This is a genomic window from Bacteroidales bacterium, assembly GCA_016709865.1.
Taxonomy (GTDB): Bacteria; Bacteroidota; Bacteroidia; order Bacteroidales; family VadinHA17; genus LD21.
Genome location: JADJLX010000006.1, coordinates 403,701 through 461,371, shown reverse-complemented (window position 1 = coordinate 461,371; position 57,671 = coordinate 403,701). Strand labels below are relative to the sequence as shown.

At 40.1% G+C, this 57,671-nt stretch carries 38 protein-coding genes and 1 tRNA gene (2 of these 39 cut by a window edge); 15 read left to right on the top strand and 24 right to left on the bottom strand.

What is annotated here, in order from left to right:
• The 4 genes from IPJ16_18240 to rplM all read right to left on the bottom strand — a co-directional run.
• On the bottom strand, nt 1-148 hold the start of the coding sequence (locus tag IPJ16_18240; protein ID MBK7629107.1) for an elongation factor Ts. The gene continues 683 nt to the left of window position 1, outside the view; 148 of the gene's 831 nt are visible here — the first part of the coding sequence; the start codon lies at nt 146-148; its stop codon lies beyond the left edge, outside the window.
• 35 nt (nt 149-183) lie between these two features.
• Nucleotides 184-1,065, bottom strand: coding sequence for a 30S ribosomal protein S2 (rpsB, locus tag IPJ16_18235; protein MBK7629106.1), 882 nt, complete (start codon nt 1,063-1,065; stop codon nt 184-186).
• 117 nt (nt 1,066-1,182) lie between these two features.
• Complete coding sequence (rpsI, locus tag IPJ16_18230; protein MBK7629105.1) at nt 1,183-1,569, bottom strand: 30S ribosomal protein S9; 387 nt, start codon at nt 1,567-1,569, stop codon at nt 1,183-1,185.
• 19 nt (nt 1,570-1,588) lie between these two features.
• Nucleotides 1,589-2,032, bottom strand: coding sequence for a 50S ribosomal protein L13 (gene rplM, locus IPJ16_18225; GenBank protein MBK7629104.1), 444 nt, complete (start codon nt 2,030-2,032; stop codon nt 1,589-1,591).
• A 179-nt stretch (nt 2,033-2,211) separates the two neighbouring features.
• On the opposite strand from rplM, the gene IPJ16_18220 reads away from it, so the two are divergent.
• Both IPJ16_18220 and IPJ16_18215 read left to right on the top strand, forming a co-directional pair.
• A complete protein-coding gene (locus tag IPJ16_18220; GenBank protein MBK7629103.1) occupies nt 2,212-2,682 on the top strand; it encodes a nucleoside deaminase in 471 nt (156 codons plus the stop codon).
• A 17-nt stretch (nt 2,683-2,699) separates the two neighbouring features.
• Nucleotides 2,700-3,203, top strand: a complete 504-nt coding sequence (locus IPJ16_18215; protein ID MBK7629102.1) for a DNA-3-methyladenine glycosylase — start codon at nt 2,700-2,702, stop codon at nt 3,201-3,203.
• Nucleotides 3,204-3,206: 3 nt separating this feature from the next.
• Here the strand turns inward: IPJ16_18215 and IPJ16_18210 are convergent, their stop codons facing one another.
• Nucleotides 3,207-4,373, bottom strand: a complete 1,167-nt coding sequence (locus IPJ16_18210; protein MBK7629101.1) for a hypothetical protein — start codon at nt 4,371-4,373, stop codon at nt 3,207-3,209.
• Between the two features lie 129 nt (nt 4,374-4,502).
• Between IPJ16_18210 and IPJ16_18205 the strand changes: the two genes are divergently transcribed.
• Both IPJ16_18205 and IPJ16_18200 read left to right on the top strand, forming a co-directional pair.
• Nucleotides 4,503-7,562, top strand: a complete 3,060-nt coding sequence (locus IPJ16_18205) for a DUF2723 domain-containing protein (protein ID MBK7629100.1) — start codon at nt 4,503-4,505, stop codon at nt 7,560-7,562.
• 6 nt (nt 7,563-7,568) lie between these two features.
• On the top strand, nt 7,569-8,171 hold the full coding sequence (locus IPJ16_18200; GenBank protein MBK7629099.1) for a polysaccharide deacetylase family protein: 603 nt from the start codon (nt 7,569-7,571) through the stop codon (nt 8,169-8,171).
• 170 nt (nt 8,172-8,341) lie between these two features.
• Here the strand turns inward: IPJ16_18200 and IPJ16_18195 are convergent, their stop codons facing one another.
• The gene (locus IPJ16_18195) at nt 8,342-9,469 is read right to left on the bottom strand and encodes a hypothetical protein (GenBank protein ID MBK7629098.1); all 1,128 of its coding nucleotides are present in this window, start codon (nt 9,467-9,469) and stop codon (nt 8,342-8,344) included.
• 172 nt (nt 9,470-9,641) lie between these two features.
• Here IPJ16_18195 and IPJ16_18190 point away from each other — a divergent pair, with 172 nt between their 5' ends.
• The 3 genes from IPJ16_18190 (at nt 9,642) to IPJ16_18180 (ending at nt 12,849) form a co-directional block, all read left to right on the top strand.
• Nucleotides 9,642-10,508: a LytTR family transcriptional regulator gene (locus IPJ16_18190; protein MBK7629097.1), complete on the top strand. Its 867-nt coding sequence runs from the start codon at nt 9,642-9,644 to the stop codon at nt 10,506-10,508.
• A gap of 71 nt (nt 10,509-10,579) precedes the next feature.
• Nucleotides 10,580-11,848 carry a phosphoribosylamine--glycine ligase gene (gene purD, locus IPJ16_18185; GenBank protein MBK7629096.1) on the top strand — a complete coding sequence of 423 codons (1,269 nt, stop codon included), beginning with the start codon at nt 10,580-10,582 and terminating at the stop codon, nt 11,846-11,848.
• Nucleotides 11,849-11,853: 5 nt separating this feature from the next.
• A complete protein-coding gene (locus IPJ16_18180; GenBank protein ID MBK7629095.1) occupies nt 11,854-12,849 on the top strand; it encodes a hypothetical protein in 996 nt (331 codons plus the stop codon).
• 4 nt (nt 12,850-12,853) lie between these two features.
• Here the strand turns inward: IPJ16_18180 and IPJ16_18175 are convergent, their stop codons facing one another.
• The 4 genes from IPJ16_18175 to IPJ16_18160 all read right to left on the bottom strand — a co-directional run bounded on the left by IPJ16_18175 (nt 12,854) and on the right by IPJ16_18160 (nt 18,500).
• Entirely contained in the window at nt 12,854-13,285 is a 432-nt protein-coding gene (locus tag IPJ16_18175) for a hypothetical protein (protein MBK7629094.1), read from the bottom strand.
• A gap of 1 nt (nt 13,286) precedes the next feature.
• On the bottom strand, nt 13,287-14,198 hold the full coding sequence (locus IPJ16_18170) for a hypothetical protein (GenBank protein ID MBK7629093.1): 912 nt from the start codon (nt 14,196-14,198) through the stop codon (nt 13,287-13,289).
• 61 nt (nt 14,199-14,259) lie between these two features.
• The gene (locus IPJ16_18165) at nt 14,260-17,337 is read right to left on the bottom strand and encodes an ATP-binding cassette domain-containing protein (protein ID MBK7629092.1); all 3,078 of its coding nucleotides are present in this window, start codon (nt 17,335-17,337) and stop codon (nt 14,260-14,262) included.
• 77 nt (nt 17,338-17,414) lie between these two features.
• Nucleotides 17,415-18,500 (bottom strand): flippase-like domain-containing protein, encoded by a 1,086-nt coding sequence (locus tag IPJ16_18160; GenBank protein MBK7629091.1) that lies wholly within the window; start codon nt 18,498-18,500, stop codon nt 17,415-17,417.
• A 260-nt stretch (nt 18,501-18,760) separates the two neighbouring features.
• Here IPJ16_18160 and IPJ16_18155 point away from each other — a divergent pair, with 260 nt between their 5' ends.
• From IPJ16_18155 to IPJ16_18145, 3 genes are read left to right on the top strand one after another with little or no spacing between them, the layout of a single operon-like run.
• Nucleotides 18,761-19,606, top strand: a complete 846-nt coding sequence (locus IPJ16_18155) for a hypothetical protein (protein ID MBK7629090.1) — start codon at nt 18,761-18,763, stop codon at nt 19,604-19,606.
• A 23-nt stretch (nt 19,607-19,629) separates the two neighbouring features.
• Nucleotides 19,630-20,679: a histidine kinase gene (locus tag IPJ16_18150; GenBank protein ID MBK7629089.1), complete on the top strand. Its 1,050-nt coding sequence runs from the start codon at nt 19,630-19,632 to the stop codon at nt 20,677-20,679.
• Nucleotides 20,676-21,431: a response regulator transcription factor gene (locus tag IPJ16_18145; protein MBK7629088.1), complete on the top strand. Its 756-nt coding sequence runs from the start codon at nt 20,676-20,678 to the stop codon at nt 21,429-21,431. The genes IPJ16_18150 and IPJ16_18145 overlap by 4 nt, the downstream gene beginning before the upstream one ends.
• Before the next feature lie 50 nt (nt 21,432-21,481).
• Here the strand turns inward: IPJ16_18145 and IPJ16_18140 are convergent, their stop codons facing one another.
• The 9 genes from IPJ16_18140 to IPJ16_18100 form a co-directional block, all read right to left on the bottom strand.
• Nucleotides 21,482-22,900 (bottom strand): caspase family protein, encoded by a 1,419-nt coding sequence (locus tag IPJ16_18140; protein ID MBK7629087.1) that lies wholly within the window; start codon nt 22,898-22,900, stop codon nt 21,482-21,484.
• Nucleotides 22,901-22,939: 39 nt separating this feature from the next.
• Nucleotides 22,940-24,772, bottom strand: a complete 1,833-nt coding sequence (locus tag IPJ16_18135) for a hypothetical protein (protein MBK7629086.1) — start codon at nt 24,770-24,772, stop codon at nt 22,940-22,942.
• Between the two features lie 75 nt (nt 24,773-24,847).
• The gene (locus IPJ16_18130; GenBank protein ID MBK7629085.1) at nt 24,848-30,676 is read right to left on the bottom strand and encodes a fibrobacter succinogenes major paralogous domain-containing protein; all 5,829 of its coding nucleotides are present in this window, start codon (nt 30,674-30,676) and stop codon (nt 24,848-24,850) included.
• A 62-nt stretch (nt 30,677-30,738) separates the two neighbouring features.
• Nucleotides 30,739-35,247 (bottom strand): DUF1566 domain-containing protein, encoded by a 4,509-nt coding sequence (locus tag IPJ16_18125; GenBank protein ID MBK7629084.1) that lies wholly within the window; start codon nt 35,245-35,247, stop codon nt 30,739-30,741.
• A 53-nt stretch (nt 35,248-35,300) separates the two neighbouring features.
• A complete protein-coding gene (locus IPJ16_18120; GenBank protein ID MBK7629083.1) occupies nt 35,301-39,221 on the bottom strand; it encodes a DUF1566 domain-containing protein in 3,921 nt (1,306 codons plus the stop codon).
• A 42-nt stretch (nt 39,222-39,263) separates the two neighbouring features.
• Nucleotides 39,264-42,875, bottom strand: coding sequence for a DUF1566 domain-containing protein (locus IPJ16_18115; GenBank protein ID MBK7629082.1), 3,612 nt, complete (start codon nt 42,873-42,875; stop codon nt 39,264-39,266).
• Between the two features lie 8 nt (nt 42,876-42,883).
• A complete protein-coding gene (locus IPJ16_18110; protein ID MBK7629081.1) occupies nt 42,884-44,233 on the bottom strand; it encodes a PEGA domain-containing protein in 1,350 nt (449 codons plus the stop codon).
• Between the two features lie 179 nt (nt 44,234-44,412).
• On the bottom strand, nt 44,413-45,384 hold the full coding sequence (locus tag IPJ16_18105) for an aldo/keto reductase (GenBank protein ID MBK7629080.1): 972 nt from the start codon (nt 45,382-45,384) through the stop codon (nt 44,413-44,415).
• Between the two features lie 156 nt (nt 45,385-45,540).
• Nucleotides 45,541-45,614, bottom strand: a tRNA-Ala gene (locus tag IPJ16_18100).
• Between the two features lie 96 nt (nt 45,615-45,710).
• On the opposite strand from IPJ16_18100, the gene IPJ16_18095 reads away from it, so the two are divergent.
• The 3 genes from IPJ16_18095 to hflX all read left to right on the top strand — a co-directional run bounded on the left by IPJ16_18095 (nt 45,711) and on the right by hflX (nt 49,111).
• Nucleotides 45,711-46,499 (top strand): energy transducer TonB, encoded by a 789-nt coding sequence (locus IPJ16_18095; GenBank protein MBK7629079.1) that lies wholly within the window; start codon nt 45,711-45,713, stop codon nt 46,497-46,499.
• A gap of 89 nt (nt 46,500-46,588) precedes the next feature.
• Nucleotides 46,589-47,761: a hypothetical protein gene (locus tag IPJ16_18090; GenBank protein MBK7629078.1), complete on the top strand. Its 1,173-nt coding sequence runs from the start codon at nt 46,589-46,591 to the stop codon at nt 47,759-47,761.
• A gap of 144 nt (nt 47,762-47,905) precedes the next feature.
• On the top strand, nt 47,906-49,111 hold the full coding sequence (gene hflX / locus IPJ16_18085; protein MBK7629077.1) for a GTPase HflX: 1,206 nt from the start codon (nt 47,906-47,908) through the stop codon (nt 49,109-49,111).
• Between the two features lie 393 nt (nt 49,112-49,504).
• Here the strand turns inward: hflX and IPJ16_18080 are convergent, their stop codons facing one another.
• On the bottom strand, nt 49,505-50,494 hold the full coding sequence (locus tag IPJ16_18080) for an aspartate-semialdehyde dehydrogenase (protein ID MBK7629076.1): 990 nt from the start codon (nt 50,492-50,494) through the stop codon (nt 49,505-49,507).
• Nucleotides 50,495-50,587: 93 nt separating this feature from the next.
• Here IPJ16_18080 and IPJ16_18075 point away from each other — a divergent pair, with 93 nt between their 5' ends.
• Nucleotides 50,588-53,206, top strand: coding sequence for a lamin tail domain-containing protein (locus tag IPJ16_18075; protein ID MBK7629075.1), 2,619 nt, complete (start codon nt 50,588-50,590; stop codon nt 53,204-53,206).
• On the opposite strand, the gene IPJ16_18070 is transcribed toward IPJ16_18075, so the two are convergent.
• The 3 genes from IPJ16_18070 to sppA are packed head-to-tail and all read right to left on the bottom strand — an operon-like array spanning nt 53,207 to nt 56,839.
• A complete protein-coding gene (locus IPJ16_18070) occupies nt 53,207-54,016 on the bottom strand; it encodes a purine-nucleoside phosphorylase (GenBank protein ID MBK7629074.1) in 810 nt (269 codons plus the stop codon).
• Nucleotides 53,955-55,073: a tetraacyldisaccharide 4'-kinase gene (lpxK, locus tag IPJ16_18065; protein ID MBK7629073.1), complete on the bottom strand. Its 1,119-nt coding sequence runs from the start codon at nt 55,071-55,073 to the stop codon at nt 53,955-53,957. The genes IPJ16_18070 and lpxK overlap by 62 nt, the downstream gene beginning before the upstream one ends.
• A complete protein-coding gene (sppA, locus tag IPJ16_18060; protein MBK7629072.1) occupies nt 55,070-56,839 on the bottom strand; it encodes a signal peptide peptidase SppA in 1,770 nt (589 codons plus the stop codon). The genes lpxK and sppA overlap by 4 nt, the downstream gene beginning before the upstream one ends.
• A 103-nt stretch (nt 56,840-56,942) precedes the next feature.
• Here sppA and folK point away from each other — a divergent pair, with 103 nt between their 5' ends.
• The gene (folK, locus tag IPJ16_18055) at nt 56,943-57,482 is read left to right on the top strand and encodes a 2-amino-4-hydroxy-6-hydroxymethyldihydropteridine diphosphokinase (protein MBK7629071.1); all 540 of its coding nucleotides are present in this window, start codon (nt 56,943-56,945) and stop codon (nt 57,480-57,482) included.
• On the opposite strand, the gene radC is transcribed toward folK, so the two are convergent.
• On the bottom strand, nt 57,452-57,671 hold the end of the coding sequence (gene radC, locus IPJ16_18050; protein ID MBK7629070.1) for a DNA repair protein RadC. The gene runs 464 nt beyond the window's last position; the window shows 220 of its 684 coding nt (coding positions 465-684); its start codon lies beyond the right edge, outside the window — the gene reads right to left on this strand; the stop codon is at nt 57,452-57,454. The genes folK and radC overlap by 31 nt on opposite strands.

Genomic DNA, 57,671 nt, shown 5'->3' with positions numbered 1-57,671 from the left:
TAGCCACAGCCTGACCTTTTTTACGGATTATTTCGATAGCCTTGTCGAAGTTACCTTCTGATTCTTCAAGAGCTTTCTTGCAGTCCATCATTCCGGCTAAAGTCACTCTTCTTAATTTTGCAACATCAGCAGCACTAAATTCAGCCATAATTATATTTTTAAATTTCTAATCTGTTAATTCTACTATTCTTCGGTCTCGTCAGCGATTTTGATAACATCGTCATCATCCTCTTCTGTCTCCTCTTCAACATCTGCTTCTTCCTCTTCTTCGTCCTCTTCAACAAGGGCTTCAATTATTGCAGCAGGAATATCTTTTGTTTCGAGTTCTTTTCTGATTGCTTTCTTATCTTTCTGCTGAGGTTCTTTGTCTTTTTCAAGTTTTCTTTCGCTCAGACCTTCTTCGATAGCCTGGCAAAGAATGCCAACTATTAAAGAGATTGATTTTGAAGCGTCGTCATTTGCAGGTATCGGAAATTCAATATCTGAAGGATCTGAATTTGTGTCAACCATCGCAAAAACAGGGATACCGAGTCTTTTTGCCTCTTTAACGGCAATATGTTCTTTGCTGACGTCAACGATGAAAAGTGCCGACGGCAGTCTTGTAAGGTCAATTATACTTCCAAGTGTTTTTTCAAGTTTTGCTCTCTGTCTTGTAACCTGGAGTCTTTCACGTTTCGAAAGGTTAAGAAATGTACCGTCAGTTGCCATTTTGTCTATAGACGACATTTTCTTTACTGCTTTACGGATGGTCGGGAAATTGGTAAGCATACCACCGGGCCAGCGCTCTGTAACATAAGGCATATTAACTGCTTTAACCTTCTCGGAAACAATTTCTTTTGCCTGTTTCTTTGTTGCGACAAACAGAACTTTTTTACCTGATTTGGCAATATGTTTCATTGCTGAAGCTGCCTCATCAATTTTTACCGCTGTTTTCTCAAGGTCAATGATGTGAATACCGTTACGCTCCATGAAGATATAAGGAGCCATAGCTGGATTCCATTTTCTTTTCAGGTGACCGAAATGCACACCTGCATCGAGTAATTCTTTAAAATTTGTTCTTGGCATTTTTTTTGTTTTTAAGTTTACATTCCTTCAATCAATTGCAAAGTAGCCCCGCCAACTGGCGGGAGTCTTCACAATTTAGATACTAAACCTGCATCTATAAAAGACTTATTTTAATTCCTAACGTTTACTGAACTGGAATCTTCTGCGGGCTTTTGGCTGTCCTGGTTTCTTCCTTTCAACCTCACGTGGATCGCGGGTTACAAAACCTTCTGCCTTAAGTGCGGATTTGCTTTCAGCATCAATCTGGATAAGTGCTCTGGTAATACCGAGACGAAGCGCTTCAGCCTGTCCTTTAACACCACCGCCATCAAGATTTGCATTAATATCATATTTATCAGCAACATTCAGAAGAACAAGTGGCTGAGTTACTACATACTGAAGTGTTTCAGCACCGAAATATTCTTTAAAATCCCTGCCGTTGACAGTTATTTTTCCTTTGCCATCACTTAAATATACCCGTGCTACAGCTGCTTTCCTTCTTCCAAGAGCATTGATTGATTCCATATCTTTTGCTTAAAATATATTATAGTTCAATTTGTTTTGGTTTCTGAGCTTCATGCGGATGCTTTGTTCCGACATAAACGTGCAAATTCCTGTATAAAGCACTTCCAAGTCTGTTCTTCGGAAGCATACCCTGAACAGCTTTCTTGATAAGTCCGATCGGATTCTTTTTCAAAAGAGCTTCAGCAGTAGTAAACCTCTGGCCTCCGGGAAAACCTGTGTGACGGATATAGATTTTGTCAGACCATTTTTTCCCTGTGAGCTCAACCTTATCAGCATTGATAACTATAACATTATCACCGCAATCAACGTGAGGTGTAAAGTTGGTTTTGTGTTTTCCTCTGAGCATAGAGGCCACAACCGATGCAAGTCTTCCGAGAACTTTGCCTTCAGCATCTATAATAACCCACTCCTTGTTTACAGTAGCTTTATTTGCTGATACCGTTTTATAACTTAAGGTATTCACTTGTACTTATTTTTTAATTGATACACTTATATAATGTAATTCACCCTATAATTTGGGGACTGCAAAAATACAATATATTTCATAAAAAAAAAGAATATTGAACAGATTTTATTTTTGTTACGTAAATCTGAACTACTTTTATGGTCTGTAAATGGCAATCTGACTAACAATTCTTTAGAATGGGAAGCGACAAAATATTTCTTATGCGGGCAATTGAAATTGCATCGAAAAGCATTGATTCGGGTGGAGGACCCTTTGGGGCAGTAATAGTAAAAAGCGGGAAATTGTTATCTGAAGGAAATAACAGAGTCGTCCAGACCACCGATCCGACTGCACATGCTGAAGTTCTTGCAATCAGGGAAGCGGCATCTGTTTTGGGAACACATGATCTGGATGGATGTACTCTTTACACATCATGTGAGCCATGCCCGATGTGCCTCGGTGCCATCTACTGGGCAGGTATTAAAAAAGTAATATATGCCTGCGACAGAAATGATGCGGAGGAAGCCGGCTTCAGCGATAAGCTTATTTATGAGGAAATTGTACTTGATCCGGCTGAGAGAAAAGTTTCTTTTATCAGGATGAAAGAGACCGGCGGCAAAGAGGTTTTCAGAAAGTGGAACGGGATGGAAGATAAAATTCCATATTAGATATTATGGCTCAGGGAATAAGATTAAAAAGGGAATTCTTTACCCGTGATGTTCTGGATGTGGCTCCGGATCTGCCAGGCAAAATCATTTGTATAAAACAGGCAGATGGAGAGACAGGAAGGTATGAGATTACAGAAGTAGAAGCCTACCGAGGGACTGAAGATAAAGCCTGCCATGCATCAAAAGGCAGAACTGCTAGAACAGAAATAATGTTTCAGGAAGGGGGCAGACTTTACATCTATCTTATATATGGTATGTACTGGATGCTGAATATTGTTACCGGGGTAACAAACAATCCACAGGCTGTTCTGATCAGAGGAGTTGAAAACTTAAACGGCCCGGGAGTCCTGACCCGATCGCTCAGTATTGACAAATCATTTTACGGAGAGGATCTTGTTACATCAGAAAGGATCTGGATAGAAGATGCAGGTGTAATAAGAAGTATCAAAACGAGTCCGAGAATAGGTATTGACTATGCAGGTGAGTACTGGAAGGAGAAACCCTGGCGGTATTTTGTCTGATTCTCAGTTTTTTACTGTCGCCAGCCTGAAAAGTTTGTCAAAATTCAAATGGAGGGTAATTGAAAAATCCATTCTCTTAAGGCAGGCATCATAATAAGTTTCAACGCCTGCAAGCAGGTCTATATAACTATCAGGTACAAGGTTCATAAAAATGGCATTAGTAATAATTTTACGGTCGGGAATAACAAATGTGGACAAGTTATCCATCACACTGCCGTATATCTGATTGCCATTTGGGGAAAAGTAATTATGCGACTGCCAGTAGTAGAAACCGAAATAGAATGATTTATAATCGTAATGAAGCCTGTACCAGGAAGCAGATCCATGTGTTATGCCGGAAACTGGTACACTTGGAAATTCTCCATTAAAAAACTGAACAAACTCAATCCCTGCCCGTCCATAGCTCTTATTTGCCAGATCGGCATTCACTCTTAAACCTGTTGCTATATTGAAATAGGTCTCAACATGTTCGGGGAAGTTACTTATCTGCCCGCCGAAATGTTTGAACTGCAGCTGGACAGGAATTTCGAATTGAAGAAATCCGGCCAGTTGTGATGATGTATATTTAAATGATTCACCTGTTGTAAAGATCTCCCGTGTTGAGTCGCCTTTAATTACGAAATTCTCCCAGCTTAGCCAGTTGTCGCTGAAAATATGTTCGGTTAATGATGTTACCTGAAATCCGTCTTCGGAATAGTCACTGTAGAGACGTTCACTGTTGTGCAGCGGATCAAAAAGTCTGTGTCTGTCACTTCCGGAAAGCGATCCTACAGTAAGAGAGGTGTGCTCCATTAACTTGACTGTAGCCGATACAACAGGTTTAACCCTGGAGAATTTACTTAACCCCGAATACTTTAATAAATGTGCTCCGGCCCTGAGGGTAACTGCTCTGGATGGGGTGTATACCAGTTCAGGCTGGAAAAAGAATCCGACAAGTGTATAGCCTTCAAGCCATTGTGATTTGTCAGCAAATGCCGGCAGGCTGGAGATCAGTCTGAACTTCGATGCTCCGATATTATTGAAGTATTCGTTATCCTTAAAGAAGGTCAGACTCTTTACCCTTAAAGACAGTTCTCCGTCGCTGGTAACATTCTCCTCACCTGTCTGGCCGGACATGTTACCTGAAGAAAAGCAAAGCAGGAATATAAAAGGTGTAAGAAATCTCTTCATTTTTCAGGATTTAGGCAAAAATAGCTTTTTTCTTTCAAGTTAAAATGATGTTAAATAGAATAGCTGTTGAGTACATATTATATTTTTTTACGTTCTTTGATCTCTGAAAATATCAAAAACCAATAGTTTATGGATTCATTACAGGGCAGTTACCGCCGCTGGAACAACCTCACAGGTTGGCTTCTCTTTGCAGTTTCTTCTTTAGTTTACATTCTGACTCTCGAACCGACAGTCAGTTTCTGGGATTGCGGTGAGTTCATCCTTTCTGCTTTTAAACTTCAGGTAGGCCACCCCCCGGGGGCGCCGCTATTCCTGATGATGGGCAGGGTGGCTACACTTTTTGCCGGTGGTGATACCTCAAAAGTAGCCATGATGATTAATGGCCTGTCAGCTATCTGCAGCGGATTCGCTATTATGTTCCTCTTCTGGACTATCACTCATCTTGTCAGGAGAGTTCATTCAGATGAGAAAGAACCAGATCCAAAGCATATTCCTGCTATCATCGGAAGCGGTATTATTGGTGCACTCGCATATACATTCTCAGATACATTCTGGTTCTCTGCTGTTGAAGGTGAACTTTATTCCCTGTCTTCTCTCGTAATAGCCCTTGTATTCTGGGGAATGCTAAAGTGGGAAGAAGAGGCTGATGAACCGTATGCCGGAAGATGGATTATACTCATTGCTTATGTTATGGGTCTCGGACTGGGAATTCACCGGCTCAACCTTCTGATAATTCCTGTTTTTGTTTTTGTTTATTATTTTAAGAAGTATGAGATAACAACCAAAGGGCTTCTCAAGGCATTTCTCTTTGCTGTTATGCTTCTGTTTATTATGGTGTTTGTCTTAATACCGGGGGTCTTCGAGGTAGCAGGATGGTTTGAGCTCCTGTTTGTAAATTTAATTGGATTGCCTTATAACAGCGGCCTTCTATTTTATGTCATAATAGTTTTTGCAGGTCTTAGCTATGGGATTTATTACTCATTAAAAAGCAACAGGGTAATTCTGAATTACACCCTGACTATTCTTACTGTAATAATGATCGGTTACTCATCATATGCAATGATCATGATCAGATCATCTGCAAAACCGCCGATGAACCAGAATAATCCTTCTGATGTTTTCTCTCTTTCCTATTATATAAATATGAAACAGTATGGCAGTTCGCCGAAGATTTTCGGAAACTACTATAGTGCTCCTGTTATTGATGTAAAACAGGTTGTTGCAGGTTATAATAAGGTGGGAGGCAAATATAAACCTTACTACCGGAGCGATTATACATACAGCAAGCAGTTCGAAACGATCTTTCCGCGTATGTACAGTTCAGATCCGGAACATGAGGCTCCATACAAATACTGGGGAAAAGTTACCGGTCGTAAGTATACAGTTGGTTCCGGAAAAGAAACTATTGTTTGTCCGACATTCGGGGAAAACCTGAGATACTTCTTCCGCTACCAGGTGGGATTTATGTATATGCGGTATTTCATGTGGAATTTTGTTGGCAGACAAAATGATATTCAGGGCAATGGAAATGCTATACACGGGAACTGGATAAGCGGTATAAAGTTTATCGATGAAGCAAGGCTTGGAAACCTTAAAAACCTGCCTGAGGACCTGGAAAGCAATCCGGGAAACAATAAGTATTTCTTCCTTCCTCTTCTGATAGGGCTGGCCGGGATGTTCTGGCAGTACAAAAGAAACAACTCGGGCTTCTGGCTGGTGATGGCATTTTTTATTATGACCGGGCTCGCTATTATTTTCTATCTGAATCAGTATCCGAATCAGCCAAGGGAACGTGATTATGCTTATGTCGGATCATTTTATGCATTTGCCATCTGGATAGGAATGGGATTCATGTTACTTTATGAAACACTTCAAAAGGCCCTGGGAAATAAAACTTCTCTTGCAGTTACGTTTGTTGCATTATTAGCCGCGGGACCGGTTCTCATGGCTGTACAGAACTGGGATGATCATGATCGGTCAGGTCGTTATACTGCACGCGATATAGGTGCAAACTATCTTAAATCGTGTGCTCCGAACAGTGTTCTTTTTACCTACGGAGACAACGATTCATTCCCTGTGTGGTATGTTCAGGATGTTGAACAGGTAAGAACTGATGTGCGTGTGGCTAACCTGAGTTATATTCAGGCCGGATGGTATATTGATATGATGAGGCAGAAAGCATTTGAATCTGATCCATTGCCGCTTTCATTGAGTCCTGATAAATATATGGAGGGAGTACGCGAGCAGCTACCGGTAAATAACAGGGTTGAAAAGCCTGTTAACCTGAAAGATATTGTGCAGTTTGCCGGACAGGATGACAGAAAGTATATGATGGATGTAAGCGGAAGAGGTGATTTTATGAATTTCCTTCCTGCCAGCAAGTTTATAATTGATGTTGATTCTGAGAAGGTTCTGGCAAACGGGACTGTAAAAGAATACTATAAGAATAAACTCATATCACCAATGGTGTGGGAGTATACTGATGATAACGCATTTAAGGGTGATCTGGCAATTATGGACCTGCTCTCGACAAATAAGTGGGAGCGACCGGTTTATTATTCAACCACTGTTCCTTCGACACAATATAAAGGACTTGATAAATACTTCATACAGGAAGGTCTTGCTTACAGAGTGGCTCCAGTAAAAACGGAACAGACTGAACAGGGTGAATTCGGTATGATCGATCCTTATGTGATGTTCGACAACATGATGAATAAGTTTACCTGGGGTAATGCTGAGGATCCTGCGGTATATCTTGATGAGAATAACCGCCGTATGTTCAGCAATTTCAGAAGGACATTCGGCACTCTCGGAAAGGAACTTCTTCTAAGAGGCGACACTGCAAAAGCAATTGAAGCTGTGAAACGCGGACTTGAAATTGTTCCGGTAGAGAAGATGCCGCACGACTTTTTCTCAATTGGACTTGCTGAGGTTCTGATTATGGCTGGAAAGGCAGAAGAAGGAGAGATGATTATTAATGAAATCATAAATTATTCAAAGAGCTATCTCGATTATGCAATAAGTATCGGTCCTGCTGAACGATACGGCCTTGATTATCCAACCGGGATTAATATGCAGGGATTGCTTGATATTTATAATTTGTCGATGAGGCTGAAGCTTGACTCTCTGACAAAAATTGTTGAACCCGAGATTACGAAATACTACGGCGCGTTGTACTCGGCAAAATAGAATAATATGAGGCTTTTCAGGCCCTGCTCTTTTGCACGGTGGTTTTATCCTGATGCCATATTCAGAATAAAAACAACAGAAAAAGTATTGTGGCTTACTTTCGATGATGGTCCTGATCCGGTATCAACCCCAGTGATCCTGGATATCTTGGATAAGCGAAAAGTGAAAGCTCTCTTTTTCTGCAGCGGGAGTGCAGCTGAGAAATATCCAGATCTGATAGAGCAAATAAATGCAAAAGGTCATTTAATTGGCAATCATGGGTATAGCCATCTTAATGGCTGGAGAACATCTGCTGTTAATTATTTAACAGACGTTGAGCGTGCAGCATCTAAAACATCTTCCTCATTATTCAGACCTCCTTTCGGACGTTTAAGCCTCAAACAGTATTATAAACTAAAGACAAAATATAAAATCATTTTCTGGGACATAATGCCTTATGATTTCGACATTTCATTTGGCCCAAAAAGCACACTTGAGATATTAAAAAGGAAGATGCGCAGTGGCTCCATAATTGTGCTTCATGATACTTCAAAATCAACAGTAACATTAATCCTGGATGATTTTATCAGGTTCGCAAATAATGAAGGTTATAGTTTTGAATTGATGTAGCTTTAAACTTATTATTCTTTCCATAATCTGAAAAGCCCTTTGAGTCCTTTGTGTTGACCTTTGTGTTCCTTTGTGGTAAAAATTAAAGCCCTTAACCACAAAGTAACACTAAGGGAAGCACTAAGGTACACGAAGGAAATCTAAAAATAAATCTTAGTAAGAAGAGCTCCTTATCTAAGAAATTCTTTTGCTGAGGCAAAGACTTTTTCAAAACAGTTATCGACTTTCTCACTTAAGGGTGAAGTTAAAATCGGGAATGGGTTTTCGTGGCAATATGCATATGGAAAATCCCATACATCAACAATGCTCTTACTCTTAAATTTATTCAAGGTTTCAACAACTGCTTTTGCAGGTATTACAAGGTCTTTTTGCAGAGTGATCGATTGAATCTGATTTCTCAATCTCTTCAGTACACTTTCCCGGAATGATTTGAACCTGCCAAAATCAATCATCGAACGGAAAGCCATTCCGACCTGACTTTTACTTAGAAAATCTGTTGCAGGTCCCCTCTCTTTAATGTTTTTTTCGAAATCATTAAGATAGTAGCTGTAAAGCCTTTCAAAGGCAAGACTATCCATTATCAGTTTTGAAGAGCCCTTCATCTGGCTGAGGACAGATCCTCCGCAAAAGATGAATAGCCGAGAATCAGTAAACAGTTTCTCGGGATTTCCCATCATAATTATCTCAGCCAGAAATGCGCCTATTGAATAGGCAAAAATGTCAATATTGCTGCTTTTCGGAATTACCTCATGCCGGCCTTCCTTTATGCTTTTAATTAGTACAACAATGTCATCGAGTGTCTGATGCCCCGAGTTAAAAAACCGGAGCGGATCCTCTGAAAGCCTTTCACTAAGTGCAATGTTTGCAAAACTCGACATGCTGATTTCTCCAAGAGTCGAATTCCTTTCTTTCATATGAGGTATCATCTCCCTTGGATCTTTCCATGATTCCGGCGACCTGTTAATATGAAATGAAATCGGGAACAGGATTACATAGCTGCCAGTGTTCTCTGCAAGCCAGAATGCCCAAACGAGGTATTTTACCCAGCTTCTTTCGTTTAATCCGTGAAGCAAAAGGATTACCTTATCGCTGTTTTTATCTGATGGAGTGAAAACCGGATATGAAAATGATCTGTTTTCAGGAATAAGTGTATCGTTTACATTTAAAAAACCTTCAGCAGGAATCTCTGAAAGAAATCTGATATTTCTGATACCAATGCCCGAATCAGGAATTGCTATTGTTTCTTTGTCAGAAGAGAAAACATTTTTGAGTTCACTGAAAGTTTTTGTATACTCCATAATCTTAAAATCCCTGTGTTTTAATGCAAAGAAAAACAGGCAGTTGGGAGCATCCAAATTAATGTTGCAGTTGGTATTCGATTGTGATGTAAATATGAAATATGGGATAAAATTCAATTATTTGGGATAGAATTTTTTTAAAGCTAATTTTGTATCAGGTAATAAATCTATAATGGCAGACCTACAAAAACCGATTCCTTCATATCTGAATGAAAAGCAGAATATAATCCGCCTGGTGATTTTTACCTCTGTTTTTGCGCTGGTATTTATTAATATTTATGCTCCTTTTGGTGCCGACAAATGGTTTAGTGTTACCCGACTAAAGTTTTTTACATATTCAAGTCTTACGATTCTTACAGGAGTTCTGGTTGTTGTAATCAGCCGGATGATAATGTTCAGGGTCGTCAAAAGGAAGCCTCTTCTCCTTTGGCAGTATCTGGTGTGGATTATAGCAGAAGTGGTTTCCATGGCATTATTCTATGCACTATTTGAAAAAGTATTTCTTAAAGATCCCAGGGAGTTTATTGAGCTGACAAAAATTTCGTCAAGACATACAGCCCTTGTCCTGTTACTTCCTTATTCCGTTTCGTGGCTCTATTTTTCATGGAAGGACAAAAAAGAGCAGATCGACAGACTGGCTGACCAGCAGACACCCAATTCGGGAAGCCGGGATATGATCCCGTTTTATGATGAAAAGGGTATTCTCAAATTTTCACTAAAAGCTGAAAATCTCTATTATATTGAATCGGCCGAGAATTACGTGAGTATCTGTTATCTCAATAAGGGCAAGGTTTCGAAATATCTGTTACGCGATACCCTTAAGAAGGCGGAAGAGATCTTTGCAGGGACTGAAATCATCAGGTGCCACAGATCATACATGGTTAATTTTGATAAGGTGAAAGTGATCAGGAAAGACAAGGATGGTCTCAGACTGGAACTTGACAACCCCGCTGTAATGGATATTCCTGTTTCAAAAACTTATGTAAGTTCGGTGATGCAGACATTCTCCAAATACTGCCAGATAAATGACAGGAGCTGATGATTTGTTCCGGGCAGTTTTGTTTGTCGGAATGAAATGCTACTTTTGAAAAAGCAATAAACTTCTTTAAGATGAATATTCTAATCCTCGGTTCAGGAGGCAGGGAGCATGCTCTTACCTGGAAATTGGCCCAAAGCAAAAAAGTTGACAAAATCTTTATAGGTCCGGGAAATGCAGGCACCTCAGATTACGGCATCAATCTAAACATTAATCCGCTGAATTTTCCTGAAGTAAAAAAGGCTGTCCTTGAAAATAATATTGAGTTAGTTATTGTTGGTCCGGAAGCTCCGCTTGTAGAGGGCATACACGATTACTTTCTTGCTGACAAAGATCTGAAAAGCATTCCGGTAGTTGGACCGGACAAATCTGCTGCCCGCCTCGAGGGAAGCAAGGATTTTGCCAAAGCTTTTCTTACAAGGCACAGAATACCTACTGCAGCTTATAAAAGTTTTGATAAATCGACATCAGCGGAAGTCCCGGGATTTCTCAGGACACTAAAACCACCTTATGTCATAAAAGCAGATGGGTTGGCTGCGGGAAAGGGCGTACTTATTATTGATGATATAAATGAAGCAGAGCAGGAGGTAATAGATATTCTCAGCGGGAAATTCGGTGCCGCCGGACAAAAAGTTGTTATAGAGGAGTTTCTGAAAGGCATCGAGCTGTCGGTGTTTGTTATAACCGACGGGATATCATATAAACTATTACCGGAAGCAAAAGATTATAAGAGAATAGGAGAAGGAGATACCGGACTTAATACAGGCGGAATGGGAGCCGTGTCGCCTGTGCCATTTGCCAGGGGCCCATTTATGGATAAGGTACTAAGCAGGATCATAGAACCTACCATGAAAGGATTATCTGAGGATGGGATAGTCTTTAAGGGTTTTATTTTCTTCGGACTTATTAATGTAGGTGGAGATCCATACGTTATTGAATACAATGCACGACTGGGCGACCCTGAATCAGAGGTAATTATACCACGCATTAAATCGGACCTGTTTGAACTTATTGAAGGTGTTGCAAAAGGCGACCTTGCTTCAAGGAAAATTGAGATTGATGAGAGGTTTGTTACTACCGTGATGCTTGTCTCCGGGGGCTATCCGGGCGATTATGAGAAAGGGAAAGCTATAAACGGTTTAGAGCTTGTCAGGAACAGTGTAGTGTTCCATGCAGGCACAAAAATGTCAGAGAATAAAGTAGTAACATCAGGCGGAAGGGTAATTGCCGTGAGTTCATGGGGTAGCACAATGCGGGAGGCACTGGAGTTATCATATGAAAATGCAGAAAAGATTGGATTTGAAGGAGTATATTACAGAAAGGATATTGGATTTGATTTATAGAAAAGATGCTCTTACGATTTTTTAAAGGGACAGGTCCGGGTGTTATCTTAGTTATTGTTGTAACCTTACTGGCTGTCTGGTTCAGACCGTTTATTCAGCTGGAAGGGCATTTTACTCTGTATTTTGATCTGAATCCAATGCCTCTTTATGGATTGATTTCATCACTTATAGGGACGAATCCGGTTCCCGGAATAATACTATCTCTGTCGCTAGTTTCCCTGATGGCTATTCTCATAGTAAATCTGAATTCAACGATCTTTTTTATTAATGAAAGAACATTTCTTCCAGCCTTTATTTATATTTTACTGAGTGGTCTGATACCTCAGTTTCAGCTGCTGAATCCTGCTATCTTCTCTTCATTTTTTTTAATGATCGCCATCAGGCGAATTATGGCAGCATACAGGATACAGGGAACTGCTTACAGTTTTTTTGATGCCGGAATCCTAATTGGTACCGGGACACTCTTCTATGCAAATCTAATCTGGTTCGGATTGTTGATAATAATCGGAATTGCTATTATGAGAACCGGGAATCTGAAAGAAATTGCAATCTCGGTCATTGGTCTGCTTACACCTTTTATAATGACAATCGGAATTTACTATGTTCTGGATAAGGACCTGGGAGAATTATTATCACTTTTTGAGTATAATCTTTTTGGAAAACTTACAAGTTATGATTTCTCCAGATTAATGATAGTTACCATTATTTATTTAGGCTTTGTCCTGATTGTGAGCATATCATATCTGCTGATGGTAATGAACACAAAGAAGATACAGGCACGAAAAACCTTCTTCATACTTATCTGGGTATTTTTAATTTCAGGATTAGTATATGTTATCCTGCCATCGGTGTCTGTAGAAATAATCTGGATCACTGGAATCCCTGTCAGTTATTTCCTGACACATTATTTTATTTTTTCCAGGAAGAAGTTGATTCCTGAAATCCTGTTTTCTGTCTTTTTTATTCTGGTTATAATGATACAGGTTTTGTATCTTTTCTGAGTATCTATTTAACCATAGATACTACGCCAACACCAGATCCCTGCTGGCCATTAGTGAAATCATAATTAAGCTGATACATGCCACTTTTATTGCATGTAAAATCAATGAAGGGATAAATCTTTCCGCTGTTCTTATCGTAGGAGGAGAGTACTACTTTGTTTGTTTCATCTTTTATGCTTAATATGAGCTGCCCTTTGGAATCTTCTGCGTTACACATTGTAAAGCGGTACTTTGTGTTTTTCCACAGCGACATATTTGCCTTATAGCGGAGTTCAGTAGGAGCAGCAGCTTTCCCAAGTTGTACCCGGAAGTCTTTCAGATATTTGGCATTCGCCCCTGCGTTTATTGCGCAGTTACTTACCAGCGGATCAGCAGTCTGTCCGTAGGACACTACCCCGATGAGTAAGAATGTTAAGACTACAATATATTTTTTCATACTAATTATTTATAATTAGCCTGTTTCTTATTTCCTTCATGATTGCAATAATACCATCAAGCTGTTCCTTTGACATTTCAACAACGCTTGTTTCGGTTTGTTCAACAACCAGGCCACCATCTTTTTCAACACTAATGGGATCTCCCTGTGTATAGGTTATCCTGATATCGCGGTAGACATCTTTTATATTCTGAAGATCTTTGCAAAGTGCGGTGAATTCCTGATCGCGGTTACAATACGGGCTGATCAGGAGGAGAAGATCATTCAGTATGATTTTCTGTTCACCTATCCGGTCTCTCAGCATTGTATCGGGGTATTGACTCACCACCTGGGTTGCCAGATACTGTCCCTCAATCCATACGCCAATAATCATCAGGGCTGATAACTGTCCCCGTTCATTTTCCCTGAGATATGTATCTATCTGTGAATATGAATCAATCGAAATGAAAAGAAGTGAATCAAGATTTGATTTATTCTGTGATAACCTCTTTATTGCTTCAAAATCAAAAAACTGACCAACCTTAATGTCATCGGCTAATTTTCTGATGGATGATAGAACATCAAGGGAATTGCCGGTTTTTTCATACATATTCAGGTACCCGAGATCAGCTCCCAGAATGCCCAGCTTGAGAGCTTTATCGAAGCTTGTACTCTGTTTATTGGCATCAATTGAAGTAGCCAGATAATTTTGTGAAAAGGGAACCTCCAGCATCTGCAGCAGATTAGCAATTTCAACAGGTGATGAAATGTTTTTGGAGATATCTGCAATCGCTTCAGGACTGAGCTTCTCCGCTTCAGATAATGGTATAGAATCTAATTCAGGAAAAACAAATTCATTGTTTTTGCTGGATGAATTTCTGCATGAGAAAATAGCAACAATTACTAACAAAATGAAACCTACCTTTATTTTCATCAGGATGATATAAGGGTTAATACAAAAATACAAAAAAACAGATTACCAATTCATTAATTATTTATTTTCGGAACTTAAAATTCTCAAAGAACCTTACAGCTTTCCCAAGCAACTCATAATAAAGGGTAATATAAAGGAAAACTGTGCTTAGCAATACTAGTGTTATATTAAACAAGAAAGTATCTGTTTTAATACCAAAGAAAAACTTTGCAGGAGCATAAAAATGGGTTCGGAAGCTCAGGATCCCATTGTATGAAGGATTGAGATATACCGGATCGACGTTCTGAACTATTTTGTTATTGTAGATCAGATATTTATTTCTTTCATAGGGCTTTGTGACAATCTCTTCAAGTTTTTGATTGTAATATTCATTCTCCCACCTTTTTAATTTGACACTATTTTCTGCCATATTATAAAAGCGGTCTTTTCTGTCACTTGCTGCATTGGAAATTTTGCTGCAGGCTTTATCCATCCTGTCCAGATATCTTAAAAGTGAATCGGCTATTCCCGGATTGAATTCATACGGTGTAAGGTCATTTAAATAGCTGAATTCGGGTAAATCTGTAGCCATAGCAAGTTTAGCCAGTTCTCCTTTCAGAAGGTCAAGTTTACTGAATTGACGTCTTGGGGTTTTTAGCAGAACATCTGGCTGATTACCAATATTCTTAGGGTTGTTCCTGTATTCTGTGAGTGTTGTTTCAAGGGCATCTCGCAGAGCTGGTATTCTATGTGTTTTGTTAAATTCAGCTTCACTTATCGTCTTTTTGAGAAGATAAAATGTTTCCCCGTTCTTGTCATACAATACCTTGCTGTAGCGGTTATCCTTAAACTGTGTTACAATCAGAGCCTCGTACGTCCATCTGGTTGGCATTATTTCGGCAATGAGTGGAACCTTTTCAACATTCCCGATTTTTCGGTTTAGCTTATCGAAAGGGAACATAGCACCGCTTAATACCATCATAGGGATAATAACCAGGGGTATGACAATATAAATAGTTATAGCCGAGTTGAATGAAGCGGATATGTTCAGCCCCAGCATATTGGCACAGAATGCTGTAGTGAAAAGGGCCAGCCAGTAGTTTAGATACATCCCTTTTATTCCAAGTATCGGATTGGCAATGAGAACAAAAAGAAGTACCTGAATTGAAGATATAAATATCAGAATAGCTACTTTTGAGAGCAGGTAACCTGAGCGGCTGAGATTCAGAAATCTTTCCCGTTTAAGAATTTTTCTGTCACGGAATATTTCCTCAGCGCTAATTGTTAATCCCAGGAAGAGGGCGACAATAAGACTCATGAAAATATAGATAGGTATATTTTCATTTTCAGCGAAGATATAGACTGTTGAGTCAGGATCAGGGATATATCTGATTATGAAAGAAAGAACAAAGCCAAGAATCGGAGCTTCCAGAAGTGTTAACAGAACATATTGTTTATTGGCAATTTTGCTCTTGAAATCTCTTGAGAGATAAATCACCAACTGGTTAAAAACATCCGGACGCTGGAGATTTTTATGAGGTGGTTCTTTTACATCAATGATGCCCTTGTAGGGATGTTTTGCAGTATATGCTGCTGCCCACTCTTTGGGTTTGACTTTACGCTTTTCAGTATATTTTCCGAATTCGTCAACAACCTGGGTTTCAATGATATTAAAGATAGTTTCAGGATTTACATTGCCGCATGAAGGGCATTCCCCCACATTTGAGTTAATCTGTGCATCAAGTGTTTTAAAATAGATAACTGAATCGACCGGATTGCCATAGTATGCCATACAACCGCCCTGATCGAGGATAATAACTTTGTCAAACATCTTAAAGATCTCCGAAGAGGGCTGGTGAATTACTGTAAAAATCAGCTTGCCCTTTAATGTAAGATCACGCAACAGATCCATCAGGTTTTCTGAATCCCTGGAGGAGAGTCCCGAGGTCGGTTCATCAAGGAAGAGAACTGACGGCTCCCTGATTAACTCCAGCGCAATATTTAACCTTTTTCTTTGCCCCCCGCTTATTACCTTATTGAATGGTGATCCAACCTTTAGTTCCCTTTTTTCATAAAGACCAAGATTTGAAAGGGTGTGGTCGACCAGGACATTAGTCTCTTCTTTTGATTGATCCCTGAAGCATTGACGGGCAGCATAATACAGGTTTTCAAAAACAGTAAGGTCTTCAATCAGCAGATCATCCTGAGGTACATAACCAAAAACTCCTTCAAGATCCTTACTGTTGCCTGTTACATCGAGTCCGTTAATTTTTACTGTACCGGATGTAGGCTTCTGAATACCGCTCATCAGGTTCAGAAGTGTTGTTTTCCCTGACCCGCTGGCTCCCATTATGCCGATAAGCTTGCCCTCTTCAATTGAAAAGCTGACATTATCTACTGCAGCATGACCTTCCCTGAAATTGTAAGTAAGATTCTCAACGGAGAATGAGATCTTATGAATAATCACATCAGACAGGAAGCTTGAACTTATATCACTGTAATAGATTGCATGTCCTGAATTTGATTTTATCGATCCCCCCTTGGCAAAAGTGTAAACGTTGCCTGATCTGATAGGTAATCCGTTAAGATAGAGCTGATCGTTTGAGATATATTTTATGAAGTAGAGATCTACGCTGGCAATACGAAGAACAATAATTCTGGTATCCTTATATCCGGTAGCCATTCTTTTGCAGAGCTCGCATTCTTCATCGCCGGGACTCAAGACCAGGATTGCAGGATTAATAAGTTCTTCCGGGAGATCATTTTTTACAAATTGCTCTGTTGCGGCAAATTCATCGGATGAGATCTTGAATACTTCGGCAACTGTATTGATTATGTTCATCCTCTGAAGGGTGAACTGTCGGTCGGCGTTTACAAGTTCGTATAGCCTCATCAGAACAACAACTTTCTGTTCCTGATTAAGTGTACGGTTGATTTTTTTGCAGATCCCGAGAATTTTTACCGAGTCTTTAACCGAAGGAGCTAAAGATTCTTTGACAGCAGCTCTTTTTATTACCGGACCCGCGTGTTCATCAAAGAGAGCCATGTACTCTTCAACTGTTTCACGTGTAAGCTGTTTGTTAAGGAAACCGGACACATATTCACGCTCATTCATGAGTATCCCGCCATCCTGTTTAACAATCAGGGCGAACAATTCCATTAGCGCCTTTAGGATCTCTTCACTCATAAATCAGATGTGATATTCTGCATAGATAAAAACCGAAGTTAAAAAAAATTCTAATGTTTTTTAATTAATGGCCTGACAAAATTTCTGCTTATCCATCCGGGAACTAATAATGCTCCAATGATAAGATAAGGATAATATGTAATTATTCTCCAGATAATTGCGATGGCAAGTGCTATACTTCCGGCTATAGCTGCTTCATAGGGTAACTGATCTGAAATATACCGTCCGAGTATCAATTCTGCGAACCCGCTTCCCCCGGGTGATGGGCTAATTATCATCATAATCCATGTAACTAGTTGTCGTGCAAAAATTAAAAAATGATCATTTATTACAAAGAAAGCTACGATGATTGCATTAACCACCCAATATCTGGATGTCCATGAAAGGAAGGTAGCCAAAATAGCCTTCAGCCAGAATGAAAAAGATTTCTTCTTCAATTCAACAGAACTCTCAATTATATCATTTCCAGCCTTTTCTGCCGATTCTTTCCATCGACGTATAACAGGCAGGCTAAATATCTTTATTAGCAGTTTACCAATTCCGGCAGGATTGAAAAAGAGGCCATAACCAACCAGAATAACCCAAACAAGAATTACACCATACCCAATTGCTGTAATTGTGATCAGTTCATTCAGAAAGGAGAGACCAGTTCCCTGAAGAGTTGTTGTGAAAAGAGCCTCTTTCCCTACAATAAGCAAAATAACGGGTAGAAGTATCACAAAATATAATTCATCAAGAAATGAGGTGGCAAGAACAACAGCAGTACTTCTTCCGACGGACATGCCTTCCTTATTAAGAAATACAACTGCAACGGCTGTTCCCCCTACCGTTGAAGGTGTTATTGCAGATGTAAATTCCCATAACATTATCACCCTGAAAGCTTGCTTCCATGTAAGATCATTGTCAGATAATATTCTTATTCTGATAATATAGCCAAGGTCTCTGCAAACCATGCATAACCATGCGACAAAAATCCAGAAAGCCGACTTCCATGTAAACACGAGCTTGCTGAGCACCTCCGCGCTGATGTCTTTGGATATAAGCCAGCCGACAACTGCAAGCCCCAGCAAAATCGGCAAGATTATTTTACCTGGTTTAAGCTTGCTGACAAGATGGTAATGGTTGTCGTGGGTCATAAGCTGAAAAACCTTAAAGATGGCAAAAAATCAGCTCATATGCAATTTAATAGTTAATGTAGGGAAGGGTCGCGACCCTTCCCTGCACTAAACATCGACCCTGCCATTCATAAAACATCGATCCTTCTTTACCCGGTTCAGATATCAAAAACTACGATTCAGGCAGTTTTTTTAACGGCCCTGCATAATTATTTTTTTATTAGACCAACACTGGTTTTACTTTGATCGTGAATTAATGTTTAACTATAAATAATAAGACAATGAAAAAAAATTGGAACCAGCGTTTAAGTGGAATGTTTATGATCTCTTTTTTTCTGATCTCATCAGTGCTGAGTGGTCAGAGCGAAAAAGCATTTATGAAAAAGTACCTTACTAAAATCCCAAACGTAGCAGTAAGTAATCCGCAGTCAAAGTACAGAATGACAGCTGTTTATACTAACAGAGATCTGTATGGTAATTTCATGGATAAGAAAAAAATTTCCGGGGAATATACCAGAGGTCTGGAAAATGGATTTGCAGAATGGAACAATGTTTACATAGCTACATCATCTGATTTTATGAAGCCATTTACTTCAGGAACAAAGCAGGAATATATTGAAAACTTCAAATATGTTCCTTCATCTGAAATGCTTTCAAAGGATGCGTTTAAAGGATTCCCTCCAACACCAGAGAGTGTATATGCCAAAAATCTTATTTGGGACATGCTGATGATTGAAAACTTTGCAAGAGATTATTCTGACTCCTTACGGCTGAACAAAACCTATATAATACCTGAAATTTCAGGTGCATTTGAAATGGAGAATATCGGGAATTATTCTCAGATCAGTATTCAAATCTGTTGGACAGGAGTATCTGTTGTAAACGGAAAGATGTGTGCTGTTCTTGAATACAGGGCACTTGATAATAAGATCGAACTAAGTATGGATCAGCTCAAAACACGTGGTACTGAACAGTATTGGGGAACCACCTGGGTGGCTCTTGATGATAAGCAGGTAGAATATGCTGAAGTTTATGGCGGCACTCTCCAGGAAATTGAAATTACAGGTATGCAGAATAAATTTCTTGTTAAAACAATCAGGGAACTATGGGTAGAGAGAATTCAATAAAGTGATGTAAATTTGTTACTACTATGAAAAAGCTTACTGCAGAATATTTACTGAATCAGAGCAGACCAATATCACACATTCTGTTCTTTATGATTGCCCTGGTAACCGTAACCGTTGTTTCAATGAATGAAGAAACGCTGGATTCGTTTTCCGAAAAGCTTCAGTTCTTTATACTTCTTTTTATTCAGCTTGAAGTATTTTTATTTATAGCCGGGAAATTGTTTGCTGGTCTTGAAACAGGTAAGACCAGGGCTGAGATTACGGGTATTATTGTTACCCGTTTCGTTCTTTTTATTATAGCATGTTTCATAGCAGCCATTATAATATACCTGTTATTCAAATACATTACCGCCTGGATAACCGGTAGCGATCTTAACCATGTCTTAAATAATTTTCTGGTAAATGAATTTAACGGTTGGTTTAAATCAACAATCGGAGGACTCACTTTTGGTGCGATAGTATTTATCATTATACAATGGCAGGCTGCACTCCAGCGGGAACAAAAATTAAGAGAGGAAAATCTTATATTTCAGAATGAAACTTTGAAGAACCAGATTAATCCACATTTCCTTTTCAACAGTTTGAATACACTCTCCTCACTTATCTCTTCTCAGCCTGAAACAGCTGATAAGTTTATAAGCCGCCTCTCTGCAATTTACCGCTATATACTTGAAAATAGTCAAAAGGATAAAGTATCTCTAAGTGATGAACTGGCCTTTATAAGCGATTATTTTTTCCTTCATCAGATCAGAGATGAGGATAAAATTATGCTTGATATAGCGATCGCTGATCAGAATAAGTATTTTATAATGCCTGTTTCACTTCAGATTCTGGTTGAAAACGCTATCAATCATAATATGGCCACACGCGAGAATCCGCTAAAGATTTCAATTTACCTTGAGGCTGATTATATTGTTGTTAAGAACAATCTGCAAAAGAAAACAATCCCGTTAAAATCTACACAGATTGGGCTCAGGAACTTATCTGAGAGAGTAAAGATCATTACAGGAAAAAACATAATCATTGAAGAAACAGGCACTCTCTTTATAGTAAAAATTCCACTTCTGCCATGAACATTCTAATTGTAGAAAATGAAAAACCGGCAGCCGAAAGAATAATCAGGATGCTAGGTAAGACAGACCGGACAATAACAATTTCCGGCATACTTGAGACTGTTGAAGGTACTGCGAACTGGTTCCAGACAAATCCCCGTCCCGATCTTATACTAATGGATATTCAGCTGGATGATGGGCTTTGTTTTGAAATATTTGACATAATTAATATTGAGATCCCTGTGATATTCACAACGGCTTATGATGAATATACGCTTAAAGCATTCAAAGTTAACAGCGTAGATTACCTTCTTAAACCAATTGATGAGAAGCTGCTTAAAGCTGCGCTGGAAAAATTTAAAAAACTATACACACAGACGGACCCGTTTAAGAGAGATTTCAAGCAGCTTTTATATGAATTCAGGAATCAGTATAAGTCGAGGTTCCTTATTAGGATAGGAGAGAAGTACAGATCTGTAACCACAAGGGAGGTGAGCCATTTTCATATCAGTGAGCGCAATGTTTTTCTGACAGATTTTAATGGCAAGGATTATGGAGTTGACAGTTCTCTCGAAGAATTGCAGGGAATGCTTGATCCGCGAAAATTTTTCAGAATAAACCGTGAGTGTATTGTCAATATAGATGCAATAACTCTTATGCACAGCTATTCCTCGAGCAGGTTGCAGCTTACGATAAAAGACAGGGAAAAGAGCGATCTCTTTGTTGTCAGTCGCGAGAAGGTGGCAGATTTTAAAAAATGGATTGACCGGTGATTTCAGTTTTCTTATTGAAAATTTAGAGTTTGTCAACCTCAAAGGTTTCATTAATCTTTAAGACACCTCACTGAAAATCCGTATGATCTATTGAAACTGAGACTTCCAACCTCGTTGTTATTGTATGACATATTCCGCGACCATGCTGATGAAGCATCCGATGGAGTGGAGCTCCACCAGAAACCATAACTACCCAAACTGAAGTAATTACCTGCCAGATAGCGATACCCTCCTGGAAGGGATTTAAATTCGGTTTCAACAGGGATTCCGTTAGATGATCCAAGCCAATTCCCTTTCTCCTGCTCTTTTAACTTTCCGCCGGCTATCGATTCCCCTCCCAGAAATGTGGTAAGGGTTGTCCATTCGGCATCTGTTGGCACATGCCAGCCCTTCGGGCACAGTTTGCCGCTGTTAACAGCATACCAGTTATATAACGTTCCGTAAAGAACCTTATTTATATTTTCATTTTTATAGCTGCAATATGCGGGAGATGATGTGTTTGACCAGACAGTATTGTCAGTAACCAGAGGTATAGGGGTACCATCATTAAAACTATCTGTCCTGAGATTCTCTTTCATCCAGATCTGGTTACCAATAGTTACTGTCGGGAAACTGAAAACCTCAGGCAGCACTTCCGAATTTGTTTTGATTGGTATGGATTCCAATGGTTTTTCCTTTTTCTCAATCGCCGGTATTTTCACCGGATGAAAATAGAAATCTCCTGTTAGGGAGGTAGATTCCCATGGCATTTGTTGGTTCTGCGATTTAAGCGCAACTATATTCCTGACATTCTGGAACATCTGAAGAATTGTAAAATCAGGGATTTTCATACTTTCCAGGATTGCAGAAGTATATAAACCATTCTTCCCGCTTCCGTCTGATGCGGTACTCCCCGGCGCTGTTGCATAGGCAATCAGAGTTCCTTTCGGGGCACTCATAAAGGCTAGTCCTGCACTTGTAGCAGAACGGTTCCAGCTTCGTTCAAAAGGATTATTCCGGCAGGCATCAAGGATAATAATATTTACAATTGTACCTGAAGTTTCCATTAGCGAGAGAACCCTGTCAGCACGTACACAATCATATTCAACCTGTGGTTCATTCTGAATCTTTGCATCAACCGGTATAAGATAGTTAAACCCTTTTGCCTGGATCCCGTGTCCTGCATAGTAGAACAATCCAACGTCATAGTTCTTTAGTTTCATGCCAAAATCATCAATAACCTCCTTAATTTTACCCTGACTAAGGTTTTCATACTCCATCACAGTAAAACCAACATTCTGAAGGGCTTCTTTCATAGCTCTTGCATCATTTTCGGGATTAGCCAGAACACTTGAAGAGTAGTTCCCGTTACCAATTACCAGGGCTAGTCTCTTTTGGGATGTTGCATTACTATTTGAAAGTGGTTGTGATAATGATATTAATGGCAAAAAGGAAATAACCAAGACAATAAAATAAGACCATTTGCTCATTTGCAGAAAAATTAGAATATTTTCAATATCATTTGTTCCTTAGTTAAAGTCACCTAATCCATAAATACTTCCATCTGGATTTTTTTGAGGTTGCCAGGTCCGGACATGAATTATTGGCAAGTCAGGATTATTAAGATCAACCATAAGGAAAAGATACCCTTCATCTCCATAATTTGTTGAGCTATAATTCTGTCTGATCTGGATCCCATAGATTTCGCCACCTTTGCCTGATTTACGGATTTCGTTATCTTCAAATTTGAGGTTTATGAATTCATTGCTCTGAAAAGAAAGTTTTAGATTTTTCAAGTATTCTGTTTTTGTATACCTGTTATACCTTATTATTCTGTTGTCAAGATATTTGTTGCCATCATCTGTTGCTGTCCTAAGAACAGATCCTACAATAATCAGGGCATCATCAGAGAAAATGCTTTCTATATACGACAGCCTTTTGAGAGCATATGCCGTTTTGTAATTTTCAAGGAAAGTAACAAGTACCAATCTCACCTTTTCGTTCCATGTGTCTTTATTTACGATGTCGTTAAGGGCTTGATTGCTAAGCCCAAAGGAGAGGTTGAAAATTTTTCCTGAACTGTTAAAATGAAAGACGATATCCTCTACAAATTGTTTGTAATTATTTGCGAATTTAAAATTCATGGGTATAGAGCGACAGATTACATCATCTCCAAATCGAACAAACCTGTATGATGGTATTCCAAGTATTCTTGCCTGACCGTACTGAACAAGATCCTGAAACATTTTAAAACCCTCCGGTGTGAAATCATTTATAATTGTATTAAAGTCGCGTGTTTTAAAAGAGGCAGTAACTCTCCCCATAACCTGTTCAAATGGAACATGTTCTTCTTCAGGCAAAACCGAGATTGAACGACTAAGCCACGATGAATCACTCGCAACTGTTTTTTTTGCAATTATACCTTGTACATTTAAGTTCCCTGGAGCATCTCCTCTTTTGGCTATTAATGAACTGTTTCTATATGGTACAGGATCAAGAATTCTCATCACATCACGCAATTCGCTATCGATGGTTGCCTCTTCCTCAAAGATGTACTCAATTTTGAGTTTTACGTCGTCTTTGGCAGATGTGAAGTTTGCAAAATCAACATACCCCAATCCATCTTTTGCACTGATGATATTTGACCAGGTATTTCCATCCCAAAAACTATAATCCAGGTTTGATACAGGAATGTTATGGAAATATATATTCAGATTTATACTTAATGAAGTGCCTGGAGTATTTGTGTCAGCAACCATTACTGATAAACCTGTAAAAATGCTATTAATTTGAATAGGCAGCCATGTAGCTAAAAGATTTTGCATCTGATTATCTGAAGTTAAATCAATAGAGCTTCCATCAGGATGGCTTCTGAGAAGTGTAAACGCCCAGTAGTAATATCTCAGTGCGTCTGAAATTTTGTTGTTTTTAAGGGCATCCATTCCTTCTTCAGTCAGGCCTATGATCTTATTCTTTCTTTCGGCAAAAATATTATCCGTGTTAATACGTTTCATGTAGTGAAACACTCTGGCATCAGGCTCATTGCTAACTACTATCTTCTCACTATTTTTGAGCAATGGTCCGGAGTAAGTACGCATTATTGAGTTAAATACTTCCGTAAAGTTATTATCAATGTCTGCCAGATTAAACTCGCTTTTCAGCAGAAGAAACTTACTTTTATACATTGAAGCGATCTGCTCAAGAATCATAGATGAAGCCATCTGTTCAGCTTTCTTAAGAGTAGTTCCGCTTCCTTCGCCCCAGATATAGGTTATGGTATCAGATTTAATCTGTTCAATTGATTGTGAGAACAGGCTGATATTAAATGCTAAACAGATGAGAAGACAGTAGATTTTTTTCACGGTAACAGCATTTGAAATTCAAAAATAGGATAAAAAATTTAGAAATCATAACAGAGAGAAGTTCATAAATAAGTTTCAATCTTTTAGGCAACGAACGGAAAAACCATTTCGCTTATCGTCGTTGCCTGCATATAATCCAATAAGATCATTGTACATATTAATAAAATAAGAATTGATAACAGAAAACTCCTTTGAACTCCACCAATCACCATATGTCCCAGTGCCTCCAAATAATCCATTTCCATACCTAGCACCGCCGGGAAGAGCTGTAAATCCGGTTTCATTTGTTGCTCCATTATTTGGAGTAGCCCAATGAGTAGTTCCAGTTTCCTTAAGTTTACCTCCTGCTATACTCTCCCCTCCTAAGTAAGTTGATAAAGTAGTCCATTGAGCATCTGTCGGTACATGCCAACCGACGGGACAAACATTTCTACCCCCATTGATTGTTACGTCAATTGCATACCAGTTGTACAATGCACCATAAGTTGCTTTATAAGTAACCGAATCATTAGAATACCAGCAAAAAGAAGGTGTCGTTAATGCAGCCCAGGCAGTATTATCAGTAACTTTAGAAATTTTGGTTCCATCGTTGTATTTTGTTGTTTTTAAGTTTTCTTTAATCCATATTTGTGTTCCAATGGAAATTGTATTATAAATATTACCTTCAATATCGGTAACTGTCCCGTTAGTCGTAAAGGTGATTTCATTACCATATGTTGTACCCAGAATATTCGTTGCATAGGCTCTGACATAATAAGTTGTGTTGGCCGTAAGTCCTGTTAATGAACTGGTAAATCCTCCCGACCCGGAACCATCTGTGGTTTTATTACCAGTTATTGCAGGATTTGTTGTGGTACCCCAGCAGATTCCCCGTGCGGTGATTGATGGACCAAAGGGACAAGTAACATCTCCACCCGACACAGCAGAAATTGTTGTTATTCCAGATATTGGAGAGGTTGTGGCAGTTGGTAATCCATCTGTTGTTGTGAATGATAGATCTGCACCGTATGATGTTCCAGCTGAATTAGTTGCATAGGCACGAACATGATAAGTAGTGCTGGGAATTAATCCAGTTATTGTGCTGGTGTATGTCCCTGTTCCGGTTCCATCAACGGTTTTAGAGTCAGCGATGGTTGGATTGCCAGTTGTATTCCAGCATACACCCCGAGAATATAATGTTGATCCGCCATCCCAAGTTACATTACCGCCTGAAGTAGCTCCCATATATATTATTGAAGTTACAGCTGTTGTGGTAACTGTTGGAAGATCTGTGTTAGTAGTAAATGAGACATCAGATCCATAGCCTATACCATTATTGTTTGTTGCATAAGCCCTAACATGATAAGTTGTTCCTGGTGAAAGACCTGTTATATTACTGACAAAAGAGCCATTACCTGACCCATCAATTGTCTTTGAATCTGTAACAGTTGGATTCACTGAAGTGCTCCAGCAAACACCCCTTGTTGTTGCTGTTTCTCCACCTGACGATCCTACATCTCCACCAGAAATTGCTGAGTTGGTTGTAATCCCTGTTATCGCAGTTGTTGTAACCGGAGGTATTCCTGTCCCAGTCGTAACAGTTTCATTGGCTCCATATGCAGTTCCAACAGAATTTGTTGCATAAGCGCGGAAATAAAAAGTTGTCAATGGGGTTAACAGAGGTATTCCAACATAGAAATTACCTGTCCCTGTACCACTCGAAATTTTTGAGCTTAATTCAATAGTTGGATTCAAAGTTGTACTCCAACAGATGCCCCTCTCTGTAACTGATGAACCACCATCGGAGGTGACATTTCCGCCAGTACTTATTGAAGTATTGGTTACTGTGGTTGTATTAGTTGTAACCGCAGGCAATACCTGGCCCTCTCCTTGCAGGCATCGAATGTAAAATCCATTTTCAGGATAATAACTGCTTCTGTTTATATAAGTGCTAGTGCTGGTTAAATTTCTTCCCCATCCCGTATTACTTGTACTTTGTGTGGAACTCCACCAGTACGCACCGTATCCGATAATTTGGAATGCTCCAATTTTTTCACGGTAACTCCATGGAAGACCATTAAATCCTGTTTCGTTTGTTGCTCCAGTGTTAGGGCTCATCCAATGAATTGTTCCGGCTTCTTTAAGTTTTCCTCCTGCAATACTTTCTCCTCCCAGGAAGGTAGCTAGTGTAGTCCACTCAGCATCAGTAGGAACATGCCATCCTGTTGGACAAAGATTACGGTTATCCACAGTCGTGTAAAAATTATATAGAGCACCAAATGAGGCTTTATAGGTTGCCTGATCATTGTTGTACCAGCAGTATGCTCCTGAAGTCAGCAAACCCCATGCTATATTATCGGTAATATTTGTTATTGAACTTCCATCTCTGTACTTGGTGGTTTTCAAGTTTTCAGCCATCCAAGTTTGAGTACCAATTATGACTGTATTATATACATTTCCATCAATGTCAGTTACAGTTCCTCCGGTTGCAGTCAATGTTGTAAAAGTAACTTCATTTCCATAACCTGTACCCGTATTATTAGTGGCATAAGCCCGCACATAATAAGTTGTGCTTGGAGTTAATCCTGTAAGACTACTTGTGAAAGAAGTTGTTGAGCTTGTTGTTGTCCTTGTAGTCAAAGCTATGGTGGGATTAGGTGAAAGACTCCATATAACTCCGGATTCGGTTATTGCTGATCCTCCATTTGAGGAAATTGTTCCTCCTGAGGAAGCTGATGAAGAGGTTACAGCTGAAATAGAGGTTGTTGTTATTACCGGAACTGTTGAAGATGGTGTTGTAAAACTAACCTGAGTAGCGTAGGCTGTGCCAACACTATTTGTTGCATATGCTCTCACATAATAGGTCGTATTTGGATTTAATCCCGTTATAGTTGTTGTATATGCACCTGTTCCTGATCCATTAATTGTTTTAGTTGCGAGTGCGGTTGTTGGATTGATACCGGTACTGTAACAAAGTCCTCTCACTGTAACAGGAGAACCACCGTCTGATGTGATATTACCACCACTTATACCTGTGGTTGATGATCCATACATTGTAGGTTCAGGACTAATAACCGGCAGAACGATACCTTCTCCCTGGATACACCGTACTGAATAGCCATATGATTTGGCTGACGGATTACTGATGATATAACTGGAATTATAATTAAGATTATATCTGTAAGCGCTGTCTGTCTGAAAAACGGAGGGGGAAGAACTCCACCAGTTACCATTTGAACCTAAAGACATCATTGTGCCATCATTGAAACGCTGATCTCCCGGCAGTGCAGTAAAACTGCTGCTGTTTGTCGCGAACAGATTGGGATTTAACCAATGAGTAAATCCGGCTTCCTTTAATGCACCTCCGGCATTTGCTGTTCCTCCAAGATTATTTATCAGAGTAGTCCATTCTTCTACTTTGGGGACATGCCATCCAAAAGGGCAGAGTTTATGTCCATCTACAACTGTATAATAATTGTAAAGGGCTCCATATTCATTTTTATTATTTATATCATTGTTATGCCAGCAATAAGCCCCGGTAAAAGACGCTCCATTGGATGACCATCCCGGATTAGTTGTCATATTGGGGATTGCTGTACCGTCACGGTACCTAGTAGTTTTCAGATTTTGCTTCAGCCAGGTCTGCGTACCTATATATACAGTATCGTATTTATTACCATCTATATCAGTCACAGTTCCAGTACTTACAAGAGACGTGGTAAAACTAATCTCATTGCCATAAGAAGTACTTATGCTGTTTGTTGCATAAGCCCTTACATAGTATTTTGTATTTGCTGTTAATCCTGTAATTGAACTTGAGAATGTTCCGGTGCCTGTTCCGTCAATGGTTTTTGTTGTCAATGCAATTGTTGGATTTTGGGAAGTACTCCAGCAGACACCTTTTGCAGTAATGTTGGCTCCTCCGTCAGTGGTAATACTGCCACCAGATGACGCGGTAGTTTGCGTTATTGAAGTTATTTGTGTTGTCGTTAAAGATGGACCTGTTGGAGCACCAGAACCAGTAGTAAAGCTTAATTCATTTCCATAAGCTGTCCCGACACTATTTGTTGCATAAGCTCTCACATAATATATTGTTCCGGGTGATAATCCTGTGATTGAACTTGTAAAAGAACCAGATCCGCTGCCATCTGATGTTTTTGTTGTTAGTGCTATTGTGGGAGCAGGCAATGAGCTCCAGCAAACTCCTCGTGTAGTGATAGCAGCTCCTCCATTGTTCGTTATGTTACCGCCGGCTGTAGCTGTAGTTTGAGTTACAGCTGAAACAGAAGTTGTTGAAACAGTGGGTAAATATTGCATTTCCCCCTGAAGGCAACGAACAGAGTATCCATTTCTAAAATCGGGGACTCCCCAACTTACGCCCATTTCCGAATAATTCAAGCGCCTGCTAAAAGCCTCAGCAGTTGTGCTCACTGTAGAGGTCCACCAGTCACCTGTGCCTCCAAGGTTGTTGAAAGAACCACCAATGTAATAACGGTATCCACCCGGCAGAGCTGTGAACTCCGATACATTTGAGGCTCCTGTGTTCGGGATGGTCCAACCTGAAACACTCTTCATCTTTCCTCCTGCAACATTTTCCCCTCCTAAATAGGTAGTAAGGGTTGTCCATTCAGCATGGGTTGGAACATGCCAGCCAGTTGGACAAAGATTCCGGCTATCTGTTGTTGTATAAAAATTATACAACGCACCATAGGTAGCTTTATAAGCTGCCTGATCGTTGTTATACCAACAGTATGCTCCTGAAGTAAGATTCCCCCAGGCAGTGTTATCAGTAATATTTGGAATAGCACTTCCATCCCTGTATCTGGTAGTCTTCAGGTTTTCCTTCATCCAGATCTGTGTTCCAATAGTAATTGTGTTATATACATTACCATCTATATCAGTAACTGTTGCGCCACCGGGCGACAGTGTAGTAAAACTTAATTCATTTCCATAGGCAGTACCAGCAGTGTTCGTTGCATACGCCCTGACATAATATAATGTACCAGGATTTAATCCAGTAATTGCACTTGAGAATGATCCATTGCCAAGACCCCCTGATGCTATGCTGTTGGAAATTGTAGGACTTGGAGAAATACCCCAACAAACACCTCTTGCGGTGACATTTGAGACTCCTGCACTGGTAATATTTCCGCCGCTTATTGCAGTAGTTTGTGTAACATCCGTTATTTCTGTTGTGCTGATTACAGGTAGTCCGGTAGTTGCTGAAGTAGTTGCAAAAACAAGTTCATTTCCATAAGCTGTACCAACAATGTTAGTAGCATAAGCTCTAACAAAATAGGTAGTATTTGGGACCAGTCTTTTCAATGAACTTGTGAAAATTCCTTTACCGGAACCATCCTTTGAGATAGTGTCTGCAATTGTTGGATTCTGCTTTGTACTCCAGCAGACTCCTCTGGCTGTTATATTAACCCCTCCGTCGGCTGTGATGTTTCCACCTGAGATGGCAGTGGTATCAGTAATATTTGAAATAGAAGCAGTGGTAATTGTAGGAATATTCAGGGTAGTAAAAGTTTCCTGGTTTCCATAAGCTGTACCAATATTATTTGAAACATAGGCACGCATGTAATAGACTGTACCCTTTGAAAGTCCGGTAATACTGCAAGTAAACTCGCCGGGTTCTTTACCGGTTTCAATTTTAAAGTCAGAAGTATCAGGATTTTGGTCTGTACTCCAGCATATACCCCGTACAATTATGTAGGTGCTTCCGTTATCTGTCAGGTTTCCTCCGGCTTCTGCGGATGTGTCGGTAACAGAAGTGGCAGGGGTAGTAAGAATTGTTGCCAGAGAACCATTTTTTGAAAATATACCATTAAAAACTTCCTCATTCTCTTTGCCGCATGAGAGAATGAGTAACAGTATAATAATCAGAAGTTTGAGTGTAATATGTTTGGAGCTTTCAGGCATTATTTAATAATCGGTTCAAATCTTGCATTTTTAATTTGAATTTCAAGAGAATACAATAATAACTAAAAAGAGCGGACAGCACGAACGTAGTGGGTTTCATATTTGAAGACGTTACTTATCCCTCCTGGTCCAAATGCCACAGTTGAAGCCGCGAATTCATTGTATTCACTGGAGCTCCAGTAAACAGAAGTGCTAAAGCCCCCAATGGCAGACTGGTTCAAGTATAACTTGTTCAATTCGTCTCTGCTTGGCAGATACCAGTCACTGTAGCCACTTAAAACCAGATCGCTGCAAATTTTTGCTGCTGTACCAGCGGTTGCACAACCAGTAACAATGTCAATTGTATTCTGATTCCCTTTTCCCAATCCTGTACTATCAGCTCCAGTTAGGTTAGTTCCATTACATCCCCATTCGGCTCCAGTACTCTGATCGCCTGGAGCAGCAATAAGACCATGTACCTGGCCGACAACATAACCATTATCACCTGGCTGAAAAATGTAAGCTATTTTTCCGCCCTTATAGTTATCACCAACTGCAAGAGGAGCAGGTTCGCCCTGCAGACATCTGACAGAATAACCTCCACGTTTATCGAGGTTGAGGCTGAATAGAAATGAATTATTGTAGTTCAAATAATATCCCCACATTAAAGAAAGTGATTTCTCTGTTGAACTTGCCCAGTAGCCGTAACTCCCAAGACTATAGAAAAGTCCAAGATCGGGGGCCCTGTATCCACCAGGAAGAGCTGTGAAGGCAGTCTCGTTGGTTGCTCCTGTATTTGGTGTTTGCCAATGATCAGTGCCTGCTTCTTTTAATTTGCCTCCAGCTATATTTTCTCCTCCCAGATAGGAGGTTAAAGTTGTCCACTCAGATTCAGTAGGAACATGCCAACCAGTCGGACAAAGATTTCTATTCTCGAATGCATAATAATTATATATTGCACCATAAGAAGCTTTATAAGTTGCCTGATCGTTAAGCAACCAACAATAAGCTCCGGATGTAAGTAAACTCCATGCAGTGTTATCTGTAACATTTTGAACAGAGCTTCCATCCCTGTATTTAGTTGTCTTAAGGTTTTCTTTCATCCAGATTTGTGTGCCGATTATAACTGTATTGTAAACATTGCCATCAATATCAGTTACTGTACCGCTGCTTTGAGAGAGCGTAGTAAAACTTATTTCATTTCCATATGCAGTTCCAACAATATTAGTTGCATAAGCTCTTACATAATAAGTTGTGTTTGCACTTAGTCCGGTAATGCTGCTGGTAAATATTCCTGCACCCGAACCATCAGTTGTTTTTGAATTAGCAATTGTTGGGTTTGTAGTGGTGCTCCAGCAAACACCTCTAGTGTTGGCTGAGACGTTACCAAGTGTTGTTATTGTTCCCCCCGATGATGCAGAAGTGTTGGATATACCTGAAATTGAAGTTGTTGAAACTGAAGGTAAACCATCGCCTGTAGTAAAACTGAACTCTACTCCATAACCCGTACCAGCTGAATTTGTTGCATATGCTTTAATGTAGTATGTAGTTAATGGTGTAAGTGATGGAATTGGAATTGTAAAGAATCCCAAAGCAGTTGTCCCTGCTGAAGATTTTGAACCTGAACTGATTGTTACATTTGGACTTGTACTCCAGCATACACCCATGTCGGTAATTACTCCTCCCCCGGTTGTAAGAAGATTACCGCCTGTACTCACTGAAGTGTTATATACAGTTGGATTTGTTGTCATAATGCCTGGAAGAACAACGGTTTCACCCTGTAGGCAACGAACCGAAAATCCACTTACCTTATTGAAGTAATTACTGCTTACCATGGTATTAATATGAAGGATTAATCTTCCCCATGAGCTGGAGCCAGAAAAGTCTGTTGAAGACCACCAGTATCCAATAGCTCCAAGATTCATGAAATTTCCATCAGTTACCCTATAGCCGCCCGGAATTGCTGTAAAGCCTGATTCATTTGTTGCATCGGTATTATAGCTCATCCAGTGGGTATTTCCTGTTTCCTTTAGTTTGCTGCCAGCAATACTTTCCCCCCCCAGATAAGATGTTAATGTTGTCCACTCAGAATGTGTTGGAACATGCCATCCTATCGGACAAAGGTTTTTATTATCAATTGCATAGTAATTGTATAAGGCACCATAAGTTGCTTTATAGGTTGCCTGATCGTTAACCCACCAGCAATAAGCTCCGGATGTAAGCAAACTCCAGGCACTGTTATCTGTAACATTTGAAATAGCTATCCCATCACTGTATCTGGTCGTTTTCAGATTTTCCCTCATCCAGGTCTGGGTGCCGATAATTACAGTATTGTATGTATTTCCATCAATGTCAGTAACCGTTCCTCCTGTAGCAGGCAAAGTTGTAAAGCTAATCTCATTACCATAAGCTGTTCCAGCACTATTTGTTGCATAAGCACGTACATAATATGTTGTATTAGCGTTTAAGGTAGTAATGTTGCTGGCAAAATTTCCAATGCCTGAACCATCAGTACTCTTGAAATTGTTTATTGTCGGTGCTGGAGATAAGTTCCAGCAAACACCGCGGCTTACTACTGATGATCCTCCATCACTTGAAATATTTCCTCCTCCGGATGCAGAATATGGAGTTATGGACGAAATTGCTGTTGTTGAGAGAGTAGGGTAGGTTGCTGGGGCTGATGTAGAAAATATTTGTTCATTTCCATAAGCTGTTCCAACGCTGTTAGTTGCATAGGCTCTAACATAATAAGTGGTATTTGCATTTAATCCGGTAATGGAACTAATAAATACTCCAGCAGCAGGTACATCTGATGTCTTTGTAGACAACGCAATTGTAGGGTTTGTAAAAGTGCTCCAGCAAATACCTGTTGCTGTTACAGGTGATCCTCCGTTATTGTTAACAATACCCCCGGTTGAGGCAGTAGTTTGAGTTATAGAAACAATGTTTGTCGTTGAAACAGCCGCCAATACCTGTCCCTCACCTTGTATACAACGAACAGAGTAGCCATATCTCTTATCCCAGCTTGACTCACTAACATATGGATTATCACTACTTAAAAACCTTAACCATGAATTTGAGAGAGAACTTTCTGTCGAACTCCACCAAAAACCAGTACTTCCAATGAATGTGTAATTTTCAGGATTGTAACGATATCCCCCAGGTAATGCTGCAAAGCCTGTTTCGTTTGTAGCTCCAGTGTTTGGATTCAGCCAATGTGAAGTGCCGGCTTCTTTTAGTTTTCCACCAGAGACGGATGTTCCTCCCAGAAAGTCAGTTAGAGCTGTCCACTCAGCATTAGTTGGTACATGCCATCCATTTGGACAGAGGTTACGGTTATCAACCGTTGCATAAAAATTATACAATCCGCCATAAGTTTCTTTATAGGTCGCCTGATCATTATTATACCAGCAGTATGCACCGGAAGACAATGCATACCATAATGTTTTGTCTGGTTCATAAGGGATGATGCTCCCATCTCTGTATCTTGTTGTTTTCAGGTTTTCCTTCATCCAAATTTGTGTGCCAATTGTAACTGTATTGTATACATTACCATCAATATCAGTTACTGTTCCTCCAGTTGCAGGCAATGTTGTAAAGCTAATTTCATTTCCGTATGCTGTACCAACGCTGTTTGTTGCATAAGATCTAATATAATACGTAGTGTTTGCTGTTAATCCTGTCAGAGAACCTGCAAATGCTCCTGTAGCCAGACCGTCTGTTGTTTTCGATGTCAATGCAATTGTGGGTGAAGGTGAAGTACCCCAGCAAATTCCACTAGATGTTACCGTTGCTCCTCCATTACTTGTGATGTTTCCCCCGCTTACTGCTGAAGATTGAGTTATTGCCGATATTGTTGTTGTGGTAATTGAAGGGAGTACAGGGGCTGGTGAAGTTGTTGTAAATGCAAGTTCATTGCCATAAGCTGTACCAATGCTGTTTGTTGCCCAGGCTTTGACATAATATGTTGTATTTGGAACCAGTTTTTTCAATGAACTTGTGAAAATTCCTTTACCGGAACCATCCTTTGAGATAGTGTCTGCAATTGTTGGATTCTGCTTTGTACTCCAGCAGACTCCTCTGGCTGTTATATTAACCCCTCCGTCGGCTGTGATATTTCCACCTGAGATGGCAGTGGTATCAGTAATATTTGAAATAGAAGCAGTGGTAATTGTAGGAATATTCAGGGTAGTAAAAGTTTCCTGGTTTCCATAAGCCGTACCAATATTATTTGAAACATAGGCACGCATGTAATAGAGTGTACCTTTTGAAAGTCCGGTAATACTGCAGACAAACTCGCCGGGTTCTTTGCCGGTTTCAATTGTAAAGTCAGAAGTATCAGGATTCTGATCTGTACCCCAGCATATTCCACGGGCAATTATGTATGTGCTTCCGTTATCAGTCAGGTTTCCTCCGGCCTCTGCTGATGTGTCGGTAACAGAAGTGGCAGGGGTAGTAAGAATTGTTGCCAGTGAGCCATTTTTGGAAAATATGCCATTAAATACTTCCTCGTTTTTACTATCGCATGAGAGAAGGAGAAACATTGAAAGTATTAACAATATGAGTTTAATATGAATCTCTTTTTTCTGCATTGAAATATTTCAACTACTTAGTACTAAATTCTCCCATGAGATATTTTGTAGTATTAGAAGGATCGGATAGCTCGTACATTGGCTAAGTTATCTTTGTTAACATTTCCCTGTGTACCGTTAAAGAAGTGCTGGTACCAGGAATGGCCAATGCCGAACTCGCTAGAGCTCCAATAAAAATTTAATGTAAAAGCTCCAATTTTTTCTTTACTTAAGTATAACTTGTTTAGCTCATCTCTGCTTGGCAGATACCAGTCATTATAACCGTTTAAGACCAGATCACTGCAAATTTTTGCTGCTGTACCAGCGGTTGCACAACCATTCAAAATGTCGATTGTATTCTGGTTACCTCTTCCTAGTCCGGTACTATCAGCACCACTAATACTTATCCCAACGCAGCCCCATTCTGCAGACGTACTCTGATCGCTTGGAGCAGCAATAAGGCCATGTGTTTCACCAGATACAAATCCCGGATCGCCAGATTGAAAAATGTAGGCTACAATTCCGCCCTGGTAGCAATCGCCTATTGCAAGAGGCGCAGGTTCGCCCTGAAGGCACCTTACAGAAAACCCTGTTCCTCTTGGGCCCGCAGCTGGTGCAGTCTCAATTAAAACTGACATATAACTCAAATATCTGCCATAACAAATAGAAACTGGATTCTCAGTTGAACTCCAGTAGTAACCTCCATTACCAATTCCAGTAAATCCACCAGTACTACTACGATATCCACCTGGAAGAGCTGAATATCCATACTCATCAGTAGCTCCGGTATTAGGTGTCAACCAGTGTGCAGTGCCAGATTCCTTTAGCTTCCCTCCACCAAAACTGCTTCCCCCAATGTAGTTTTCAAGTACGGTCCATTCAGCATTTGCTGGTACATGCCAACCCGTAGGGCAAAGTTTGTGTCCATCTATTACTGAATGAAAATTATATAGTGCCCCATATATGTTTTTATTATTTAAATCATCGTTGTACCAGCAGTAAGCAGCTGTATTTAAATTACTATAAGCATTCCATGTAGCCGGATCAGACCCGTATGCAATGGCTGTTCCGTCACGGAATTTTGTGGTTTTCAGATTTTCTTTCAACCAGGTTTGCGTTCCTATTGTTATTGTGTTATATACATTTCCATCAATGTCAGTTACAGTGGAACCTACAAGAGGGAGTGTTGTAAAACTTATCTCATTACCATAAGCTGTTCCAACAAAGTTTGTAGCGTATGATCTGACATAATATGTAGTTCCTGAAGTCAATCCGGTCAATGAACTTACAAAGATTCCACTCCCGGTTCCATCTGAGGTTTTACTATTCATTATGGTTGGATTTGGTGTTGTATTCCAGCATAATCCCCTTCCCGTGACAGGTGCCCCGCCATCATTTATCACATTTCCGCCGCAAGTTGCAGATGTTTGAGTTACTGCTGATAAACCTGATGTAACAATGGAAGCTATATCAAGAGTTTTAAAACTTACTTCGTTGCCATAACCAGTTCCAACGCTATTTGTTGCATATGCTCGCACATAATATGTTGTGCCTTGTACAAGTCCTGTTAACAAACTTGTAAAAACTCCCAGAATACCTGTAGTTTTATTATTGATTATTGTTGGATTTGGGTTTATGCTCCAACAGACGCCTGTTGCAACTATTGGATCGCCTCCATCACTGACAAGGTTTCCGCCACTTTTTGCAGATCTGTCAAGAATTTCAGAAACTGCATTAGTTGTTATTGTTGGAAGGGATGGACCTGCAGGATTTGTGGTAAAACTCATTTCAGGTCCATAAGACGTGCCCAGACTATTTGTTGCATAGGCTCTAACATAATACTTTGTTGAGGGACTTAAACCTGTAATCGTGCTTGAGAAAGTACCTGTTCCTGCACCATCAGATGTGACAGTAGGCAGAGCGACAACTGGTTTTTGACTTGTACTCCAACAAACGCCTCGTGCAATAATAGAAGATCCCCCATCAGAAATAATAATCCCTCCACTTAAACCAGATGTGGATGAAAGGACAGTTGTTGTTACAGACTTAACAAGGGCATAAACCGGTCCTTCTCCTTGCAGACATCTTACACTCATTCCGTCAATTTTGCCCTCTGTTTGTCTGATAAAACCGGATTCTGTGGAAGTAAAAAACCTCCTCCATGCAGCAGTGCTTGAGGGAGAGTTCTCATTTACAGACCAAAACGAACCAAAAGTTCCCGATTCGATAAAAGCACCATAATCTGTTCTAACGCCTGCAGGAAGTCCGGTGAATCCAGTGCTGTTGTCTGCGCCTGTATTTGGACTAACCCAGTGAGTAGTACCTGCTTCTTTTAGTTTACCACCAGCTAAGTTCTCACCACCTAAATAGTCAGTAAGTATTGTCCATTCAGCATCAGTTGGGACATGCCATCCAGAAGGACAAAGGTAACGACCATCAACAACTGTACTGAAATTATATAATGCACCAAAGGGGTTTTTATTGACTATATCGTTATTATACCAACAATATGCACTTGAATCTGTAACAATCCATGCTGCTCCATCGGTAAGATTTGCAATTGTTGCACCATTTCTGAATCGGGTTGTCCGAAGATTTTCTTTCATCCATGTCTGAGTACCAATAACTACTGTATTGTAAACATATCCATCAATATCAGTTACTGTTGAACTACCGGATGAAAGTGTTGCAAAACTAATCTGATTTCCATAACCAGTTCCTATACTGTTAGTTGCGTAGGCTCTGACATAATAAAGCGTGTTTGGAGTTAATCCTGTTAGAGAGCTCATTATCAATCCTGCAGCAGGAACATCTACTGTCTTTGTTGACAGAGCTATGGTTGGAAAGGCAGATGTGCTCCAGCATACTCCGCTGGAGGTTATTGTCCCTCCTCCGTTACTTATAATATTTCCTCCACTTTTAGCGCTGGTTTGCGTAATTGAAGTAACAGTCTCAGTATTCAGGGAAGGAATTGTTGTCGCTCCAGAACTGGTAGTAAAAGTAACTTCGCCCCCATAAGCAGTACCGGCACTATTCGTAGCATATGCTCTTACATAATATAGAGTTGCAGGAGTTAATCCGGTTATTGAACTTGTAAAAGAACCTGATCCGTTTCCATCAGATGATATCGTAGTTAGTGCTATCGTTGGATTAGGGAAAGAGCTCCAACAAACTCCCCTTGCGGTAACAGTTGCACCTCCATCGCTTGTAATATTTCCGCCACTCACAGCTGTAGTTTGAGTTATTGCCGATATTGTTGTTGTGGTAAGTGTTGGTAGTAAAAGAGTTGGTGAGGTTGTTGTAAATGTCAGTTCATTTCCATAAGCTGTCCCAACACGATTGGTGGCGTAAGCTCTTACATAATACGTTGTGTTAGGCAGTAATTTATTTAATAATCTGGAATAAATTCCAGTTCCTGAACCTTGAGCCAAAAAGAGAGAATCAGCAAGAGTCGGATTCTGTAATCTGTTCCAGCAAATTCCACGGAATAGCACAGGAGTACCTCCGTCCGCTGTTATTTCTCCCCCAACCATTGCACTTGAATCAGTTATTGATATTACTGGAGAAGTGGTAATTGTCGGAATATTCAGGGTAGTAAAAGATTCCTGGTTCCCATATGCAGTTCCAATATTATTTGAAACATAGGCACGCATGTAATAGATTGTACCTTTTGAAAGTCTTGTAATACTACAAACAAACTCTCCGGTTTCTTTCCCGGCTTCAATTTTAAAGTCAGAAGTATCAGGATTCTGATCTGTGCTCCAACATATTCCACGGGCAATTATGTAAGTGCTTCCGTTATCAGTCAGGTTTCCTCCGGCTTCTGCTGATGTATCAGTAACAGAAGTGGCAGGGATAGTAAGAATTGTCGCCAGAGAACCATTTTTTGAAAATATGCCATTAAATACCTCTTCATTCTCATTGCTGCACGAGATAAGTAGTAATATTATTAGTATCAGAATTCTGTTGGTGATATATTTCAGGTTCAGAAACATTTAGTAAAATATAAGACTGATATCATAACTACTTCAATCCATTCAAAAAGTCCGAACAGCGCGAACGAAGTATAAGCTGCTTTTACTGTTGGGGCTCATGCTGACTGTGTTAAAGGCAAGGGGCCATCCGGCAATATCAGATATCTCAGTTGATGACCAGTAATAGCCAACAGCAAATCCACCTATTGCAATCCTGTTTATGTTTAATTTATTCAGATCATCAATGCTTGGGAGATACCAGTCGCTATATCCGTTAAGTATCAAATCGGAACACAATTTTGCTGCCGTACCTGTTGTGGTACATCCATTCACAATGTCAATTGTATTTTGATTACCGGTTCCAATTGCTGTACCATCAGCTCCTGATATTGCCATCCCTGAACAGCCCCATTCTGCACTGGTACTCTGGTCTGAAGGTGCAGCTATCAGACCATGTATCTGACCCGCAATATAACCATTATCTCCTGGCTGGAAAATATAAGCGATTTTTCCACCCTGATAGTTGTCGCCTATTGCTGGAGTCAGTGGTTCACCTTGAAGACAACGGACAGAAAAACCACTTTGTTTAGGGTTCCATCCTCCTGTCATAAAGTTGGATTCATTATAATATAATATTTTGTCAAATGAATTTGTCAGATCATACTCAGTAGAACTCCAAAATATTGTAAATTCTCCATGACCGCTAAATGGGCCGTTGTGGTATCTGTATCCTCCTGCTAAAGCTGTGAACCCTGATTCATTGGTAGCGCCTGTATTTGGACTATTCCAACCTGTAATGCTTTTTAATTTTCCCCCAGCAACACTCTCTCCTCCCAGGTATTGAGTTAAAGTTGTCCATTCACTGTTTGTTGGAACATGCCAACCTGTAGGACAGAGATATCTAAAATCTATAATTGCAAAGTAGTTATATAATCCCCCATATGCTTCTTTATATGTGGCCGGATCATTATTAAACCAACAGTATGCATCCTTTTCACTTGAAATCCACATAGGATCATCAGTTACAATTGGAATAGAAGACCCATCCCTGTATTTAGTTGTCTTCAGGTTTTCCTTCATCCAGGTTTGTGTGCCTATTACAACAGTATTGTAAACATTTCCATCAATATCAGTAACTGTTGTCCCAATTGGAGCTGTTATAAAACTCCTTTCATTTCCATATGTGGTGCCTGAACCATTTGTAGCGTAAGCTCTTACGTAATAGGTTGTATAAACAGTTAATCCTGTTATGGTGCTTGTAAATGTTCCTGATCCCGATCCATCAATCGTTTTGTTATTTGCTGTAGTTGGATTTGGTGAGGTGTTCCAGCAGACTCCGCGTTCTGTTATCAATGGTCCGTATGGACTTGAAGCATCGCCTCCGGAAACTGCAGAAACACTTGTTATTGATGTAACTGTTGAAGTTGTTACAACTGGTAATGGGCTTAATGTTGTAAACGTTAAATCCTGCCCGTAAGAAGTGCCAATACTATTTGTAGCATAGGCCCGTACGTGATAGGTTGTTGCATATGACAGTCCACCTATGCTACTGCTGAATGTTCCGATCCCTGATCCGTCAGTAGTCTTTGAGTCAGAAATAGTTGGATTTGCAGATGTGCTCCAGCAAACACCACGAGTGGTAACATTAGCGCCTCCATCAGATGTAATATTTCCACCGCATATAGCAGATGTTGAAGTTATACTCATAACAGAAGCTGTTGATATTGATGGTAATACCTGTATTGTACCCAGAATACAACGAACCGAATAGCCACTTTGCTTAAGGAAATAAATCCTAATGGAATTAGTACTATTATTAAGTATTTGCCTGGCCCATGCAAAAGTAGTTCCATTCTCAGTTGAACTCCACAGGTAATTTTGAACTCCCATGCTTGAAAACGAGCCATCCTCATTCCGACCGCCTGCAGGCAATGATGTAAATCCTGTCTCGTTAGTTGCACCAGTATTAGGAGCTAACCAATGAAGATTTCCTACTTCTTTTAACCTGCCCCCTGCAATTGTTACTCCTCCTAAGTATGATTCAAGAGCTGTAAACTCTCCATCGGTAGGAACATGCCATCCAGTAGGGCAGATATTTTTATTCCCGTTGTTTGTTGCATCAATTGTATACCAATTATACAATGCCCCATACGGGGATGTTGAAAATGTCGGTGCATTATCATACCAGCAGTAGCTGCCTGAAGTCAGTGTACTCCATACAATATTATCGGCAACAATAGGTATTGAGCTGCCATCATTATATTTTGTGGTTTTAAGGTTTTCTTTTAGCCATGTTTGAGTGCCAATTACTATAGTATTGTAAACATTTCCGTCAATATCAGTTACTGTTCCTCCGGTTGCCGGAAGTGTTGTAAAGCTTATTTCATTTCCATAAGCTGTTCCGGCACTGTTCGATGCATATGCCTTCACATAATACAAAGTACCAGGTGCTAATCCTGTTATTGAACTTGAGAAAGTTCCGGTACCTGTGCCATCTGATGTCTTTGTTGTAAGTGATATAGTTGGATTTGGCGATGTGCTCCAGCATACTCCACGTGTTGTTACATTGGCACCTCCATCGTTTGAAATATTTCCGCCGCACGTAGCGGTAATTTGGGTTACTGAACTTATCGCATTTGTTGAGATAGAAGGTATCACAGTTACAGCAACAGATGTGGTAAATGAAAACTCGTTTCCATAGGCAGTTCCAATGCTGTTAGTTGCGAAAGCCCTGACATAATAAGTTGTATTAGCCGTTAACCCGGATATTAAATTGGAGAAAGATGATGGATTTCCCGATATTGTATCACCATTTAAATGATAACCGGTTACTACCGGATTTGAAGATGTACCCCAGCATACTCCCCGTGCAGTAACCTTCGCACCTCCATCGCTGGTAATAATTCCTCCACTCACAGCTGTAGTTTGAGTTATTGCCGATATTGCTGTTGTGGTAAGTGTTGGTAGTAAAAGAGTTGGTGAGGTTGTTGTAAATGTCAGTTCATTTCCATAAGCTGTACCAATGCTGTTTGTTGCCCAGGCTTTGACATAATATGTTGTATTTGGGACCAGTCTTTTCAATGAGCTTGTAAAAATTCCTTTTCCGGAACCATCCTTTGAGATAGTGTCTGTAATTGTTGGATTCTGCTTTGTACTCCAGCAGACTCCTCTGGCTGTTACATTTACCCCTCCATCGGCAGTAATGTTTCCCCCCGAGACAGCAGTAGTATCTGAAATATCAGAAATAGGAGAAGTGGTAATTGCAGGAATATTCAGGGTAGTAAAAGTTTCCTGGTTTCCATAAGCCGTACCAATATTATTTGAAACATAGGCACGCATGTAATAGAGTGTACCTTTTGAAAGTCCGGTAATACTGCAGACAAACTCGCCGGGTTCTTTGCCGGTTTCAATTGTAAAGTCAGAAGTATCAGGATTCTGATCTGTGCCCCAGCATATTCCACGGGCAATTATGTAAGTGCTTCCGTTATCTGTCAGGTTTCCTCCGGCTTCTGCTGATGTGTCGGTAACAGAAGTGGCAGGGGTAGTAAGAATTGTTGCCAGGGAACCGGTTTTTGAAAATATACCATTAAAGACTTCCTCATTTTTGTTGTCACATGAGAGAAGAACTATAGGTAAGAGTAAAAGAATTCTATGTGACCATTCAGATATTTTCATTTTAATTTTCAGAAAACCCATCCGATTCCGCTAAAAATCTGTCCGGAAGCATACCCGGATCCATTAAAGTCAATTCCTTTTTTATATTCTCCAAATACTAACAACTTTGATATTCTGATTTTTACTCCTCCCTTAATAATCGGTAATGATGTATTGTCAGATCCTGTACCTTCACTCGACAGAGATGATGTATATAACTGCGAGTATTGATACCCTGCTCCTAAATATGGAAATACAACCACTCCGATGGGGTATGGGATAATATTGACAGAAACCTCACCTCCACGATGAATTATCATACTATTTGGTTTGAAGGCTTCAATATTATTTACTGTGAATCTGGCTGAAAAGTATGTCATATCAAAGATCAGGGGAAAAAGGTTGAAATTCAAAGTTGCAGCATATCCAATCCCCCTTTTAATATTTCCATTCAAAATGTTTTCTTTGAAGAAAGAATTTGAAAAGGTCGTATTGTAATATCCGAGATTTATTGAAAATCTGTGGGACTTGAAATAATTTCTGACGAATGTCCAGTCGCTCTGTAATGTTATTTTTACTTCTTCAGTGTTCCCGTCAGTGATGGTTACCTTTTGAGTTGATGATCTGTGAAACTTTTTTGAGATTGAAATAGTATGTTCCCCGCTTATTAGTTTATCGGTTAAGCATGGTGTAACAAGATTTGTAGAACCCCCATCAATATAAACCTTTGCTTTTTGCTTAGGAAAGGAAGAAAGACTAATAAAACCATGATTTGGTTTCAATGAGATATTTAAGCTTTCTCCATGATCAGGAGTAACGAAAACCTTACCACTGTCGGGATGATAAAATTGAGCTGTTACCCGGTATTGGTAGTTTCCTGGTATCAGTAACTTTTTAAGAGAATCGGTTGATTCCAGATTGTTATTTATGTAGATTTTAGCACCCTTAGGTTCTGCATTGATAGTAAGATATTGGTTGACAATATCTTTTGGTTCGGGATCAATTGAAGGTGTTCCTAAAATCAGTTCATATACAGTTGCCTCAAGTATTGGTACCGGGTATTCATAGTCCCTAAGGAGGCCAAACTTATCATGTTTTATTGTAAGACGTTTTGCATCATGAGGAATATAGAGCCAATATTCCCCCGTTTTTTTCTCTACTGAAACTATCCCTAGCATGTCTCCATCCCAGGTTAATTCAGATTCTGCTGAAACAACTTTTATTATTGCACATTTGTCACCATTCTGATCAGGCTTGGAGAAGGTTACCCTGGCATCCATGTCATTTTGTAGCTGTCTGAACGATTTAACTGTAATGTTTTGAGAAAAAAGGAATGAAGGAGTAATTATTAGGACCAGAAGTAGATGGAAACGCTTCATTAACTACTATTTGAATAAACCGAAGATAATAAAAATTTATTTACAACAATTATTCGGCTAAAAAAATTGAATCGGGTATTAATATTCTAAAAGAAATTTAGTTTGAGGTAGGGAAGGGTCGCGACCCTTCCTTGCATAAAACCGCTACCCTTCCTTACATTAACATGTTATATCAAGTCCTATTGTGACCATTCATTAGGTTCCCTGTCCCAGCGGTGTTTCTCAAGTTTTTTCATAAGCTTCGCATCCAACGGTCCGGCATCGCTAGTTTTTATGTTCATTTTAGCATGAGCAGGTTTTCTCATCCCGGGTATGATTGTACTAACTGTCGGTTCTCCCAGGATATACCTGAGTGCCATTTCCGACATGGTCATTCCCTCAGGAAGAAGTGGTTTGAGAGCATCAGCATGTTCAACACTCGGTATAAGATTTTCAGGAACAAAATATGTATTTCTCCAGTCACCCGCAGGCCATTTGCTCTCTTTTGTAAGAGTCCCGGTCAAAGAGCCTTCATCGAAAGGAACTCTGGCAATAACACCTACATTCATCTCCCTGCATGCAGGAAACAGTTCATCCTTTGGATTCTGATCAAATATGTTATAGATAACCTGTACAGTATCAATAAACCCGCTTTCGACTGCTTTGATCCCGTTCCATGGCTCCCAGCGGTTCATGCTTATCCCAATAGCGTGGAATAACCCCTGTTCTTTCAGGTCAAGCATCTTCCTTATGCCTCTCACATCCTTTAACCAACTGTCTTCCCAGGTATGGAACTGCATGAGATCGAACGAATCAAGACCGGCGTTCTTAAGACTTTTGGTGACATATTCTTCAATATGATCTGGAGGGAAACAATCGTCAAGTGAATATTCCCTTTTGCTTGGCCATTTAAAGTTCTTTGGTGGAATCTTGGTTGCGGTATAAAGCTTTTTTCCTTTGTTTGCTCTAACAAGGTTTCCGAGGAGTCCCTCACTTTTTCCGGCTCCGTAACCCCAGGCAGTGTCGAAAAAGTTACAGCCCATATCGACTGATAACTGTAGGGATTTTGCTGATTCATCATCATCAGATCCACTCCATCCTGCCATTCCCCACATCCCGTAGCCTATTTCGCTTATATTCCAGTTTGTCCGGCCAAGTTTCCTGTATTTCATAGGTTTTATGATTAAAGTTATGTACTAATGTAGTTATTTTTGAACTGCCGGCAAAAAAAATGTGGACTGTGTCCTCTGTAGCACGAAAAAGTTTTAGAGAGCCAGATCTTCTTAAATTAAAAAGCCCTCCTACGCTAAAGCTTCGGAGGGCGAGGGTGGAGAATAGGAGAATCGAACTCCTGACCTTTTGACTGCCAGTCAAACGCTCTAGCCAACTGAGCTAATCCCCCTGCTGTTCTCCGCAAATGTATAAAAAAAAATTAAGTTTTGGCAGAAAGACACTATTTTGTAATTTTGCGCGTCATTACAAAGAAGTTTAGCTTAATATGTTCGATAACCTCAGGGATGTACTGGATTTTGATGATCTGCTTTTTGAAAAGCGGAACAGGGATTATGGTGCATTTATGCTGAGGAAAAAGTATAATTCCGTTGTTTTTGCAAGTATTATTGTTGCAGTACTACTGGTAAGTTCTGCTGTTGTTCTTCCTTTTGTGTTCAAACCTGATTCAGATCATGTGCTTGCAGGGGGAGCCAGTTTCGTGCAGGTTAGTATGGAGAATTTTGAACCACCACCAGAGCAGATAATTGTTCCTGCTGCACCACCACCGCCACAAGCCTCTAAAGTTCAGGAGATTGTAAAATATGTTCCTCCTGTTGTTGTTGATTCTGTTCCTCCTCTTGAGTTGTCATTACCAACGAATGATCAGCTAGAAAACCAGAGCAACAACGACCAGATTCAGGTAGTCGGATCAGGTTCAGGAGATGAGCTTCTTTCGGGAGACGGCGGCGTAACATCAGATGAGCCTTTTTTTCTTGTTGAAGTAATGCCCTCATTCAAAGGAGGTGATATTAATAAATTCAGGGACTGGGTTCAGAAACGCACCAATTATCCGCAAATTGCAATCGATAGAAAACTGCAGGGAAAGGTATTTCTTACATTTATTGTTGAGGCCGACGGTTCAGTCAGTACTGTTACTGTAGTTAAAGGTGTCGATCCGATAATCGACGTTGAAGCCGTTAAGGCAATAGAGGGATCCCCTAAATGGAGTCCCGGACTGCAAAGGGGTCAGCCTGTGAGGGTAAGATATTCAATGTGGCTCAATTTTGTATTCTGATAAATCAGATCAGAGACTTCAGCTCACAGGACAATTTGTTTTTTCCATGTTTTTCTTACCTTTATCAGCACTATAAAACATCGATCATTATGAAAAAATTTATACCCTTTGTATTTGTTCTGACAGTCATTCTTGCAGGATGCGGATCTTCAAAAAAACAGCTTGAAAAAGGTAATTACGACGCAGCAATTGATAAAGCTGTAAGGGAATTGCGCAGAGATCCTGACGATGAAAAACAGATAGCAATTCTTTCACAGTCGTATAAAGTAGTTAATGATCTCGACAATGAAAGAATAAGATTTCTGAAAATGGAAGGACGTCCTAACAACTGGGACGAGATCTACCTGATTTATAAGGCTCTGAATGACAGACAGTCGCTGGTAAGAACAGTAACTCCTCTGAAAAGTAAGAGTCAGACTGTGGATTTTCCTTACGTGGACTATGTCCCTGAAATGGTAAATGCAAAACGCAAAGCGGCTGAGTTCTATTTTGCTCATGGTACAGAGCTGATGAAAACAAATATCAAGGAGAATTACCGTCAGGCCTTTGCTGAGTTTGTACGGGCAAAGAATTATGTTGGCGATTATGAAGGTATCGATAATAAAATTCAGGAGGCTAAGTATTTAGGAATGAGCAGAGTGTTCGTTTCCATTCAGAACACCTCAATAATCAAATTCCCTAAAGAGTTCGAGCAGGACCTTCTTGCTCTCGATCTTCCCAGTCTGAATTCAGAATGGGTTGAGTATCATACACAGAATCTGAATGCCAATACACAGTATGACTATTTCGTTAACGTAAATGTTAAGAACGTTGCTGTTAGTCCGGACGGTACTTTGCAGAAAGATACAGTTATCAAGAGAGATGTTGAGGACGGATTCACATATGTTCTCGATAAGAAGGGAAACGTGATGAGGGATTCTCTTGGGAATGACATCAAACAGAAAAAGTATAAGACCCTTCAGTGTGCATTGATCGAGACGATCCAGACAAAAGCTTGCCGCATTGATGGTGATGTTGAAGTGATTCAGATGAATCCCAATAAAGTGCTGAAAAAAGATCCGATTGGGGCTCAGTCAAATTTTGAGAATGTTTCTTCACGTGCACTTGGTGATGTACAGGCACTAACGCCTAAACAGCTTGAAAGGACCAAAACATCTATTGTGCCGTTTCCAACCGATATAGAAATGGTTATCAGATGCTCAGAGTCGCTTAAGATGGCTATCAGGGGCGCAATTCAGAATAACAGGAGGTTTATAAACTAAAAGACGGAAGACCGAAGACGGAAGTCGGAAGAAAGATGTTGGAAGACAGAAGTCCGGAGTCGGAAGTTTTTACTACTTCGGTCTTCGGACTTCGGTCTTCAGACCTTTCACTTAAAAGTCTAAATTCAGATTTATTTAATATTAATGATAGAAACCAATAAGCCGTTAGAAAGGGCAATTCTGATCGGGATTAATTATCCAGGACAGGATGAACGTGAAGTTGAGGAATTTCTGGGGGAGTTATCTTTTCTGACAGAAACGGCAGGGGCTGAACCGGTAAAGAGGTTTATACAAAAACTGGATACACCTAATCCGCGCACATTCGTAGGTTCCGGTAAGATTGAGGAGATAGCCTTATTTGTTGGTGAGAACGATATTGATATCGCCATTTTCGACGATGAGCTTTCACCCAGTCAGATCAGGAATATTGAAAAAGCTTTGGGATGCCGAATTCTGGACCGTACTAACCTGATACTTGATATCTTCGCTCACAGAGCCCGTACTTCACATGCACGTACACAGGTAGAACTTGCTCAGTATCAGTATCTGCTACCAAGGCTTACAGGTATGTGGACTCATCTTGAGCGGCAGCGCGGGGGTATTGGTCTGAGAGGCCCCGGTGAAACGGAGATTGAAACTGACAGAAGGATTATCAGAGAAAGAATTTCGCTTCTCAAGGAGCAGCTGAAAAAAATCGACACCCAAATGGCCACGCAGCGTAAAAATCGTGGAAAGATGGTCAGGGTGGCACTTGTTGGTTATACAAATGTTGGGAAGTCAACCTTTATGAATATGCTCAGCAAATCAGATGTTTTTGCTGAGAATAAGCTTTTTGCCACCCTCGATACAACGGTACGAAAAGTTGTTATCGGGAACCTGCCTTTCCTGCTTTCCGATACTGTGGGATTCATTCGCAAGCTTCCTCATGATCTGGTTGAGTCTTTCAAGTCAACTCTTGATGAGGTGCGCGAATCGGACCTTCTTATTCATATTGCAGATATATCCCATCCGGGTTTTGAGGAGCAGATAACTGTTGTGAATGAAACACTTAAGGAGCTGGGTGCTACAGATAAACCAACAATTATTATTTTCAATAAAATAGATGCTTTTACCTATACTGCCAAGGATGATGATGATCTCACACCGGTGCTGAGAGAGAATATCTCACTTGATGATCTGAAGAAAACCTGGATGGCTTCCGATAAGCACCATAAGACAGTATTTATTTCTGCGAAGACAAAGGAAAATGTCGAGGAGCTCCGCAATGTCCTTTACGAAGAGGTGAAAAAGATACATATTAAAAGGTATCCTTATAATGAATTCCTGTATGAAGCGCCCCCTGCTCCCTAAAGGCTTATACATCAACTTAAGGTGTACAAAATAGAATTTCAGTATTGAATATTTGCCAGATACATTTCCCCTCCTTTTGAAGGAGGGGTGGCCGGACCACTTTTAAATTATGATACAAATGCTGATGCCGGCCGGGGTGGTTGATTGTTTATTCAAATTCCGGATCTTTTCTTTTGAAGGATTTTCTAGCATAATTTTTTACAATTCATGTCTTTCCTACAAATAGAGGTAAAAAGATATCAATGAATCAACCACCCCGGTCGGGAAATCTAATTTTGTAAAAGTCAGATAATGAGCACTCCCGACCACCCCTCCTTCAAAAGGAGGGGAAACTTTATTATGCAGTTTCTCACTTAGCCTCAATCCTTAGATTGATGGCTATTGGGTTGAGTTTTAGAACAATTTATTAGCCGACATATATTCTGCAATCTGAACTGCATTTGTAGCCGCACCTTTCCTGATATTATCTGATACAACCCACAGGTTCAGACACTTTTCCCTCGAGAGATCTCTTCTGATCCTGCCGACAAAAACTTCATCCCTGTTATGAGCCATCAGAGGCATCGGATATTTGTTTTCAGCCGGACTATCATATACAATAACACCGGGGAACTGACTGATGAGAAATCTTACATCGTCAATATTGAAATCATTTTCAAATTCGATATTTACTGCTTCTGAATGACCCCCCACAACAGGGATTCTTACAACAGTGGCAGTTACCTGTATTGTGTTATCCTCAAGTATTTTACGTGTCTCGTCAAGAAGTTTCTGTTCCTCTGTGGTATAACCGTCGGGCTGAAATGAACCACCGTGGGGGAAACAGTTCTTGTCAATGGGATGAGCGTAAGCCATTTCTCCTTTTATTCCCATTCTCTCATTCTCCATCTGGGCAACAGCTTTTACACCGGTACCGGTAACCGACTGATAAGTAGCAACGACAAGGCGCTTGATTTTATATTTCCGGTGAAGAGGAGCCAAAGCCATTACCATCTGTATAGTTGAACAGTTTGGGTTTGCGATTATCCTGTCACCTTTTTTGATTACATGACTGTTTATTTCAGGAACTATGAGAGGGATGTTCTTATCCATTCTCCAGTAAGAGGAGTTGTCAATCACAACAGTACCGTTTTTGGCAAATACGGGTGCCCACTCCCTCGAAGTTGAAGCTCCTGCTGAAAAGATAGCAAATTCAGGCTTTGCTTCTACAGCTTCCATAACACTTACTACCTTAACGGCCTTCCCCTTAAAGATAACTTCTTTCCCAACCGATTTTTCTGATGCGGCGGGTAGTAATTGCGAAACAGGGAAATTTCTTTCCTCCAGAACTTTCATCATTGTGCGGCCTACCATGCCGGTGGCTCCTACAACAGCTATCTTCATAATTAAATGTTTGGAATAATGTTATGTATTTTATAAATTTACTTGTAAGTTAAAACGGTCAAAATTAGCTTTTTTTTCAATTCGTCGCGCTGCATGAAAAAAGTTATTTTGCTGGTCCTGTTTATGCCATTTTCGGCATACGGCCAGGTTATTGAAAATTTTGAATCAGGTGCTATAAATAACTGGTTTCAAAGTTCTGAAAGCAGGTGGAAGGCTGATACTGAGGGAGCTCTTTCAGGAAAGTACTCCCTGCACCACTCTTATGATAATCCAGATGCCGGTATTGACAGAATCGGTATGCAGGTAAAAAACCTTCATCTTACGGAAGGCAATACCAAATGGACATTCCAGATAAGACACGGATACGATCCCTCATCGTCAAATAACTGGGCCATATTCCTGATGTCCGACAGGGAGCCTGGTAATATGTCAATCGATGAGGGGACAAACGGGTATGCTTTGGGAGTAAACCTGACAGGGTATGATGACACTCTCAGAATTGTTAAAGTAAAAGGAGCAGTTATTTCAACAATTGTAAACTGCCGGTTAAACTGGCAGACGGCAATAGGATCGGCTGAATCAGCTATTATTGAAGTTGAGAGATCCCCTGACGGTTATTGGGGAGTATCTGTTTACAGATCTAACAGAACATTATTAAAGCAGGCTTATGGCACAGACAAGGAAATCTTTTCTCCTGTCTGGTTTTCAGTTTGGTATAAATATTCGTCAACCCGCGACAGACTCTTATGGGTAGATGAGGTTAAAATAGAAGGAGTCTTCTATGAAGATACCGAATCACCCTTTATTATATCCTCTGAAGAATCAGGGAAGAATTCTGTTATTTTAGTTTTAAGTGAGCAGCCTGTTGACGAATCCCTTGTACCTGAAAATTTTTCACTTAATACTATCGAAAACAGGGGCCTGAATGTTATAAAAAGGAGTCCTCTTATTTATGAGATTACATTTGCTAACAGCTTGATTAACAAATCATTAAATGTGTTGATAATCAATAGGTTATGCGATAAGTCAGGGAATTGTTCAGCTGATTTATCAGTGACTTTTACTCCGGTATGGGCTGAAACCGGAGATGTAGTTATATCAGAGATTATGGCTGATCCTTTTCCGGAGATATCCCTGCCACCAAAGGAGTACCTTGAAGTTACGAACAGGACCAAATACTCATTTAATCTAAAAAACTGGAACCTGTCTGCGGGCGATCAGAATTACCTGCTTGCTGAAAAAGTATTGGAGCCTGGTGAAATCCTCATTTTATGTCTTCTTGCGGATGTACCACAGTTTTCAAAATTTGGCAGGGTTCTGGGCCTTAAGCAATTCCCTGCACTTACTGATGGCGGAAGGCTATTATGTCTCTCTGACAGCACAGGTACACTTATACATGGAGTGGATTACTCATCAGAATGGTATGAAGATGAGCTTAAATCAAACGGTGGCTGGTCGCTGGAAATGATCGATATAGATTTCCCGTTTTTTGCTGAAGGTAACTGGGGCGCATCCGCCTCCCGAAAAGGAGGGACTCCGGGTAGTGTTAATTCAATTTCAGGCAACAATCCGGACAGAAAGTTTTATGGAGTTCTGAATGTATTTCCTGAAGACAGCGCCAGCATCCGGATAAACTTTTCAGAACCGGTTTTTGGCTTTGACAACAGCAGCAGAATTATCAGAATTGAAGGCGATGAAATTTTTGATATTAGTCGGACCGATCCTCTGTTCAGAGAGTTTTTGGTTAACCCTGGAACCTATCTTAAATCAGGTAAGATATATCAGATCGGTATCTCAGATGAAATAAAAGATTTTGCAGGAAATCCGCTGGAAAAGAAGACCTGTAGTTTTGGCATTGCGGAACCTTCCCTGCAAGGGGATGTGTTATTTAATGAGTTAATGTTTAATCCTTTACAGGGAGATGCCGATTATATAGAATTATTCAACAACTCAGAAAAAGTAGTTGATGTTTCGAGGTTGCAGATAGTATCAGTAAACGATGAGGCAGGAGATACATCACAGCTTTATCCGGTTTCCATGGAATCAAGATGCCTGTTGCCGGGGGAATATTTTACCATCACAACTGAAAAAGAAATGATTGCAAACAGATATTTCTCATCTGGGAATGAATTTATATATGAAGTTGGAAATATGCCAGCCATGAATGATGATAAAGGGCATCTGATTCTTTACAACAGGGAGCTTGACAAAATTGATGAAGTTTTCTATAATGAGAAGATGCATTTTTCGCTTCTTTCAGATTTTGAAGGAGTTGCACTGGAAAAGACAGCTCCCGGACTTAAATCAGAGGAAGCTGTAAACTGGCATTCTGCAGCAGAGAGCTCCGGTTGGGGAACTCCCGGAGCACCCAATTCAATATTTAGCGTTATACCGGTAACGACAGATAAAATAGCATTTTCATCTTCCAGGATAACACCTGATAGTGATGGTAATGAAGATCTCCTCATTATAAGCTTCAATCTTACAGGAAACGGAAATGTCATTTCAGTAACTGTTTTCGATGAAACAGGAAATTACATCAAGAAGGTTGCGTCAAATCTTCTTACAGCACCTGATGCAGCTATTTTATGGGATGGGACCGCGGATGATGGCAGCCCGGTGAGAACCGGCATCTACATCATTTACATTACACTATACAACGATTCCGGAAAAACCCAAAAATGGAAAAAAGTATGTACTGTTTTAAGATAATTACAATGAAGAGATCATCGCTGTCATGATGGTAGTCATTCTGTCTTCGGTTTTTGCTGCTTCCTGAAGAACTGACTCATGAGTTGTGTACTCAATTTTGCCTTCAACTCCAAGGTCGGTTATTATACTCACCGCAAAACATGGCAATCCCATATGACGAGCAATTATTACCTCAGGCGTTGTTGACATTCCAACTGCATCAGCTCCGATTATCCTGAAATATTTGTATTCAGCTGGAGTTTCGAAAGTAGGTCCGCTGGTGGAAAGGTAAACACCTTTATGTATTCTGATTTTGTTATCAGCAGCAATCAATAAAGCCTTCTTGATGAGGTATCTGTCATATGCTTCCCCCATATCCGGGAATCTTGGACCAATGCGGTCGTCATTCGGACCAAGCAAAGGGTTCGGTAAAAGACTGATATGGTCTGTAATAACCATTATATCCCCAATCTGAAAATCAGGGTTTACCCCTCCTGCTGCATTTGAAAGGAAAAGGCATTTGATACCAAGATATTTCATTACTCTTACCGGTAAAGCCACCTGTTCCGGACCGTAGCCTTCATAGTAGTGAAATCTGCCCTTCATGGCAACTATCTTTTTCTTCCCTAGTTCACCAAAGATGAATTTCCCGTCATGACCTTCAACAGTTGAAACCGGAAAATTAGGAATATCCTTATAATCGATCTCGATTCGATTTTTGATTTTTGTCGTTAGTCCGCCAAGACCTGTACCCAGAATTATGCCTACATCAGGATTTTTTATCCCTTTGGCTCTCAGAAACTCTGTTGTTTCGTTTATTTTTTCTAACATAATCAACTATCAGATTATCAAACTCATCCTTATCGTCATTTAAAAAATGTATGCCGATCGGGATATAAAAAAATGCCGATTTTAACGGTTCTGCAATATTAGTAAATTCCCGCAATCTTACCGCATCTTTTTCAGTTGTAATAAGGTATTTGGTTGTGGATTTCAGGTTTTGATATGACAAAGCAATAGCTTGAATATCTTTCTCCCGGAAGGCATAATGGTCGGGGAATGAGAGGTGAATAATCTCCCCGAAGCTTTTCAGAAGATATTCCTTAAAGGGCTGCGGATTGGCAATTCCGGTTATCAATACGATTCCGCAGTTTACTGGATCCATCAGATCCGGCTTCTCAGCATTTTCTGAGAGATTTTCAAATACCGGAAGAGGATCCTTATATACCATCGATGTAAAATAGAGATTCTGATATGGCGATTTATCAATCTCCTTAACAATGATTCTTCTCTGGATCGGTGAAATATTTTCAGGTGATTTCGAGACAATTATGATATCAGCTCTTCTCATATTTCCTGCACTTTCTCTCAGACTGCCAAAAGGCATCAGGTGGTCCCTGACTATAAGCCTTTCGAAATCTGTAAGCAGAATAGAAAAGCCCGGGGTTATCCTTCTGTGCTGAAACGCATCATCGAGAATTATCACTTCCGTATCGGGAGCTTCCTCTAAAACTCTGTTTACACCATTTACCCGGTTCCTGTCGACTGCAACGAGAACACCTGACAGTTTTCTGAACATCTGCATGGGCTCATCGCCAATCTCCCTGACCGCTGTTTCCGGAGATGCAATACGGAAGCCACGGCTTGTCCTTTTATATCCTCTGCTTAGCGTTGCAACTTTAAAGTTCTTCCTCAGGAGATCTGCAATATATTCTGTATGAGGAGTTTTTCCTGTGCCTCCGACTGTAATGTTCCCTACACAAATAACCGGGAGATGGAACTCCACGGATTTCAAAACTCCTGAATTATATAAGAAGTTCCTGAAGCCTGTTATCATTCCCCAGATGCGGGCAAGCGGGTAGAGTAGTATGTTTTTGTTATTTATCATCTTAACTCCAGAAAATATGGTAATCTGGCCTGAATACCAGATAAATCCCGTATCTCCTGTACCATGTTATAATATTTAACTGATTCGCCAAGTTCCTTTTTAAGCATGTTCATTTTCACCTCACCGCTGAGCTGTGTAAGTAATTTCATATACGGATCTTCAATAACAGGCAGTTCTCTTATTGACCAGGAATTTACCCCGGCAAGTTCAGCAGCTCCTTTTATAGCATCTTCAAGTCCCCCCAATTCATCTACAAGACCTATTTTAATCGCGCTTGTACCGCTCCAAACCCTTCCCTGACCTATACTGTCGACTGACTGCGGAGACATATCCCTGCCTGTTGCAACTTTGCCTACAAATCCGGTATAAACGTTTTCTATCGATCTCTGCATTACCTCCTGTTCGTAACTGTTCATGGGCCTGTATACAGAAGGAAATTCTGAATTCTCGTTTGTATTTACAAATTCAGTTGATAATCCGAGTTTCTGTTCCAGCAGCTTTTCTGCATTCGGGATAAGTCCGAATACCCCTATAGACCCTGAGATTGTAGTGGCATTCGCATATATTTTTGTGGCAGGGGCAGAGATGTAATATCCTCCTGAAGCAGCATAATTTCCCATTGATACAACAACCGGTTTAACCTTTGCAGCCAGTTCAAGTTCACGCCACATTATGTCAGATGCAATGGCATTTCCTCCCGGGGAGTTTACCCTGAGAACGATTGCCTTAACTGAAGTATCTTTTCTCTCTTTCCTTATGACATCAGCATAGAAATTACCACCGATATTAGTCTCATTCCCTTTCCCGGTAACAATAGTTCCCGATGCATAAATAACTGCTATTCTGTTTCTCACATCTATAGTTTTGTTATGATCAGGAACCTTGCTGTATTTAAACATCGAGATAGTGTTGAGCTCCTTTTCCGAACCAACTCCTGCGAGGCTTTTTAAAGTATCATTTAATTCATCACGATACATTAATGCATCCACAAGTTTTGATTGAAGTGCTTTGGAAGCAATGTTTCCGTCAAGATTATCGGCAATTCGGTTTAACTCTGCTGTTGGGATTCCTCTTGATGACGAGATATCTTCAAGTACACTTTTCCAGATTGATCCGGCATAGTCCCTGATCTGGGCCTTATTCTCTTCACTAAGTTTATCAAGTAAAAAAGGTTCAACTGCGCCTTTAAATTTGCCATGACGGACAACCTGTACTTCAACCCCGATTTTTTCCAGAGCTTTTTTGTAGAACATTACTTCGCTGCTCAATCCCTTGAAATCAACCATCGACTCCGGATTTATATAGATCTTATCGGCAGCGGTAGACAGGTAATAGCACTCCTGGGTGAGAACATAATCAGAATATGAGATAACAAATTTCCCTGATTCTCTGAATTTTGCAAGGGCACTTCGAATCTCTGATGTTGTAGCCCAGCCCGATGGAAATAGTCCGTTCTCAATCAGGATCCCTTTGATCCTTGTATCGGTCGATGCCTTTTCGATGTTTTTAAGAATTTCATTCAGGCCAGGAACGGGAGTCAGTGTCATGTCAAAAAAATCAAATCCTGCCAGAGGATTCTCATTTCCTCTGTCGGGTGTTGAAACACCTGCCTTAAGAATCAGGACGCTGTTGTCACTTACAGAAACGGGTTTGTCGCCTGATGCAATTATTGCACTTAGTGCTCCAAGCATAACGAAAAAGAAAAGAATGGATGCCAGGATAATTCCGGTTATAGTTGCCAGGGTGTATTTCAGAAAATCTTTCATCAGTGAATGGTTTTACAGATTGAATTTTAAATATATAAAAATCAGGTTGAATTTGTAAAGGTACGTATCTATTTAATACTTTTGATAATGGGGAGACTCAGATATGCATCAAATATTTCTTGGAATAGGTACTAATATGGGAAACAGGGAAGCCAACCTCTGTGAGGCGGTTACCCTTATTGGGATTAGTATCGGCGAGATCAAAAAAGTATCCTCAGTATATGAAACAGAGCCATGGGGTTTCGAAGCAGAGAATAACTTCCTGAACATGACTGTTGAAGTTGTGACAACCCACACACCATCAGGTGTTCTGGGTGCAATTCTGATGATTGAGGCACAACTCGGAAGGATACGGACAGAAAAACAATATTCATCAAGAGTAATTGACATAGATATTTTGTTTTTTGATGACCTGATCATGGATGAGATAACATTAAAGATCCCTCATCCATATTTGCATGAACGGAAGTTTGTTCTTTTCCCGTTAAATGAAATTGCACCAGATTTTATACATCCTGTTCTGAAGCAAAGTGTTGGCTCACTGCTCAAGTCATGTGAAGACCTTAGTGAGGTCAGACTGCAAGACCGCACGACTGCAAGACCGCACGACAATCAGAGCAACCCATTATCCGCAAAACTATAATAATCCTTATCCGAAATTATCAGGTGATCGAGAAGCTGAATATCCATCAGGTTTCCTGCCTCTTTGATCTTCAGGGTTATTTTTGTGTCTGATTCACTTGGATTAAGGTTTCCCGACGGATGATTATGGCAGACGATAATTCCTGAAGCAAGATATTCAATTGCCTTTTTCATCACCATTCTTACATCG

Excerpts from the sequence above, each read along its gene's own strand:
- rpsB (MBK7629106.1), bottom strand. The coding sequence starts at position 1,065 with ATGCCAAGAACAAATTTTAAAGAATTACTCGATGCAGGTGTGCATTTC.
- rpsI (MBK7629105.1), bottom strand. The coding sequence starts at position 1,569 with ATGGAATCAATCAATGCTCTTGGAAGAAGGAAAGCAGCTGTAGCACGG.
- IPJ16_18220 (MBK7629103.1), top strand. The coding sequence starts at position 2,212 with ATGGGAAGCGACAAAATATTTCTTATGCGGGCAATTGAAATTGCATCG.
- IPJ16_18210 (MBK7629101.1), bottom strand. The coding sequence starts at position 4,373 with ATGAAGAGATTTCTTACACCTTTTATATTCCTGCTTTGCTTTTCTTCA.
- IPJ16_18205 (MBK7629100.1), top strand. The coding sequence starts at position 4,503 with ATGGATTCATTACAGGGCAGTTACCGCCGCTGGAACAACCTCACAGGT.
- IPJ16_18200 (MBK7629099.1), top strand. The coding sequence starts at position 7,569 with ATGAGGCTTTTCAGGCCCTGCTCTTTTGCACGGTGGTTTTATCCTGAT.
- IPJ16_18195 (MBK7629098.1), bottom strand. The coding sequence starts at position 9,469 with ATGGAGTATACAAAAACTTTCAGTGAACTCAAAAATGTTTTCTCTTCT.
- IPJ16_18190 (MBK7629097.1), top strand. The coding sequence starts at position 9,642 with ATGGCAGACCTACAAAAACCGATTCCTTCATATCTGAATGAAAAGCAG.
- purD (MBK7629096.1), top strand. The coding sequence starts at position 10,580 with ATGAATATTCTAATCCTCGGTTCAGGAGGCAGGGAGCATGCTCTTACC.
- IPJ16_18180 (MBK7629095.1), top strand. The coding sequence starts at position 11,854 with ATGCTCTTACGATTTTTTAAAGGGACAGGTCCGGGTGTTATCTTAGTT.
- IPJ16_18175 (MBK7629094.1), bottom strand. The coding sequence starts at position 13,285 with ATGAAAAAATATATTGTAGTCTTAACATTCTTACTCATCGGGGTAGTG.
- IPJ16_18170 (MBK7629093.1), bottom strand. The coding sequence starts at position 14,198 with ATGAAAATAAAGGTAGGTTTCATTTTGTTAGTAATTGTTGCTATTTTC.
- IPJ16_18165 (MBK7629092.1), bottom strand. The coding sequence starts at position 17,337 with ATGGAATTGTTCGCCCTGATTGTTAAACAGGATGGCGGGATACTCATG.
- IPJ16_18160 (MBK7629091.1), bottom strand. The coding sequence starts at position 18,500 with ATGACCCACGACAACCATTACCATCTTGTCAGCAAGCTTAAACCAGGT.
- IPJ16_18155 (MBK7629090.1), top strand. The coding sequence starts at position 18,761 with ATGAAAAAAAATTGGAACCAGCGTTTAAGTGGAATGTTTATGATCTCT.
- IPJ16_18150 (MBK7629089.1), top strand. The coding sequence starts at position 19,630 with ATGAAAAAGCTTACTGCAGAATATTTACTGAATCAGAGCAGACCAATA.
- IPJ16_18145 (MBK7629088.1), top strand. The coding sequence starts at position 20,676 with ATGAACATTCTAATTGTAGAAAATGAAAAACCGGCAGCCGAAAGAATA.
- IPJ16_18140 (MBK7629087.1), bottom strand. The coding sequence starts at position 22,900 with ATGAGCAAATGGTCTTATTTTATTGTCTTGGTTATTTCCTTTTTGCCA.
- IPJ16_18130 (MBK7629085.1), bottom strand. The coding sequence starts at position 30,676 with ATGCCTGAAAGCTCCAAACATATTACACTCAAACTTCTGATTATTATA.
- IPJ16_18125 (MBK7629084.1), bottom strand. The coding sequence starts at position 35,247 with ATGCAGAAAAAAGAGATTCATATTAAACTCATATTGTTAATACTTTCA.
- IPJ16_18120 (MBK7629083.1), bottom strand. The coding sequence starts at position 39,221 with ATGTTTCTGAACCTGAAATATATCACCAACAGAATTCTGATACTAATA.
- IPJ16_18115 (MBK7629082.1), bottom strand. The coding sequence starts at position 42,875 with ATGAAAATATCTGAATGGTCACATAGAATTCTTTTACTCTTACCTATA.
- IPJ16_18110 (MBK7629081.1), bottom strand. The coding sequence starts at position 44,233 with ATGAAGCGTTTCCATCTACTTCTGGTCCTAATAATTACTCCTTCATTC.
- IPJ16_18105 (MBK7629080.1), bottom strand. The coding sequence starts at position 45,384 with ATGAAATACAGGAAACTTGGCCGGACAAACTGGAATATAAGCGAAATA.
- IPJ16_18095 (MBK7629079.1), top strand. The coding sequence starts at position 45,711 with ATGTTCGATAACCTCAGGGATGTACTGGATTTTGATGATCTGCTTTTT.
- IPJ16_18090 (MBK7629078.1), top strand. The coding sequence starts at position 46,589 with ATGAAAAAATTTATACCCTTTGTATTTGTTCTGACAGTCATTCTTGCA.
- hflX (MBK7629077.1), top strand. The coding sequence starts at position 47,906 with ATGATAGAAACCAATAAGCCGTTAGAAAGGGCAATTCTGATCGGGATT.
- IPJ16_18080 (MBK7629076.1), bottom strand. The coding sequence starts at position 50,494 with ATGAAGATAGCTGTTGTAGGAGCCACCGGCATGGTAGGCCGCACAATG.
- IPJ16_18075 (MBK7629075.1), top strand. The coding sequence starts at position 50,588 with ATGAAAAAAGTTATTTTGCTGGTCCTGTTTATGCCATTTTCGGCATAC.
- IPJ16_18070 (MBK7629074.1), bottom strand. The coding sequence starts at position 54,016 with ATGTTAGAAAAAATAAACGAAACAACAGAGTTTCTGAGAGCCAAAGGG.
- lpxK (MBK7629073.1), bottom strand. The coding sequence starts at position 55,073 with ATGATAAATAACAAAAACATACTACTCTACCCGCTTGCCCGCATCTGG.
- sppA (MBK7629072.1), bottom strand. The coding sequence starts at position 56,839 with ATGAAAGATTTTCTGAAATACACCCTGGCAACTATAACCGGAATTATC.
- folK (MBK7629071.1), top strand. The coding sequence starts at position 56,943 with ATGCATCAAATATTTCTTGGAATAGGTACTAATATGGGAAACAGGGAA.